General features: G+C 63.3%; 34 protein-coding genes (1 of these 34 running past the window's edge). 17 read left to right on the top strand and 17 right to left on the bottom strand.

Annotation, left to right across the window (positions count from 1 at the left end):
• Window positions 1–1605 carry the 3' portion of a biosynthetic arginine decarboxylase gene (gene speA / locus KQ307_RS03860; protein ID WP_259727008.1) on the top strand. It extends 348 nt beyond the left edge of the window, so only the last 1605 of its 1953 coding nucleotides appear in the window; its start codon lies off the left edge, out of view; its stop codon occupies window positions 1603–1605.
• Between the two features lie 145 nt (window positions 1606–1750).
• Here the strand turns inward: speA and KQ307_RS03855 are convergent, their stop codons facing one another.
• Window positions 1751–3034 carry a CHAT domain-containing protein gene (locus KQ307_RS03855; protein ID WP_259701813.1) on the bottom strand — a complete coding sequence of 428 codons (1284 nt, stop codon included), beginning with the start codon at window positions 3032–3034 and terminating at the stop codon, window positions 1751–1753.
• Window positions 3031–10992 carry a YDG domain-containing protein gene (locus KQ307_RS03850; protein ID WP_259727007.1) on the bottom strand — a complete coding sequence of 2654 codons (7962 nt, stop codon included), beginning with the start codon at window positions 10990–10992 and terminating at the stop codon, window positions 3031–3033. Before KQ307_RS03850 ends, KQ307_RS03855 begins: the two co-directional genes overlap by 4 nt.
• Window positions 10993–11299: 307 nt before the next feature.
• Here KQ307_RS03850 and KQ307_RS03845 point away from each other — a divergent pair, with 307 nt between their 5' ends.
• Both KQ307_RS03845 and KQ307_RS03840 read left to right on the top strand, forming a co-directional pair.
• Window positions 11300–13018 (top strand): ShlB/FhaC/HecB family hemolysin secretion/activation protein, encoded by a 1719-nt coding sequence (locus KQ307_RS03845; RefSeq protein WP_259727006.1) that lies wholly within the window; start codon window positions 11300–11302, stop codon window positions 13016–13018.
• An 8-nt stretch (window positions 13019–13026) separates the two neighbouring features.
• On the top strand, window positions 13027–14928 hold the full coding sequence (locus tag KQ307_RS03840; protein ID WP_259701816.1) for an adenylate/guanylate cyclase domain-containing protein: 1902 nt from the start codon (window positions 13027–13029) through the stop codon (window positions 14926–14928).
• On the opposite strand, the gene KQ307_RS03835 is transcribed toward KQ307_RS03840, so the two are convergent.
• The 3 genes from KQ307_RS03835 to KQ307_RS03825 all read right to left on the bottom strand — a co-directional run bounded on the left by KQ307_RS03835 (window position 14882) and on the right by KQ307_RS03825 (window position 16805).
• Window positions 14882–15481 carry a hypothetical protein gene (locus tag KQ307_RS03835; protein ID WP_259727005.1) on the bottom strand — a complete coding sequence of 200 codons (600 nt, stop codon included), beginning with the start codon at window positions 15479–15481 and terminating at the stop codon, window positions 14882–14884. The genes KQ307_RS03840 and KQ307_RS03835 overlap by 47 nt on opposite strands.
• 83 nt (window positions 15482–15564) lie before the next feature.
• A complete protein-coding gene (locus KQ307_RS03830; RefSeq protein ID WP_259701900.1) occupies window positions 15565–15864 on the bottom strand; it encodes a DUF3307 domain-containing protein in 300 nt (99 codons plus the stop codon).
• Between the two features lie 230 nt (window positions 15865–16094).
• Window positions 16095–16805, bottom strand: a complete 711-nt coding sequence (locus KQ307_RS03825; protein WP_259727004.1) for an SIMPL domain-containing protein — start codon at window positions 16803–16805, stop codon at window positions 16095–16097.
• Window positions 16806–16926: 121 nt separating this feature from the next.
• Here KQ307_RS03825 and KQ307_RS03820 point away from each other — a divergent pair, with 121 nt between their 5' ends.
• Window positions 16927–18408, top strand: a complete 1482-nt coding sequence (locus KQ307_RS03820; protein WP_259727003.1) for a mechanosensitive ion channel family protein — start codon at window positions 16927–16929, stop codon at window positions 18406–18408.
• Window positions 18409–18418: 10 nt separating this feature from the next.
• Here the strand turns inward: KQ307_RS03820 and glsA are convergent, their stop codons facing one another.
• Window positions 18419–20272: a glutaminase A gene (glsA, locus tag KQ307_RS03815; RefSeq protein WP_259727002.1), complete on the bottom strand. Its 1854-nt coding sequence runs from the start codon at window positions 20270–20272 to the stop codon at window positions 18419–18421.
• 65 nt (window positions 20273–20337) lie between these two features.
• The gene (gene alaS / locus KQ307_RS03810) at window positions 20338–23127 is read right to left on the bottom strand and encodes an alanine--tRNA ligase (RefSeq protein WP_259727001.1); all 2790 of its coding nucleotides are present in this window, start codon (window positions 23125–23127) and stop codon (window positions 20338–20340) included.
• A gap of 74 nt (window positions 23128–23201) precedes the next feature.
• On the opposite strand from alaS, the gene KQ307_RS03805 reads away from it, so the two are divergent.
• Together KQ307_RS03805 and KQ307_RS03800 are read left to right on the top strand one after the other, a co-directional pair.
• Entirely contained in the window at window positions 23202–23627 is a 426-nt protein-coding gene (locus KQ307_RS03805) for a hypothetical protein (protein WP_259701822.1), read from the top strand.
• 71 nt (window positions 23628–23698) lie between these two features.
• Window positions 23699–26806 (top strand): DEAD/DEAH box helicase, encoded by a 3108-nt coding sequence (locus KQ307_RS03800; protein ID WP_259727000.1) that lies wholly within the window; start codon window positions 23699–23701, stop codon window positions 26804–26806.
• Window positions 26807–26860: 54 nt separating this feature from the next.
• Here the strand turns inward: KQ307_RS03800 and KQ307_RS03795 are convergent, their stop codons facing one another.
• From KQ307_RS03795 to KQ307_RS03780, 4 genes are all read right to left on the bottom strand, one after another.
• Window positions 26861–31198, bottom strand: coding sequence for a choice-of-anchor I family protein (locus KQ307_RS03795; protein ID WP_259726999.1), 4338 nt, complete (start codon window positions 31196–31198; stop codon window positions 26861–26863).
• Window positions 31199–31368: 170 nt separating this feature from the next.
• Window positions 31369–31572: a hypothetical protein gene (locus KQ307_RS03790; RefSeq protein ID WP_259726998.1), complete on the bottom strand. Its 204-nt coding sequence runs from the start codon at window positions 31570–31572 to the stop codon at window positions 31369–31371.
• A gap of 270 nt (window positions 31573–31842) precedes the next feature.
• Window positions 31843–32769, bottom strand: coding sequence for a transglycosylase SLT domain-containing protein (locus KQ307_RS03785; protein ID WP_399242089.1), 927 nt, complete (start codon window positions 32767–32769; stop codon window positions 31843–31845).
• Between the two features lie 107 nt (window positions 32770–32876).
• A complete protein-coding gene (locus tag KQ307_RS03780; RefSeq protein ID WP_259726996.1) occupies window positions 32877–33572 on the bottom strand; it encodes a Crp/Fnr family transcriptional regulator in 696 nt (231 codons plus the stop codon).
• A gap of 828 nt (window positions 33573–34400) precedes the next feature.
• Between KQ307_RS03780 and KQ307_RS03775 the strand changes: the two genes are divergently transcribed.
• From KQ307_RS03775 to KQ307_RS03745, 7 genes are all read left to right on the top strand, one after another.
• Complete coding sequence (locus KQ307_RS03775) at window positions 34401–38030, top strand: CHAT domain-containing protein (protein ID WP_259726995.1); 3630 nt, start codon at window positions 34401–34403, stop codon at window positions 38028–38030.
• 70 nt (window positions 38031–38100) lie between these two features.
• Entirely contained in the window at window positions 38101–38820 is a 720-nt protein-coding gene (locus KQ307_RS03770; RefSeq protein WP_259726994.1) for a hypothetical protein, read from the top strand.
• A 16-nt stretch (window positions 38821–38836) separates the two neighbouring features.
• Window positions 38837–39448: a hypothetical protein gene (locus KQ307_RS03765; protein ID WP_259726993.1), complete on the top strand. Its 612-nt coding sequence runs from the start codon at window positions 38837–38839 to the stop codon at window positions 39446–39448.
• Window positions 39445–41160: a ShlB/FhaC/HecB family hemolysin secretion/activation protein gene (locus KQ307_RS03760; protein WP_259726992.1), complete on the top strand. Its 1716-nt coding sequence runs from the start codon at window positions 39445–39447 to the stop codon at window positions 41158–41160. The genes KQ307_RS03765 and KQ307_RS03760 overlap by 4 nt, the downstream gene beginning before the upstream one ends.
• Before the next feature lie 29 nt (window positions 41161–41189).
• Entirely contained in the window at window positions 41190–43109 is a 1920-nt protein-coding gene (locus KQ307_RS03755; RefSeq protein WP_259726991.1) for an adenylate/guanylate cyclase domain-containing protein, read from the top strand.
• Between the two features lie 1000 nt (window positions 43110–44109).
• Window positions 44110–47712 (top strand): hypothetical protein, encoded by a 3603-nt coding sequence (locus KQ307_RS03750; RefSeq protein ID WP_259726990.1) that lies wholly within the window; start codon window positions 44110–44112, stop codon window positions 47710–47712.
• A gap of 201 nt (window positions 47713–47913) precedes the next feature.
• The gene (locus KQ307_RS03745) at window positions 47914–48540 is read left to right on the top strand and encodes a TVP38/TMEM64 family protein (RefSeq protein WP_259726989.1); all 627 of its coding nucleotides are present in this window, start codon (window positions 47914–47916) and stop codon (window positions 48538–48540) included.
• Here the strand turns inward: KQ307_RS03745 and KQ307_RS03740 are convergent.
• Genes KQ307_RS03740 through KQ307_RS03730 form a run of 3 tightly spaced genes read right to left on the bottom strand, consistent with a single transcriptional unit; the run spans window position 48531 to window position 51363 of the window.
• A complete protein-coding gene (locus KQ307_RS03740; RefSeq protein ID WP_259701827.1) occupies window positions 48531–48704 on the bottom strand; it encodes a hypothetical protein in 174 nt (57 codons plus the stop codon). The genes KQ307_RS03745 and KQ307_RS03740 overlap by 10 nt on opposite strands.
• Complete coding sequence (ligA, locus tag KQ307_RS03735; RefSeq protein ID WP_259726988.1) at window positions 48701–50914, bottom strand: NAD-dependent DNA ligase LigA; 2214 nt, start codon at window positions 50912–50914, stop codon at window positions 48701–48703. The genes KQ307_RS03740 and ligA overlap by 4 nt, the downstream gene beginning before the upstream one ends.
• A 26-nt stretch (window positions 50915–50940) precedes the next feature.
• A complete protein-coding gene (locus KQ307_RS03730) occupies window positions 50941–51363 on the bottom strand; it encodes a hypothetical protein (protein WP_259701829.1) in 423 nt (140 codons plus the stop codon).
• 85 nt (window positions 51364–51448) lie between these two features.
• Between KQ307_RS03730 and KQ307_RS03725 the strand changes: the two genes are divergently transcribed.
• The 3 genes from KQ307_RS03725 (at window position 51449) to KQ307_RS03715 (ending at window position 53362) form a co-directional block, all read left to right on the top strand.
• Window positions 51449–52006, top strand: coding sequence for a SprT family zinc-dependent metalloprotease (locus KQ307_RS03725; RefSeq protein WP_259726987.1), 558 nt, complete (start codon window positions 51449–51451; stop codon window positions 52004–52006).
• 178 nt (window positions 52007–52184) lie between these two features.
• Window positions 52185–52778, top strand: a complete 594-nt coding sequence (locus KQ307_RS03720; protein WP_259726986.1) for a hypothetical protein — start codon at window positions 52185–52187, stop codon at window positions 52776–52778.
• Window positions 52779–52840: 62 nt separating this feature from the next.
• Entirely contained in the window at window positions 52841–53362 is a 522-nt protein-coding gene (locus tag KQ307_RS03715) for a DUF1269 domain-containing protein (RefSeq protein WP_259701901.1), read from the top strand.
• A gap of 12 nt (window positions 53363–53374) precedes the next feature.
• Here KQ307_RS03715 and KQ307_RS03710 read toward each other — a convergent pair whose 3' ends face one another.
• The 3 genes from KQ307_RS03710 to mnmG are packed head-to-tail and all read right to left on the bottom strand — an operon-like array spanning window position 53375 to window position 56875.
• Window positions 53375–54001: a chorismate lyase gene (locus tag KQ307_RS03710; RefSeq protein WP_259701832.1), complete on the bottom strand. Its 627-nt coding sequence runs from the start codon at window positions 53999–54001 to the stop codon at window positions 53375–53377.
• 1 nt (window position 54002) lies between these two features.
• Window positions 54003–54890 (bottom strand): hypothetical protein, encoded by an 888-nt coding sequence (locus KQ307_RS03705; RefSeq protein WP_259726985.1) that lies wholly within the window; start codon window positions 54888–54890, stop codon window positions 54003–54005.
• 14 nt (window positions 54891–54904) lie between these two features.
• Entirely contained in the window at window positions 54905–56875 is a 1971-nt protein-coding gene (mnmG, locus tag KQ307_RS03700) for a tRNA uridine-5-carboxymethylaminomethyl(34) synthesis enzyme MnmG (RefSeq protein ID WP_259726984.1), read from the bottom strand.
• A gap of 158 nt (window positions 56876–57033) precedes the next feature.
• Here mnmG and KQ307_RS03695 point away from each other — a divergent pair.
• On the top strand, window positions 57034–57671 hold a 638-nt coding region (locus KQ307_RS03695), incomplete at its 3' end, for an IS5 family transposase (protein WP_259726983.1).

Here is a 57671-nt window from a genome sequence, read left to right as displayed (position 1 = left end):
TGCAACCAGCAGCGCCACGTGGTGGAGCAGCTGGTGGAGAGCGGCCGCCGCTGGCATTTCGGCCTGGAGGCCGGCAGCAAGGCGGAGCTGCTGATCGCCCTCTCCCTGGTGGACGATCCAGAAGCGCTGCTGATCTGCAACGGCTACAAAGACCAGCGCTACATCGAAACGGCGATCCTGGCCCGCCGGCTCGGCCGCCAGCCGGTGGTGGTGATCGAGCAGGCCGACGAGGTGGAGCGGATCATTGCCGCCAGCGCCAGTCTGGGGGCGGCGCCGTTGATCGGCGTTCGCGCCAAACTTTCGGCCCGCAGCAGTGGCCGCTGGGGCAGCTCGGTGGGAGAGCGGGCCAAATTCGGCCTGTCGATCCCCGACCTGCTGACCACCGTGGAGCAGCTGAGAGCTGAGGGGCTGCTGGGGGAGCTGCGGCTGCTGCACTTCCACGTGGGCAGCCAGATCAACGACATCGCCGTGATCAAGGACGCCCTGCAGGAGGCCGGCCAGATCTATGTGCAGCTGGCCCAGCTGGGGGCGCCGATGGGCTATCTGGACGTGGGTGGTGGCCTGGGCATCGATTACGACGGCAGCCGTACCGCCACTGCCGCCTCCACCAACTACTCCCTGCAGAACTACGCCAACGACGTGGTGGCGACCGTGCGGGAGTGCTGTGAACCCCTGGGCGTTGCCCTGCCCACCCTGGTGAGTGAGAGCGGCCGGGCGCTCGCCAGCCACTTCAGCGTGCTGGTGTTCGATGTGCTCGGCGCTTCCGGCGTGCCGGATGCGGTGCCCGAAGTGCTGGAGGGTGAACCGCTGATCGTGCGCAACCTGCGTGACACCCTGGCCGTCATCAGTGCCACGGAGCACGGCGACACCCGGCCCCTGCAGGAGGCCTGGAATGATGCGCTCAAGTTCAAGGAAGACGCCCTCTCTACCTTCCGTCTCGGCTACCTCAGCCTCACGGAACGCGCCATGGCTGAGCAGCTCACCTGGGCCTGCTGCCAGTCAATCGCCCAGCGGCTGCCGACCGTCGGGGTTCCGGATCAGCTCAAGGGTCTGCAGGCCGCCCTGGCCACCACCTACTACGCCAATCTCTCGGTGTTCCGCTCAGCGCCCGACACCTGGGCGATCGATCAGCTGTTCCCAGTGATGCCGATCCATCGCCTTGATGAACGCCCGAGCCGCCTGGGCAGCTTCGCCGACCTCACCTGCGACTCCGACGGCAAGCTGGCCCGCTTCATCGATGGCGGCCAGGTGAAGCCGCTGCTGGAATTGCACGCGCACCAGCCCGGCGAGCCCTACTGGATCGGCCTGTTCCTGGGCGGGGCCTATCAGGAGGTGATGGGCAACCTGCACAACCTGTTCGGCAGCACCAATGCCGTGCACATCCGCCTGGCCGCAGGCGGCGGCTACCGGCTTGATCACGTGGTGCGTGGCGACACCAATGCCGATGTGCTCAAGGCCATGGAACACGAGCCCAGCTTACTGCTGGAGCGCCTGCGGGTGGCCAGCGAAGCGGCGATCGACCGCGGTGATCTGCGCATCAGCGATGCCCAGCGGCTGATGGCTCACTTGAAGAGCAGTCTGGGGCAGATCACCTACCTGCAGTGATCGGATCGATGCATGCCCAGATCCACCCTATTCATCAAGACGCTGCGCCTCCCATCTCTGGCGGTGAGAGGGAATGTCGTATCGCTCCAGTGAGCTCCTGGAGTCAACACGTTCCAACCCAAGGGGAAATAGCCCAGGACACCACTCACCAAGGGGTGCCTAGCAACACAATGCCCGCCCAGAAAAACGGATGCTCCAGCCCACCGCCGATGCGTCGCTGCTGGGCAGTGGTCAGGCCGGAGAGGAGCACATCGCCTCCGGCCCCGATCACCTGATCGCCGATGAGCCGCATCGTGCCGCTCGCCATGGCCCGGCGGGTGAATTGAAGGGCCTCTGCCTTGGGAAGGCCCCGATCCAGGAAGCGGTAAAACTGCACGAATAGAGCCGATGTGGCCACATCGTCGACGTACCAGAGACTGCCGATTGCACTGCGGGAACCGGCCTGCAGTGCCAACCCCGCGAAGCCCAGTTCACTGTCCGCATCTCCGAGGGCAGTACGGCAGGCACTGAGGCTGAACAAATCCAGTTGATCCTCACCACGTCGCTGGCGCAGCTGGGCTAGCTGGTCGAGGGACATGGGTCCGATCCCTGAGTAAAGTCGAGCCGCCGCCGGCCCCCCCGGCAGGAAATCGGCGTGGGTGGCCACATGCACCCGATTGATGCGAGGGTCACTGGCTTTCTCGAGAAGCACCTGGGGCGTGAAGCTCTTGTTGAGGAAGATCAGGGTTGTCTTGTCCTTGCCCACCCGGTTCAGTTCCTGGGGGACGAGTGGCAGTGGGTTGAGGCCCACGAACTCGGAGGCGCCGACCGCCAGCAATTGTGGATTGGCCTTCTCGGGCAGCAGCGTCAGTTTGGTGAGCCCCAGGGCCGGCGTAATGGAGATGGCGTAGCGCTCACCCAGGTAGGCCTGGCCGTCATGGAGGGCGGCGAAGGGCACCGCTTGCAGGCCCGCATCGGCGGAGATCAGCAGAGTGGTGATCTTGTTCTTCTGCAGGTGCTCGGCAATTGGCTGGATCAGAATCGAGTCGAGCTGCCTGGCCGATGAGCTGGGATCGCTCACATCCAGTGGTGATTGGCTGGCCAGCTGGCCGTAGAGCTTGCGCAGCAGCTCGTTGAAGCGCTTCAGCGACACCTCAATGCGGGAGCCCTGCACGTCCCCATCGGGCGGCACCAGGGTGAGATCGAGGAAGGCATCCGCCTGGGGATTGGCAGTTTTCCCCTTGGCTTCACTGAAGCCGATGCGCAGAATCGCTGGGTTGTAGAGGGCCGGATCGAAGGGCGATGCACCGTCGGATGCCCGGTTCAGGAGTGGTTGGGAGGGGTTTGGCTGCAACGCAAGGGCACCTGGGGGGGCCAGGGCGAGCCCGAGGAGCAGCGGCAGCGAGGTCGCCAGACAACGGTTCCGCCAGTGGCGCGAAAGCCTGCTCATGGTTGGCTCCCGCGGATCCGCTTGCGCACGGCGTTGATCACCTCTCGCAGGCTCGCCTGCAGCTGGGAGGGGGAGGGTGCCGCTCGGCGGTCGGTTGGGTCGAGCCCCAGTTTCGCTGCGGTCTCTTCCATCGCCCGTTGCTCGGCGGTGGTGAACTGTTCCTGCACCTGAAGGAGGGTGAGTTGCTGCACCGTCCGATCAAATACCCCGGATTCACCTGTGGATGGAAGATCCCCCAAGCTCAGATCGGCAGAGAGGAAGGCGGATTGCGTGAGGGTGAAGGCGAGCGGATCGATTCCCAGTTCTGCCCATTGGGAGAACAGCGCTGATCCCGGTGCGGTGTAGTCAATTGTGGCCAGCGGAGAAACCTGACCCAGATTGACGCTGAGCTGGAACCTCCCCTCAGTGGGTAGAGCCACAATCGGTGCCACGTCAACGATCTTGGGAGGCTCGGGCGGCGTAGTTCTCAGAGCTACATCCACCCCGTTCACGAACAACCGGCCACCGACGATGCTGGCGTTGTTCAGGATCGAGCTGCCGAACAGGTTGAACCTGGCCTCGCCGCCTCCCACCAAGGAGGTGAACGCATCGAGGCTGAGGCTGTCGGTGTTGGCTGAGCCCAGCACGATGGAACCGCCACTGAGCCCGAATACGTTGAGGGCGGAGCCATTGATGGCAATACTGGCAGCGTCGATGGTGATTGATCCACCGAGGGCTGGTGGATCGGCGATCAAGCTGGAGTTGCTGATCGTGACGCTGCTGGGTTGGGCCTTGAGGCCGATCTGAATCGAACCGCCATCGCCGGCGCCTGACGTGTTCAGCATGGTGTTGCTGAGGTTGATGCTGCTGCCATCAAGCTGCACGGTTCCGCCGGCACTGCCGCCACTGGCATCGACGCGGGCGCCAGTGAGGTTCAGGGGGCCAGAGCTGTTGATGAAGATCAGAGCGCCGGGGCTGGTGAGCGATGAACCTGATGTGAGCTGGGTTGCCCCGCTGGAGCTGAGGCTGATCAGGCCACCGGCGGAGCTCACCGCGCCGCTGAGGTTGAGGCCGCCTGCCGGGCTGCTGAGGGTGATTGTGCCAAGGGCCCCAACGCCCCCGAGGTTGAGGTTGCCACTGCTCTGGGTGATGGCGACGCTGGAGAAATCGCTGCCGATGCTGCCGCCATTCTCTGTATAGATCCCGTTAAGAACGAGCGGTCCGCTGCCATTCAGAAGCCCCTGGTTGAGCAGGGCGACGGTGGTGAAGTTGCCGCCATTGAGGCTCAAGGTGGCACCCGCTCCCACGGTGGTGGAGCCACTGACTGTCAGGGAGCCACCGGTGAGGTTGAGGCTCTGATTGTTGTACAGGTTCTGGAGGCTGGTGCTGCCTGCGGCGGCGTCGTAGATGAGGGCGCCGCTGCCGGCAGGGATCGCCACGACCGCCACATTGAAGCCGCTGGGCAGGGCATCCCAGTTGGACGCATCGCTCCAATTGCCCGCCGTGCTGGCTTTCCAGGTGGCCAGTGGGCGGATGCTGATGTCGGCGGTGGCCAGTGGAGCGGAGCTTGGTTCGTTGGGGACGCTGGGGAAGCCAATGAGGCTGTAGTTAGCGGCGTCGGGCCCGCTGAGCGTTAGTCTGTTGACGACCACGCGCTTGGCCAGTCCAACGTTGGGGTCGGCGAAGAAGCCGCTGCCGTCAAGACTCACACTGTCGCCGGCAACTAGGCCGTTGAATGTGGCGGTAGTGGTGTTGAGCGTGGCCGAAGTGGTTCCGTCGTACACCTTGTTGTTGGCGCTGACCCCCGTGACGAACAGATTGAGGGGATTGATCGTGTAGCTCGCACGTCCTGTGGTGAAGCCTGAGAAGGAATAGTTCGCGGCGTCGCTGCCTGTGAGTGAGGAGCTGGCGGTTTGGGAGTAGGAGCCAGCGATCGGGTTGCCGCTGCTGCTGACGCCGCCGGTGTTGACGGAGGCGGCGGAGCTGACGAGATCGCCAGCGAAGAGATTGTCAAAGCTGACGGCACCGGGGCTGAGCGCTGAGCCGTAGATCGAGCTGGAGGGTGCGATCGCGGCGCCGGTGAGCGCCAGGGGGGTGATCGCTCCCACGGTGGTGCCACTCGCGTTGGGGCTGGCCAACTGGTAGCCATACACCGTGGCGGCAGCTTCGCTGGCGCCAATGATCGCCATCCCAGCAACCGAAACACCCTTGCCGCTGCCGACATCTTTCAAACCACTCCCCGTGCCGGCCGTTGTGTAGGTCCCGAGCGTGGGATTGTTCAGCTGGATAGTGTCGCCGTCAATCGTGCCACTGACGAAATAGTTGCCAGATGCGATCGGTGCAGCCACGGTGCTGTCATAGGTTTTGCTGATGCTGCCGGTGAGACTTGCTGTGATCGTTGGCGAGAGTCTGTAGAGGAAGCCATTGCCGGCTCCCAGCACGGGGCTTGCACTGCCGTAATCGATGCCGTATTGCTTGAAGGCGTAGCTCAGGCCGCCGCGGTTGTCGTTCAGGGGGCTGGCGGAAAAGACCAGCCAGTGCGCCCCTGGTGCCACCGCAAGCGCTCCGGCGCCGGCCAGGTTGGTGAAAGCGCCCGTGCCGGCATCGAGCACCAAAGCGCTTGCCGTACTCGCGCTGGCATTGAGCGACGCACCCATCTGCAAGGTCAGTCCTGAAGCCCCGCGGCCCAGAAGGGTGGTGGCCGAAACGGGTCCGTCGAGTAGGAGGTTTCCTGCTGTCGCTGTGAATGACACCGGTCCATTGACAGCCCAGGCGCCTGGGCTGAGATCGCCGCTGGCCTGGTTGAGCGTGACCCCGCTGAGGGCGGTGCCCGTGGTTCCGCCCAGGCGTGTGAAAGCGTTGGTGACCGTGAGGCTGCCGTTGCCGTTCAAAATGCCGCCGTTGAATGCCAACGACGATGCGGTGAGGGGAGACTGGATGGTGAGGGTGCCAGCGACCGTGAGATCGCCGGTGAGGGTGGACGTGGTACCGGGATCACTGAGGGTCAACGAACCACCGGGATTGATCGTGAGGCTGTTGCCGGTGATGCTGTTCAGCCCTTTGATGCTCTGGCGGCTGGAGAGGATGACATCAACACCGCTCACCAGGTTCAGATAGGCCACATCGATGGCGGTGGGCAGCTGATCACTACTCCAGTTGGCCAGGGTTTCCCAGAAGGTGTCTCCGCCGCCGCCATCCCAGCAGACTCCGGAGCAGCTCAGGCCAGAGTTGGTGAGGCGGTAGACGCTGCCCACGATCGCCCCATTAAATCCCGATGGCAGATTCGAGCTGGCAAAGCTGCCGCTGGCCGCGCCACCGGAGGCAATCACATCAAAGTTCTGGCTTGGGCTTGGGCTGAAGCCATTGATCAGCTGAGTGTTGATCGTGCCACCGAGGTTCACGTTGCCTGAAACCGCCAGTCGGTCGTATTGGCTGCCGGAGGTGAGGCCGCCCAGCTCAAGGTTGAGTACGGAACTGCTGCCCAAGATCAGGCCACCCGTGAGGCTTAATGTGCCCGCCACGCCAACGCCGCCGGGGCTGATCGTGCCAAGGTTGGTGAGCGTGTTACCGGCGCCAATATCGATGGTGCCGAAGCCCGAGAGGGTGCCAGTGGATGTGTTTGTGAGGCCGCCGGAGGCGACCTGGAAGGTTGTAGCTGAAGCCGTCAGAATCCGGCCATTGTTCTGCATCGCCGTCGTAGGACTGATCGCCAACGTGCCCGAGCTCACGTTCACCAAGCCGTCATTGGTGAGGTTCACCCGGTTGCTGCCCACTCCCAGAGACGCCGTCCCCAGACCGGCGCTCTTGCGCAGCTCTCCACCCGTCAGGTTATTGAACGCCATCGTGAAATTCCCGTTGTTCCCCCAGAAACCATCCGTCTGCACATCAAACAGGCCGCTGTTATTGATCACTCCACTGGCACTGAAATCCACATTGCCGCCCGTCCATTGCAGGGTTCCCTGATTGGTCAATTGGCTCAAGCCATAGGAGCCACCGCCGCTCACCACCAGCGTTCCCCCACTTCCCACCGTCAGCACTCCAGGTCCATTCAGGCTGCCGCCGGCCCATTGCGAAGATCCATTCAGTGTCAACGCTCCATTGGTGGTCAACACGCCGCCGTTGATACTCAGGCCACCATTCAATGTGGAGCTCGTTCCTGGATCATTCAGCGTCAATGAGCCACCGGAATTGATCGTGAGGTTGTTACCGGCGAGGCTGTTCAGCCCTTTGATGATCTGGCTGCTGGAGAGGGTGGCATCGACACCGTTGACCAGGTTTAGGTAGGCCACATCGATGGCGGTGGGCAGCTGATCACTGCTCCAGTTAGCCAGGGTTTCCCAATTGGTGGTGCCGCCCCCGCCATCCCAGCACGCACCCAGGCAGCTGAGGCCGGAGTTGGTGAGGCGGTAGACGCTGCCGATGATCGCGCCATTGAATCCCGAAGGGAGATTCGAGCTGGCAAAGCTGCCGGTGGCCGTACCACCGGATGTGATCACATCGAAGTTCTGACTCGGGCTGGGGTTGTAGGCATTGATCAGCTGGGTGTTGATCGCGCCAGCCAGGCTCATGTTGCCCGAAGCAGATAGCTGGTCGTATTGGCTGCCGGGTGTGGAGCCACCGATGTTGAGATTCAGCACAGAGGTGCTGCCTAGGGCCAGTTCACCGGTGAGGCTGAGAATGCCCGGGACGCCAATGCCGCCAGGGCTGATGGTGCCGAGGTTGGTGAGCGTGTTTCCGGCGCCCACATCGATGGTGCCAGAGCCAGAGAGGGTGCCTCTGGAGGTATTGGTGAAGCCTCCTCTGCGCACCAGTGTGGCCCCGGATGCCATATGGATCAGACCGTCATTGGAGAAAAAGGTGGATGGCAGGACGAGCGTTCCAGCGTCCACATTGAGTGTTCCTGTGTTATTGAGCGTGCTGGTGTTGTTGAAGCTGCCTTCTAAGTTGAACGTGGTGATGGCAGCCGAACCCTCGGCCTTGGTCAACGTGCCGCTGTTGTTAAAGACAATGCTGAAGTTCACGCCAACAATGGGCGTGGCATCGCTGCTCTCTATACGCCAGACGCCGGCATTGTTGACAGTATTAGTGCCAGTGAGGAACACTTTAGAGTTCCTACTTTGTGTCACTGTGCGGCCGGCCAGGTTGTTCAAGGTCTTGCCGCTGAACTTCACTAAGCCGTTCACAAGGGTGTCGGAATCAGTGATCAGCAGGCCCGAGCCGCTGATCACACCACCACTCAAGGTGCTACCACCAGCCAGCGTGAGGTTCCCGCTGCCGTCCAGCGCGCCAGCGACCGTGAGACTTCCGGCAAGGGTGGAGCTCGTTCCTGAATCGTTCAGCGTCAGCGATCCTCCGGAATTGATCGTGAGGTTGTTGCCGGCGATGCTATTCAGCCCCTTGATGCTCTGGCTGCTGGAGAGGGTCACATCGACACCTTCCACCAGATTCAGGTAGGCCACATCGATGGCGGTGGGCAGCTGATCACTGTTCCAGTTGGCTAGGGTTTCCCAATTGGTGGTGCCACCGCCGCCATCCCAGCACGTACCCAGGCAGCTCAGGCCGGAGTTGGTAAGGCGGTAGATGCTGCCGACGATTGCGCCATTGAATCCGGAACGCAGATTCGAGCTGGTGAAGCTGCCGGTGGCCATCCCACCGGATGTGATCCCATCAAAGTTCTGGCCAAGGCTGGGGCTGAAACCATTGATCAACGGGGCATTGATCGTGCCACCAATGTTCACGTTGCCTGAAACCGCCAGCTGGTCGTATTGGCTGCCCGGCGTGGCGCCGCCGAGGTCCAGGTTGAGGACCGAGGTGCTGCCTAGGGCCAGGTTCCCCGTGAGCCTTAAGGCGCCTGCCATGCCAACGCCGCCAGGGTTGATGGTGCCGAGATTGGTGAGTGTGCCCGTACCAAGATCGAGGTTGCCCCCCCCTAGCCCTGGACCACCCCGAATCGTGCCACCCGCCCCATTGGTGAAGCTGCGGTTGCCAGTGCTGATACTGCCTTGGCCGATCTCAAGAACGCCAGCATTGATGAATGGGTTGGTGGTACTGATGCTGAGATTTCCGGTGGTGGCGCCAAGCGTGCCGCTGTTGTTCAGCGTCGTCGGGCTGATCGTGAATGCCTGGCCTGCTGTGCTGGCACGAATCGTGCCCTGGTTGTTCAACGTTGCAGGGCCACTCCACGGGAAGATGCTTCCAAAGCCCTGGAGGGTGAGGCCAGGCGCCAGCGTCAGCGCTCCAGGCCCCCCCCGAGCGATGTACAGCCCACTGCCGTTCGTCTTGGTGATCGTCGCGCTGCCGCTGATCGCTGGTTGCAGGGTGTGGTTGGGGCTAAAACTCCAGTCCCCGGAACTCCAGTTGATCAGGGTTCCATCCGCCAGGGTGGTCGACGATCCGGTGAACAAGATCGATCCACTGGTGGTGAGATTGCTGCCGAAGGTTATGTTTTGCAGCGTTGCATTAATTGAGGTGAGCGCCGACCCCGTGATCGTGCTGCCGATGATCGTTCCTGCCAAGGTGGTGCTGCCGTTGAAAGCCGCCGTGCCGCCGTTGAGCGCGAGGGTGGCGCCACTGGCCAGGATGGAGGCACCGCTACCACTGGCATCACTGTCGGGATTGAGCGAGAGATTCAGCTGTTCGCTGCTGCTACTGATGCTCGCATTGAGGTTGATGTTGTTGTGGGCTGTGAGGGTGAGCGTGGCATCGCCCCCGGCCGTTTTGTTGATCGGTGAAGCCACGGTGATGTTGCCCTCCTGAGTGCCGGCGGCGCTGGTGGCCACACTGACGTTGGTGCCTGCATTCAGGGCGCCCTGAACTGTGGCGGTGGTGAGCACCGCGTTGTCGCCGGTGGTGGTCACGGCCGGTGGACCCGTGACGTTGCTGTCGGGCCCAGCGGCCTGGATCATGACGTTTTTGGGATCGATCAGCCAAGTGCCCCCTTTACCGTTCGAAGCTGAAGCGTCTGGCGCCTGGCTCACTAGCAGCTCGCGGCGACCGGAGGTTTCCACCAGGCCGCCATCGCCACCCTGGGGGCCACCGCGGGCCGAGAGGGCGCCCTCCACCCGGGCACTGTCCGTGCCGTAGATCACCACGGTGCCGCCCGATCCCAAGCCCGTGGCATCGGCGCGGACCGCGCTGGCCGCATCCACGCCCGTGCGTTGGGCGTTGGTGATCGTGGGGTCGGCGCCACGCAGGCCGCCACCCAGGAGCACCTTGCCACCTCCCGTGGGGCCGCTCACATCCACCGTGCTGGATTCCAGTGAGACCGAGGCCCCGGTGATCGCCACCATGGCGGCGGGCGCCTGGATCCCTGCCGCTTGCAGCAGCACGTTGCCGCCCTGGGCATCGAGCAGCAGGCTCTGATCCACCGTGAGCAGGCCGCCTGAGAGGCTCAAATCACCGTTTTTCTGCAGGCCAATTGCCGCCAGGCTGGCTGGATTGGTGAGTGGGCCGGCCGATCCTTGAAGTGGTGTGCCACTGAGCAACGCCGCCTGGCCAGCGGTGGTGCCCGCCGCATCGAAGATTCCGTTGCCCACGCGCCAGCCCGTGGCCGTGCTCAGGTTCAGCTGCTGGATGTTGGCGAATCCACCGGCGCCGCTGATGGCGATGCCGCCCGGGGAGAGCCAGAACAGGTTGCCGGGGCTCGAAAACGAGATCAGCTTGTCGATGAAGCTGCCCAGGGGATTGGTCACCCCCACGAACACGTTTTGGTGCCCACCGGTGGCGAAGTTCACTCCGCTGATGCCGCCGCGGGTGTCGAAGGCCGAAAAACGGTGAAACAGGTTGCGGCCCGCTGCTTTGCCCCCGCCCACTTGGCACAAACCCCCTCCGCAGCTTCCGCCCACCCGGCCGTTCACTGCTGTGCCAAGCCCCAATGCGCCGGCGGTGGCCCTCACCTCGCCTGCCAGGCCCGGAGCCCCAGCCAGCAGGGCCGTTAAGCCCATCGCCACGGCCACGCCCTGCCCAAGCGCTGGGGTCAATGGGGAGCTCAAAGCCATGCAAAGGCCACCATAATGTTGATGAGAAGGGTTGATGACATCAAACTCTCCAGAGCTAGCAGAGGTTAATGGAGGCGATTGTTGCCGCCGACACGAGGTAGCGGATATTCGAGATGTTGGGTAAACACTTTGGCTCTGAGCAATCATGCGACGGTGTTGCGGCCCTTCCAGGGGAAGCACCAACGACAACGATTGGAGGAGTGCGGGGATTGATTGTTTAAGGGGCCTGGAAATCTGCCATATTCAATCACTTCCGATAACTTGCCTTCGGCAACTTCGCTGAATGTTCATGCTCCCCCTGCCGCTGCTGGCCCAGCTGGTGGCTCCGCCACTGCAGCAAGGTCCGGTGCGCCTCCCAGGACCTGGCGCCGGGGAGCAACGGCCGGATCGCGATCGACCCGCCCCATGGATCGATCTGCAGCCGGTGGAGCCAGCGGCCCCGCTCACCCCTGGTCCATCTCCCATCGGCCCCGGTGCACCCACCACCAACCCGCCGGCGACACCCCCCACCACCACCCAGCCACCTGAGGTGCGGGGCCTCAAGCGCTACTCCAGCGCTGAATTGACCAAAATCTTTCAGCCCTGCCTGGCGATCAGCGATCCGGCCGAGCGGCTCAAGGCTTGCGCCGCCAGCCTCACGGCCCGGCTTGTGGCCGATGGTTATGTCAACAGCCGCGTCTTTGTCGAAACCAGCCCCGCCCCTGGTCGCTTGGAGGTGGTGGAAGGGCAGATCGTGGAGGTGAGGGTCAATGCCAAGAATGCCTGGCTGAGCCGCCGGGTGAGCCGTCTGCTGCGGCCCTTGCAAGGCGCAGTGCTGAACTTGGGTGAATTAGAGCGCCAACTGCGGCTTCTGCAGCGGCAGGCGGGCATCCAGAGCATCCGTAGCAACCTCTCGCGCTTGGGAAGCGACCCTAGCCAGGCTGTACTCACTGTAAACGCGGAGCTGGGCAGTCAGCCGCTCCAGGGCGATCTCTCCCTGCGCAACGACGGCTCCAGTGGTTCCGGCGAAGGCCGGGCGGTCGCCACCCTCCTGAAGGGGGGGTTGGCAGCACCCGGCGACATCCTGCTGCTCTACGGCGAGCTCAACTTCAACAATGACCCTTCCCTGGGGACCCTGATCAGCTCCACCAGCTACACCTATCCCCTCAGCGACCAGTTCAACCTCACGGGCTCCTTCGGCTACAGCCGCCGCAACCTGATCGAGCTGCCTGCTCCTGCGAATGAATTCAGCACCCGCCAGTTCCAGGGGCTGGGGCAGCTGGAGTGGGTGTTCAAGGAATCCCTCACCCAGCGCTGGGCCGCCTTCGCGGGGCTGAGCATCAACCGCAGCGACACCTACCTGGCAGGCAAGGCCCTGCCCAGCTTCCTGCCCGAAAGTGTGCGCTCCCCCCGCACGGGTTTCCTGCGAGTGGGGCTGAGCGGCAGCGGCCTGAGCCAATCCGTGGGCTGGAGTGGCAACGCCTACCTGCTCCAGGGGATCGGGGCTTTCACCCCAGCCACTCAGATCAGCGAGCTGTCCCAGGGGGGCATCTCCCCCGGTCAGGCCACTGCCCTTGGGGCTTTGATCTCGGCCGCCTGGGGATTCGCACCGAATTGGCAGCTCAATCTGAGGGGCGGTGGGCAGGTGGCTTACAACCCGCTCACCTCCTCGATGCAGTTCACCCTCGGCTCTGATGTGGGCCTGCGCGGCCTGCCGGGCCAGCTGATCAGCGGGGACAGCGGCTGGCTGGGCACTGCTGAACTGGTCTGGACCTTCTGGGAAAATCAGCAGCAGGCGCTGCAGCTGGTTCCCTTCTTCGGCTACGGAGGCGTTTACACCCAGTTGAAACATGGCAGTTTGATCGACTATGTGGGCTCGACCGGCATCCTCGCCCGCTGGCTCGTCGGCGACGACTGGACCCTGGAAGCCGGCTGGGTGGACCAGCTTGATACCGGCACTAACCTTGGCCCTTGGGCCGACTGGACACTGAGCAAGGGCTTTTACGGCAAGGTGCAATACCGGTTCTGAGCGCCTCCATGGGCCAATCATCTCGCCCCAATCGTTTGAGCCAGGTGCTGCTGCTGACGGCCCCTTACGGAGTGGCAGCGCTTTTGGTGGTGGCGCTTCGGGTCACGGGTATCGGCGAATCATTGAACCTGCTGCTCTACGACCTGATCACCTACCTGCGGCCGGCGCCATCAGGAGCCACGACGCCAATCGTCATCATCGGCATCAGCGAAGCGGACATCACTCGCCACGGCTGGCCGATCGATGACCGGCTGCTGTGCCGGGCCATCGACACCCTGAGCGCCGATGGCGCCCGGGCGATCGGCTTGGATCTCTACCGCAACAGGGGCGTCGGTCTCAAGCAGAGGTGCCTGCGTTCTCAAGCCCGTGCCAATCCACGGTTGGTATCGATCTTCAACGTGGCCGAATCGATCGGCCCGATCCTGGGCACCCCTGCGAACCGCATGGCCTTCAACGACCTGGTGGTCGACGCCGATGGCGTCGTACGCCGGGACCTGGTTCATGTGTCTGGCCAGGATGCCGCCACCGTGGCCTTGCCCCTGCGGCTGGTGGAAGTGTTTCGCGGCAACGGCGAACTGCGTAGACGCCTTGAGGCTCGACCCAACGCCGAGGGCTGGATCGAGCGCGATTCGGGTGGTTACTTCGACCTCGATGCCGCAGGCTTCCAGCAGATGCTGGCGTTCCATCAGCCGGGCAGCTTTCCCGTCTGGTCACTGGATCAGCTGCTCAGCCAGCAGGTGCCCAAAGCACAGATCAACAGCCGGATCGTGCTGATCGGCAGCACCGCCCCCACCCTGCGGGATCTGTTCAACGTTCCGTACACACGCTTTGTGCTGGCGGCCCGCCAGATCCAGATGCCCGGCGTGGAGCTTCATGCCAACCGCACCGCCGCCCTGCTGGCCCTCGCCGATGGACAACCCCATGGGATTCGGGCTCTGCCGGGCTGGAGCGGCACGCTGCTGCTCCTGCTGGCCCTTGGGCTGGGGGTGGCCCTGGGGGAGAGCTTCGCCACCTTGCGACGGAGCATCCTCGCCGTGACCGCTGTGGTGATGTTGGGCCTGGGCGGCGCCGTGGCGCTGTTGTTCAACGGGGTGTGGGTGCAAACCACCCTGCCCATGGCCGCTCTCACTCTGATGGCGGGGGCCGCCTGGCTGCGGCGCGGGGCGGCCAGCCAGCAGCAGCGCCAACAGATCCAACGCCTGCTGGGTCAAACCACCTCACCGGCGGTGGCCCAGCAGCTCTGGGAGCAACGGGATGAACTGCTCAGCGACGGGCGCTTCGAAGGCCGCCTGCTTGCCGTCACCGTGCTCTTTTCGGACACCTGTGATTTCACCTCCCTTTCCGAGCGAATCAAGCCAGCCCAACTGCTGGCCTGGCTGAACCGCGGCATGGCCATCTGCGTACCGGCGATCACCGAGCGGGGCGGCATGGTCAACAAGTTCACCGGCGACGGCTTCCTGGCGGTGTTCGGGGCACCGCTGGGCAAGGGGGAGGTGGCCGACGCCGCCGATGCCATCGACGCCGCCCTGGCAATCCAGCACGGCTTGGAGCAACTCAACGGCGAGCTGGCCGCCGATGGGGAACCCGCGATGCGGATGCGCATCGGCATTCATTCCGGCGCTGTGCTGGCGGGATCGATGGGCAGCAGCGAGCGGCTGGAGTACGCCGTCATTGGCGACACGGTCAACTGCGCCTCGCGGCTGGAGAGCTCGGAGAGAGAGCGTCAGAGCGGCCTCTGCCGGGTGCTGGTCTCCTCCGTGACGCGCGATCTGGTGCTTCTGAGCGCTCCCAAAGCCGTGGAGTGGGAGGCCTGGGGCAGTTTGCAGGTGAAGGGTCGAACGGAACCGCTTGATGTCTGGGAACTCAGGGGCAGCGCACCGGTAGCGATGCCGGCCAGTCCGCACCAATGACGTCTTCGAGGCCGAAAGTCCTGGCCAGCTCCGCCTTGGCCACCTGGGAGCCGCAGAGATTCTTGAGTTTCTTCAGATTCGCCTGAAGGCTCCGGTCGTCGGCCGAGCCTTCGCTCACCAGCAGGCTCAGGGCCGGGGGTGCCACTGTTTCGACGAAGTTGATTGGATCGTCAGCCACGGGCTGAGCACCGGCATCGCAGCGGAAGGAGGATTCCCAGACCTGGGTGTTTGTGAAGCTGGTCAGCTGGAGCAGAGTGACTCCCGCCACAGAAGGGGGCAGCTCCCGTTTCACGGCGGGGCCGGCGGCCGTGCCTCCGGGGCCCTGGGGCCGGAACTGAACCTGCAGGGGTCGGGGGGTGGGCGTGGGTCCCTCCAGTAGGGCTACTGAGAGCGCCGGGCCTGGGGCGAAGACGCTGTCCCTGGGCACCAGGTGGGCCAGCACCCGTGCGGTGCACTCACCGCGGGTGCCGCCACCGATGCGGCGGCCGGGGAAGGTTGAACGCAGGTTGGTCTGGGCCAGGGAGGCCGTGGCCTCAAAGCTGAGGACAGCCACAGCGAGGACTCCCAGCAACCTGCGGGTAACGTAGGTATGAATGTGGATCATCGTTTGGGTGCGAAGTTCGCTCATTCCTGACTTCACCATCGCACCAGCACGAAAGTCCAAAACAGTTTGGTAGCCAGGTGGATTGTCTGATCCCCAGGCAGGCGGTAAAAGTGCCGGCACTTGCCGATGTCGGTGAGGGAGTGGGCCACCCATTCCGCCAGCCCCAGCAGAGGCACGCCGGTGATCACACCCACCAGGAAGCCGTGGATGGCGGCATGAGCTCCGAGCCACCAGTACCAGGGCAGGGTGACGTCATGACCCGGGCATTTCTCCGTCGCCATGCGGTCGCTCTGCAGGCCGAAATCCCCTAGGAAATGCCCCATGACGAGCATCAGGAACAGGTCCAGCGCATGCAGGTGATGAGAGGAGTCAGCGAGCACGGCAACTGGTGCCGACCGGCCCGACTAGAAAAAATAGCCATGGCCTGAGCCGCACTGGAAGTGCGGAAACGGTTGATGTTGGCCCTGGGTCCTGGTGCCTATCTCGTCCTGAAGCACCTATCGAAGCTGTGGCGCAAGTTCTTCCGTTCAAAATTCTGCTGCTACCCCTTTCACAGGAAGCTTCAGTGGGCGCAGAACCGCACGAGCATGCTTGTGCGGTCGGTGGGCGGGGGCAACTCTGCCGGATCAAAGGGCGAGGAGGCATCAGTGGTCGCGGCCCTATTCATCATAGGACGGACGCCTCTATCAAGCTGCACTTCCAAAGGGCTCAGCTGGGCCAAGCCGATGGCCCCAGCCAGCTCCCGTGCCTGGGTCAGGGCATCCTGGTACGCCTCCCGCAGCAATTGCCGCTGAACAACTGCGTCGTCCCCCCTGCCGGCCTCGCTGCTCACCGGTGCCAGGCGAACCCCCGGCAGGGCCCCCACCGTGCGGATCAGGTTCTGCAACTGGGCGGGGGGCAGTTGCCCGCTGACCTGCAGGTTGGCCTGCACGGCTGCGGGCTGGTTGCGGCTGGCCGGCCGCTGCCAGGTGGACGGTGAGCTCACTTCCAGCTCCCTGACGGCCAGCTGCCGCAGGGCCAGCCGCACCGCTGCCAGGCGCTCCTGCAGGGCAGCGAGGGCCCCATCAGCCGTGGCGGCATCGGCCTCCAGGGCCAGCGAGAGGCGCAGGCTCTCGATGCTGCGCTTCCGCTCGGCCTGGCCCGAGGCCTCCAGCAGGGTGCCGTCGCAGCGGAGCTGCACCTGCTGGGCCACCGCCGCCGGGGTCAGCGTCAAGCTGAAAGGCAGGATTCCAAGCACCGCTGCCAGGCAGCGGATTCGTCGGGAGAACTCCATCAATGATCGGCAGGGGAGCTTCCAGCTTGCTCGCCGGTTCTGACTGAACCATGACCATCGCAGCCTTTATCGTGCCGAATTCCTTCTCGGCTGGGATCGTCCCAGCCACGCACTCCTGCCCATGATGCGAGTCCTGGCGGTGTTGCTTCCCGCGATCGGTGTGGTGGCCCTGCTGCTGCTGGTGAGGTTGCTCAGCCGCCGCATCCGTCTGACGCCTTTCCCGCTGCGGTTGCCGCTGCTGGCCACCGGGGCGTGGGTGTTGGTGCGGATCCTGCCTGTCGCCCTGCTTCCGGCGAGCTATCGCCCCTGGGTGGAGCTGATCGATGAGCTGATGCTGAGCTACGCCGGCCTCCGCGTTCTGCTCTGGGCCGGGATCGAGGTGCCGGCATCACTCGGTGCCTGGGCGCAGCCACCGCCGGTCCTGCTGCAGCTGTTGATGCTCACCAGCGGCTCGGTGGTCACGGTGGTGGTGTTCAAGGAGCTGGCCCGTTTCGATCTGCTCGGCCTGGTCACCACCTCGGCCGTGCTCACCGCCGTGCTCGGCCTGGCGGCCCAGGAGCCGCTCAAGGATCTGTTCGCCGGCTTTGAACTGCAACTGGATGATCAACTCAAGGTCGGCGACTTCATCCGCGTCAACGAGACCACCGAGGGGGTGATTGTTTCGATCGACTGGCGTGACACCTGCCTTCGTGATGTCACCGGAGCGATGGTGATGGTGCCCAACGCCGTGATCACCTCGGTGGTGCTGCGCAGTTACGGGGCCTTCGGATCGATGGGGAATCGCTTCGCTATCGCCCTGGATTACGGCATGCCTCCAGCCCAGGCACGCCGCATCCTGCTGGGAATCGTCGGCAGCCATCCCCGCATCCTCAGTGAGCCCGCCGCCGCCGTGCGGATCAAGGGCTTCGGAGAGTATGCGATCGACTACGAGATCATCGTTTTTCAGAAGCCCGGCAACCTGGCGGACGTTCTGGATCTGCGCAGCGAGCTGCTCGAGCAGATCTGGTATGCACTGGATCGGGAAGGGGCCTCAGTTCCCTATCCGGTCCGGGAGCTGCGCCGGCAGCGGCCTTCAGCGGATGGGACTCTGTCGATCCTCCGCAGTGAATCGACCCGGGCCGGGATTCTCCGCGTCAACCCGATCTTCGCCGGGCTCACCGATCAGGAGATCGCCAGCCTCGCCGCCAACACCCGCTGCCTGCGCTTTGCGCCAGGGGAAACGGTGATGCAGGAAGGGGAAGCCGGTGGAGCTATGTACCAGGTGGTCACCGGTCAGGTCGAGGTGCTGAAGCGGAAGCCGAATGCAGAGGATCTCCAGCTGGCCTGCCTTGATTCAGGCGAGATCTTCGGTGAGATGTCGATGCTCAGCGGCAGCGAGCGCAGTGCCACCATTCGCGCCCTCCAGGAGTCGATCCTGCTGGAGGTTTCCAGGGAGCAGCTGGTTCCCCTGCTGAAGCGGAATCCTGCCCTGATGGACGGCCTGGCCCATCTGGTCAGCAAGCGGCGCGGCCAGCTGGAAGGCCTGGAGCGGGAAACGGTTCAGATTCAGGAGAACCAGCTGCTGAAAAGAATGCAGCAACTGTTTGCGTCTCTGATCCAATGAATCTGGAGTGTTACAGATACTCCATCAACATCAATTGAAAGCTGGTGACCCCAAGTTTCTTGCCAAGGTCGCCGGTGAGAGCCAGGAGCATTTCCGTCACCGTGTTGGGGTCTTTGAGCCGCAACGCATCGAAAGCGGGCCGAGACAGGACCCAACAACTGCCAGGCAGATCAGCGATCACATCAGCGCTGCGTGTCTGCCTGGAGAGGAAAGCGATCTCACCGAAACACATTCCCGGTTCGAAGGTGGCGAGGCGGGATTGATGCAGGATGCCGTCCTTGCCCTGAAGATCGATTGTGACGGTGAAGCGACCACTTTTGACGATGAAGAGCTCATCGCCGGCATCTCCTTTTCTGATCACATGATCACCAACGTCAAAGGTTTTCAGCTCGGCGATTGAGAAGAGAATCTGGTGATAGCTTGGATCCAGCAACTCCAGGAAGCCCCCATAATCATGCTCTTCTTGCATGCTTTGATCAAGCTTCTCTGGTTGCACTGATTCCAGCAGCAGATCTTCAGCCCGCTCAATCGCCTGATCCAGATGCAGAAAGGTCATCGGTTGATGATCCAGCCCAGCCAGGGGTTCGGCTTCCAGGCCGAGGTGATGGCATCGCACCAGCAGCACGATCACCCCTTCACAGCGCAGTGAGGCCAGCTCCTGGACCAACAGGTGCCTGGATTCTTCCGGCAGCTCGGAGACATTGGCGAAATCGATCACCAGGATCCAGGAATTGATCAGCAACTGAGCCAGTTCGGCAATCAGCCGCTCAACAGCGGCGAAATCCAGCACTCCCTGAGCGTGAACGATGCGCAGCGAGTCGCGATTCTGCTGGAGGCAGCTCAGCTGGGCCGGTGGCCTGAACCGTCGCGAGTGACGCTGGGAGCCCTTGTAGGAGCGGCGGATCGTGGTGCTGTTCTCCGGATACTGGTTGAACAGGCTGAGGCCGAGCTGCTTGGAGAGCTCCTGGCAGACCGCGATGCCACGCACGCTGTTGCCGAGCGAATCAAGTGCCGGTGAATAGGTGGCAATGCCAAGACGGCCAGGCACCACGGCCAGTACGCCACCCGCCACCCCACTCTTGGCAGGCATGCCCACGTCGTAGAGCCATTGCCCGGCGAAATCGTAGGTGCCGCAGGTGGCCATCAGGGCCAGAATCTTTGTGGTGGTCTGAGAGGTGAGTGGTTGTGAACCGGTGAACGGATTGCCACCCTGGCAAGCCAGGGTGGCGGCCATCACAGCCAGGTCATGACCATTGACCAGAATCGAACATTGCCGGAAGTAGAGATCGAGGGCCTGCTCAGGATCGGACTCGATGATGTTGAAATTTCGCAGCAGATGGCTGATTGCCCTGTTGCGATGGCCGGTCGCGCGCTCCGACTGATAAACCTGTTCATCAATCATCAGCCGTCGACCGGCCAGGGCGGCGAAGTAATCGAGCAGGATCTCCTCGGCATTGTCCGGGTCATGACTGCTGATCTGCGCGGTTGTGGCGATTGCCCCCGCATTGATCATCGGGTTGCGGGGCTTGCCGGTGGCGGGGTCGAGGCTGATTGCATTGAAGGCTTCCCCAGAGGGCTCCACACCCACCTTCGCCTTCATGCGTTCGGTGCCGAGCAGATCGAGCGCCAGGCCATAAACGAATGGCTTGGAAATCGATTGGATCGTGAACAACTTGTTCGTATCTCCCACGCTGTAAAGGCGTCCATCCACCGTGGCGATGGCAATGCCGAAGTCATGGGGATCGGCCTTGGCCAGTTCAGGGATGTAGTCGGCCGGTGCACCCTCATCCAAGGAGAGAAAACGATCATGAAGTCCCTCAAGCAGCCCCTGGATCACGGTCGCCTTGGGACTGGAAGACGCCATCAAGAGGTCGGAGCAAAGCAGAGCCCGATCTGAGGCCATCAAGATGGCGTTAGCTGTAACGGTTGTTACCGTGCTTCCTGGCCTTCGGGCTGGCCACCGCTCTCGCCCAACAGGGCTTTCAGGGTGCTGCGGGCCTCGGCGAGTGCGCCATCGAGGGCGGCCGCATCGCGCCCACCAGCCTGGGCCAGGTTGGGCCTGCCGCCACCGCCACCACCGCAGAGCCTGGCGATCGTGCCGATGAAGACACCGGCCTTGGGGCCCCTGGCGATCACCTGCTGGCCGAAGGCGGCCACCAGAGAAAGCTTGTCGGCTTCGCCTGGATCCGGCACGCCGCCCAGCAGCACGGCCGCCCCACCGCCGAGGCGCTCCTGCAGTTGCTGGCTCACCGTCTGCAGCGGTCCGGCATCCACCCCGTCCAGCCGCGCCACCAGCAGCTGGAACTCCCCGACGGGTTCGGCCTGGCCCAGCAGCGCCGCCGCCTTGGCCAGGGCCAGCTCGCCACGGGCCTCGGCCAGGGCCTTGCCGTTGGCCTTGAGCTCCTCCTGCAGAGCGGCCACCCTGGCCACGATTTCGCCGGGCTGGGCCTTGAAGCGTTCGCCCAGCTGCTTCACCACCGCATCGCGGGCGTTGAGGTAGGCGAGCACGGCCGGGCCTGCCACCGCTTCGATACGACGGACTCCAGCCGCCACCCCGACTTCAGAGGTGATCTTGAACAGGCCGATCTCGGCGGTGTTGGCCACGTGGGTGCCGCCGCAGAGCTCCATCGAGACGCCGGGTACGTCCACCACCCGCACCCGGGCGTCGTACTTCTCGCCGAACATCGCCACAGCGCCGGCGGAGCGGGCCCGCTCCAGCTCCATCTCCTGCACCTCCAGCTCATGGGCGTCCGCGATCCAGCCATTGATCAGCGCTTCGATTCGCTCCAGCTCGGCGGGGGTCACGGCGCGGGGGCAGTGAAAGTCGAAACGCAGTCGATCGAAGTCGACCAGCGAACCGGCCTGGGCGATCGCCGGATCCACCACCTGTTTGAGGGCCGCCTGCAGCAGGTGGGTGGCGGTGTGGTGGGCCTGGGCACGGCGGCGGCAGGCCCGATCAACCCGGGCCAGCACCCTGTCACCGAGGCAAAGGCGGCCCCGTTCGATCCGGCCATGGTGCACGAACAGTTTGCGGTTCTTCGCCACCGATTCGATCCTGACGATCAAGCCGTGATCGGCACCTTGATCTGGACCGGGATCGAGACTGTGATCTGGACTGGGATCTGGACCGGGATCGGCTGAACCGGAACCCTCTTCGGTGAGCAGTCCACGGTCGCCGATCTGGCCGCCCGACTCCCCATAGAACGGTGTGACGTCGAGGACCACCTGCACGCTGTCTCCGGCAACCGCCTGGCTGGCTGGTTCACCGTTCGTGACCAGGGCGATCACCTGGCTGGGGTGATCGAGCCCGTCGTAGCCGTTGAAATGGGTGTCGGGCAGTTCCGAGCCGATCGCCTCGATCGCCCCCTGCAGGGTGAGATCCAGGCTCACCGCCGCCGCCTTGGCCCGCTGGCGCTGGGCCACCATCGCCGCTTCGAAGCCCTCCAGGTCCACGGTGAGGCCATGCTCGGCGGCGATCTCCTCGGTGAGCTCCAGGGGGAAGCCGAAGGTGTCGTAGAGCTCGAAGGCCTGCGCTCCACTGATCCGGCTGGGGCTGGCGGCCAGCAGCTCGCTCAGGAGCTTTTCGCCCCGCTCGAGGGTTTCGAGGAAACGGGCCTCTTCCCGCACCAGTTCTGCGGTGATCAGGTCACGGCGCTCCAGCAGCTGGGGGTAGGCAGGGGCCATCAGGCTGATCGCCGCCGCACCCATCGCGGCCAGGAACGGCTGCTCGATCCCCAGCAGGCGACCGTGGCGCACCACCCGGCGCAACAGGCGGCGCAGGATGTAGCCACGACCGAGATTCGAGGCGGTGACGCCATCGCCGATCAACTGGGTGATGGCGCGGCTGTGGTCGCCGATCAGCTTGAGCGAGGTCTGCCTTTTTGCGTCGAGCTGGTGATAATCCACACCAGCCAGGGCCGCGGCTGTTTCGATCAGCGGGAAGATCAGATCGGTTTCGTAGTTGTTCGGCACGCCCTGCAGGATCTGGGCCATGCGCTCCAGCCCCATGCCGGTGTCGATGTTGCGGTTCGCCAGCGGCGTCAGCGTGCCTGCGGCGTCGCGGTTGGACTGCATGAACACAAGGTTGTAGAACTCGATGAAACGGCTGTCGTCGTCGAGATCAATGGCCGCGTCACCACGTTCGGGGTGGAAGTCGTAGTAGATCTCCGAGCAGGGGCCGCAGGGGCCGGTCGGACCCGACACCCAGAAGTTGTCGGCTTCATCCATGCGAATGATCCGGTTCGGGTCTACGCCGATGGCATCGCGCCAGATCGTCTCCGCTTCGTCGTCGTCACGGAAGACACTCACCACAAGCCGCCCGGGATCCAGGCCGAACTCCTTGGTGCAGAGTTCCCAGGCCCAGCTGATCGCCTCCGCCTTGAAGTAATCCCCGAACGAGAAATTGCCGAGCATCTCGAAGAAGGTGTGGTGCCGTGCCGTGCGGCCCACGTTCTCGATGTCGTTGGTGCGGATGCATTTCTGAGCGGTGGTGGCCCGAGCTGCCGGCCGCTCCGCCTGACCCAGGAAGACCGGCTTGAACGGCAGCATGCCGGCGATCGTCAGCAGCACGGTGGGATCGTCCGGCACCAGGGAGCTGCTGGGCAGGCGCCGGTGGCCCCGCTGCTCGTAGAAGGCCAGGAAGGCTTCGCGGATCTCGGCGCCGCTGCGGGGCCTGGGGTGGCTGGCGGCCGCGCCACTTGAAGAAGAAGCAACTGCCATGACCCGATGCGGCGTGACACCTCTGAAGAAGGCATGATCGCCCAGGACAGGTCCCGACCCGCTTGCGCCCCGCCGTGCCCACTCCTTTGACGCCTGCAGAGGACCGCCGGCTGCTGCGGCTGCGCTCGATCGGCTGGGCCCTGCTGGCCGCCGCCGGCGCCATGGGCATCGGCCTGGCCTTCGGTCTGGAGCCAGCCCTCAGGGCCGGTGGCAGTGGGTTCTTCTATGGGCTGCTGGCCTTTCACCTCCAGCGGGTCGACCCCGACGACGGCCATCTCCAGGCCGGTCTGATCGGGGCTGTCTGCGGACTGCTGAGCCTGGGGGTGTCCGCCGAGCCGGCCCTCACGGCGGCGGGGAATCTGCCCGGGGGCTTCTCCAGCCTGGTGCTTCAGCTGCTGCGCGACTGGTGGCCGCGCTGGCTGCCCCTGGTGGGCGGTGCCCTGCTGCTGCAGGCCGGAGTGCGTCTTTTCCCGGCGATGCGGCCATGCCGGCCGTCCTGAGCGGCTCATCTGGCCCCGGGGCCGGCGATCGGAGATGATGGCGCCGATCCGTACCTGGCCGCGCCTCGGCGATGAGCCTTCTGCACGCCACCTGGCTACCGGCCGACGCCAGCGGAATGGCGGTCGCCGGTCTGCTGCTCTGGGCCGATACCTGGCGCGTGGCCGGCCCGGCCACCCCCACCAACGCGCCCCTGGCCCATCCGCTCAGCCTCGATCAGGACGATCTGGGGGCCTGGCTGGAGGAGTGGGATCTCTGGACCGAATCCTTCCGGCCCGCCACCGCCTGCCTCAGCCTGCCCAGTCGCCGTCAGAGCTCCCGGGGCCGGAAGCAGGATGAGATGGCCGGCTGGAGCGGGCTGCCCCTGCAGGCCGGCGAACCGATCCCGAAACAGGTGGAGTGGTGGCCCTGGCAGGTGGAGGGCCTCTGGCTGGATCCAGCCGCCGCCTCGCTCTGGCTGGAGCGTCTGCCCCTCTCCGGCAACCATCCCGACCTGGCCGATGAACTGCGCTGGTGGAGCCATCTGCAGCGCTGGAGCCTCAGCCTGATCGCCAGGGGGCGCTGGTTGCCCCAGGTGGAGGAGGGCCGGGCCCAGTGGCTTCCCCTGCTCAACCGTCAGGACGACCGGCGCCGGCTGGAGGATCTGGCCACCCGGCTGCCCCAGGTGGCGGTGGCCGCCCTCTGGCGCGGTCCCCTCACCAACGGCACCCCTCCCCTGGCCTGCTGGCGTCCGGGCTCAGGGCGGTTGCGGCTGGTGGAGATCCTCTCCCGTCTGGTGGACGCCCAGCTGCGCTGTGGCTTCAGCCCCAGCGTTGATGGCCTGGATCCGTTGCTGGCGGCCTGGCAGCAGGCCCTGGGCCCCGGCAAGGGGGAGCTGCGGCTTTCAGCCGAGGAGGTGGAGAGGCTGAGCACCACCACGCACCACTGGCGGGAGGCGGTGGCCGGCCGGTTGGCCCCGGCCCGGGCCTGCCTGGAGCTGGACACGCCTGCGGAGGGCGATGAGCTCTGGGAGCTGCGCTTCTGTCTTCAGGCCGAGTCGGATCCCAGCCTGACCTTGCCGGCGGCAGCGGTCTGGGCCGCCGGTGAAACCAATCTTCAGCTCGGTGAGGTCACCATTCCCCAGCCCGGTGAGCTGCTGCTGGAGGGTCTCGGCCGGGCCCTGCAGGTGTTCGAGCCGCTTGAGCGGGGCCTCGATGCCGCCACACCCCAGCGGATGCAGCTGGCCCCGGCCGAGGCCTTCGTGCTGGTGCGCACCGCCGCAGCCCGGTTGCGGGACGTGGGCGTTGGGGTGCTGCTGCCGGCCAGCCTCAGCGGTGGCCTGGCCAGCCGCCTGGGGCTCTCGATCGAAGCCGAGCTGCCGGCGACGTCGCGGGGTTTCAGCCTCGGCGAAACGCTGCAGTGGCGCTGGGAGCTGATGATCGGCGGTGTCACCCTCACCCTCAGGGATCTGGAGCGGCTGGCCGGCAAACGCAGCCCGCTGGTGCAGCACAAGGGGGTCTGGATCGAGTTGCGACCGGGTGATCTCCGCAATGCCGAGAAGTTCTGCGCCCTCGATCCCGCCCTCAGCCTCGATGACGCCCTGCGGCTGACCGGTAACGAAGGCGAAACCCTGCAGCGTCTGCCGGTGCACCGCTTCACGGCCGGCCCCAGGCTGCAGGCGGTGCTGGAGCAATACCACCAGCAGAAGGCTCCTGATCCCCTGCCCGCCCCGGCCGGCTTCGCCGGCCAGTTGCGCCCCTACCAGGAACGGGGCCTCGGCTGGCTGGCTTTCCTGCATCGCTTCGATCAGGGGGCCTGCCTCGCCGATGACATGGGGCTGGGCAAGACGATCCAGTTGCTCGCCTTTCTGCAGCACCTCAAGGCTGAGCAGGAACTGAAACGCCCGGTGCTGCTGGTGGCTCCCACCTCGGTGCTCACCAACTGGAAGCGGGAGGCGGCGGGCTTCACCCCGGAACTCACGGTGCTGGAGCACTACGGTCCGAAGCGGCCCTCCACGCCGGCGGCCCTGGCCAAGACCCTGGAGGGTGTGGATCTGGTGCTCACCAGCTATGGGCTACTGCAGCGTGACAGCACGCTGCTGGCCTCGATGGACTGGCAGGGAACGGTGATCGACGAGGCCCAGGCGATCAAGAATCCCGCCGCCAAGCAGTCCCTGGCGGCGAGGGAACTGGCCCGCTGCGGCAAGCAGGGTGGTGGCGGCCGCTTCCGGATCGCCCTCACCGGTACCCCTGTGGAGAACAGGGTCAGCGAACTCTGGGCGTTGATGGACTTTCTCAACCCGAAGGTGCTCGGCGAGGAGGAGTTCTTCCGCCAGCGCTACCGGTTGCCGATCGAGCGCTACGGCGACACCGCATCGCTGCGGGATCTCAAGGCAAGGGTGGGGCCTTTCATCCTGCGCCGGCTCAAAACCGACCGCTCGATCATCTCCGACCTGCCCGAAAAAGTTGAGTTGCGGGAATGGGTGGGCCTGACCCCGGAGCAGACCAGGCTCTATCGCACCACCGTCGATGAAACCCTTGAGGCGATCGCCCGCGCGCCCCTCGGCCAGAAGCACGGCCAGGTTCTTGGCCTGCTCACCAGGCTCAAGCAGATCTGCAACCACCCGGCCCTGGCTCTCAAGGAATCGGAAGTGGGTGAGGGTTTCGGAGCCCGCTCCGCCAAGTTGCAACGGCTCGATGAAATCGTCGAAGAGGTGATTGAAGCCGGTGATCGGGCCCTGCTGTTCACCCAGTTCGCCGAATGGGGACATCTGCTCCAGGCCCACCTGCAACAGCGCTTCCGTCAGGAGGTGCCCTTTCTCTACGGCAGCACCAGCAAGAACGAACGCCAGGCGATGGTGGATCGCTTCCAGGACGACCCGCGCGGCCCGCAGCTGTTCCTGCTCTCGCTGAAGGCCGGCGGTGTGGGCCTCAACCTCACCCGGGCCAGCCATGTGTTCCACATCGACCGCTGGTGGAATCCGGCCGTGGAGAACCAGGCCACCGATCGGGCCTACCGGATCGGCCAGACCAACCGGGTGCTGGTGCACAAGTTCATCACCAGCGGCTCGGTGGAGGAGAAGATCGACCGCATGATCCGCGAGAAGGCCCGTCTCGCCGAAGACATCGTGGGTTCAGGAGAGGAGTGGCTGGGCGGGCTCGACCCCGGTCAGCTCCGCGATCTGGTGGCGCTCGACGAGTGACCGGATAGCGACAGAGCCGCCCAGTGCTCTGTCGCTATCCAGCGCCGGCGCTGATCAGAGAAAAGCGGTGTGAGCCTGGACGTTGGTAACGACAGAATTGGCAACGTAGCTGTAATAGGAACTTCCGCCGCCGAGTTGAGCCAGAATCACTGATCCTGATCCAACCTGATGAAACTGTGTGAAAGACTGGATAGCTATTGGCACTATGATCAGTTCAGGTGTTCCGCCCACAGACCAGTCAGCGATATAATCAAACTCGTTGGCAACGATGTCGTTTCGCAAGTCGAAGAAATCAAGCCCATCTCCTCCGTAAAGAACATCATTTCCCTGGTTACCAATCAGAACGTCTGATCCCATGTCACCAAGCAGGATATCATTTCCCTGGTTACCGATCAATACATCTGATCCCTCTTGGCCGAGTAAGATATCATTTCCTTGGTTGCCAATCAGGTTGTCATCGCCGCTCCCCCCGAAAAAGCTAACTGCATTTTCGGTCGTGGAATAGAGAAGGTCGTTCCCATCTCCGCCAAATCCAAAGTCTTTGCCATTGGCAATGATCGTGTCATCACCGCCTTCACCGAAGGCACTCGATGAGGCGACTTCTGTCGATGGTGCTGTGCCTGCAAAGAAACTTGTGTATAGAAAGTCTTTCCCCTCTCCACCGAGGAGCCAGTCATTTCCTGTTCCCCCGAAGATCGAGTCGTCGCCAGAATTGCCAAGGATCAGGTCACTGCCGTTCCCACCAATGAGCTGGTCATTCCCGAGCCCTCCCAGTAACTGGTCGTCATCGTTGCCGCCATCCATCTGATCATTGCCAGCCCCACCCAGGAATTGATCACTACCGGCGCCACCGAAGAAGCTGTCATCGGCTGCAGTGCCGCTGAAGACATCAGATCCAGCCGTGGCTTCGTAGGTGGAACCTGTGAAGATTGTATCAGCAGTGAAGATTTGATTCTGAATTCTCTGGTCAAGATTCGCTGGCGTGTCAGCCTGGTCGAAGGCCGTGGCTGGACTGCCATATTCGGCGAGAAGATGGGTCTGAAAAGCCTTTTGCTCTCCCAGGATCGTTAGAGCGCTTTGACCAACCGTTGTGAATGTCGAGCTGGCTGTGAAATCGAGTGTCTCATCGATGGCAGAACTGATGGTGCCATCTGCCAGGAGATATCGGAAGTTATGACCGTTTGCCTTGATCGGGTAGCCATCGCCTCCATTGGCAAGGAAATTCAGTGTGACGACACTGATGCTGCTCGGCGCATCAATGCTGACTTCACCATTCTCAACGAGGCGGGCGATTACCGTGTCATCTGCAGCGATTGCAGCGATGCTGGTAATGCGCGATCCAGCGGCAAGGTCGGGGTCAAAGGAAAAGCTGATTCCACCGATCTGCGGGAAGCGGCCCTGGTTGCCGAGCACCGCAACACTGTGTTCGAGAATGGCCTTGAGGCCCGCCGCGTCGGTGTCGAACACGATCAGCAGGTTGTTGAATCGGAGCGAGTTCTCGATGTCAAGCTGCGAGATGCCGCCCTCCGTCTTGCCTGCACCGGGGTTCGCCAGAGGCGGGTTCTTGTCGCCCGAACCGACTTCCACAGAGCCGATTGCGGTTCGGATGCCGCCACCGTTCTTCAGCGAGGCCACGATCGTGCCCCCGACGAGGGCCGCTTCTGCTGCCGCTTTGTTGGCGTCGGCGCTGAGGTTGCCGAGGTTGGTCTCCTGGTTGCGCACGAGGTTGCGCTCACCTTCGAGATAGACGTCAGTGAAGCCGAAGAGGTTGCCGTCCTTCGCTTCAATCACTGCATGCACGGCCTCGGTGATTTCAGCCACCTGCTCACCTTTGGTTCCTTCGGCAAAGGCTGTCGTGGCGAGATCGGCGGCATCGACGCCCCAGGCCGCTGCCACGTTTTCAGTGGTCGAGGCATAGGCGCCGTTGATGTCCTTGTCGAGGCTTTCAACGATGATCTTGCCCGCCTCGTCGAAGTCCACGACGAGGCGGCCGAGATAGGTGTATTCGTTGTCCGTGTTGACGATCAACGTCGTACCTCCATCTGCGCCCGTGGCGACAATGGGATAGGTGTTCGCAAAATCCGCAGCATGGCCTGGGAAGAGCACGGCTTGATCAGTTTCGTCACCAAGCCGGGTGTTGGAGCCGGCTGCCAGGATGATGTCCACGCCGCGCAGAAGGGTGGCCAACTCCTGTTCGAGGGCGATCTGCTGGAGATGCGCCATCACGATGATCTTGTTGACACCCTGTGCGATCAGATCGTCGATCACAGGCTGAAGTTGCGCCGCGAGCAACACCATGTTGTTGGCCTCGGTTCCTTCCGCGAAGCCCTTCACCTCGACATTGCCTGTGGAGGAGATGGTCTCGATGATCTGTGTCGTGGCACCGACCAGGCCGATCTGCTCGCCGCCGGACGTCACCACAGTTGAGGGCACAATCTTGCTCGCGAGGCTTGCGGCTTCCTCGAGTCCACCCACGGCTACCGTCTCCTGGAAGCGGGCCACGATGTCTCTGTCACCCGTGAAGTCGAGGTTGGAGGAGAGATAGGGGAAGGCAGCGTCAGCGACGATATCGCTGAAGACGCGCGTGCCGAAATCAAACTCGTGGTTGCCGATGGTCGAGGCCTGCACACCGATGCGATTGTGGATTTCGATGTCGGCGGCGCCGGGGTTGTCGCCCCTGTTGTGTGTAGCTGAGACGGTCGGATCGGTACCGGCGGCGAAGAATGGGCCTGGAATGTAGTTGTCGCCGCCTGCCAGTATCAGCGTATTGACGTAATCGTCGTCGAATGCATCGACCAGTGCAGCCAGATTTGGTGCCGTCTCGGCAGCCAACAGCCCCGCCTCCCCATCGGCAAAGTGCAGGAGTTGCAGGCGGAAGTTTGGCGCCACGCTGAAGATGGAGAGTGTGTTGCTGACCTCGTTGCTGGTAACCAGCAAGGCAGAGCCGGTTGGGCTGTCCTCGGCGGCGATGACCAGCAGACCCTCTGGGCTGACATCACCGGGCCTCAATGCTGAGGCGGTATAGCTCACTTCATTGGGATTTGTTATATCAAAGGCAAGTGTGATGTTGGAGCGTTCGAGCCCGACGAAGGCGTAAGTTCTGTCGGCAATGGTTGCAATTTCGATGCCCTCTGGCTCGGGTCCCTTGTTATCGCTCCGAGCGTCGTCGAAGCTGCCGGGAAATTCGGTAGCGATGATTCGCTCAATCATGTCACCGCTATCGAATACTATTGCCCCATTTTCATCAAGGATCGAAAAGGATCGTGCGCCATAGGTAAGGATCTGATCGATGTCGCCGTCGTTGTCAAGATCGCCGCGAAGCCCAGGCGCATTCGACACTGTAAGGCGGCCCAGATCAGTGTTGGCTTTCAGTAAGGCCTCATCTGGAAAGATAGTGTCATCGAGATCGTAGCTGGAGTTGCCCAGGCGAATGGTTTCGTCCGGATTCAGAAAGTCGTCACGGTCATCGCCCTCGTTCGCGATCACGAAATAGCTTAAACTCCCAACCTGGTAACTATCGATTGCATCGGGCATGTAAAGGCCAGAGACTGGATTGCTGGATGTCAGATTGATCAGATTGCTATTTTCAGGCCCGTCACGATCGGAGAAATCAGTAAAGAGACCTGCGTAACTCTTGCTTCCCAGTGGCACGATTTCGGTGAAAGTGGCCGTCGTAATATCGAGGATCGCCACTGCATTAGCTTCCTGCAGGGTCACCATGGCCGTGCTTCCATCGGCCGAAATGGCGATGTACTCGGGCTCCACGTCGAGTGAAACTGATTGCCCGGCAAAGATGCGCACGCCCGCCGCTCGCAGAGCTGTTTCCTGACCGTTGAAGGCGGTGAAGTCGACGGTCACCTCAGTGGAGTTGGTGCCGTTCAGCGTGATGATCGAGACTGAGCCCGCACCGCCGGCCGTACCGTTGCTGAGGAATTCACCCTCATTGGCGACCAGCAGCTTGGTGCCATCCGGTGTGAAAGTCAGCATGTCTGGCAACGGGCCGACATCTACGCTGGTGATCAGGCTGCCATCTGTGGCATTCAGCAGCACGACCTGACCGTTTTCGCCCTTGTCCAACGCAGGCAGAGCCACGGCTACGATTCCCTCCTTCACTGCAACGGAAGTGATATCTGTACTGGCGAAGCCGAGTGTCGTGAAGTTGATCAGGGCAATCAAGTTGGGTGCGGTTGGATCGCTCAAGTCGACGACCTGAAGACCGCTGCTCGAGGTGACGAAGAGGCGATCGCTGCCAGGGTCGAAGGCAGAGATCTCGGCGCCTGCCAAGGCTGTCGTGCCAATCGGAAGTATGCGCAACGCATTCGTAGGGAGCACAACTGGGATGGCGGCAGTTGGCATGGTCAGAGTCGTTACAAGCTGGTTGGACCATGACATGCCTTTCAGCCATAGAGAACAAGAACCCGTTAAGTGGGCATTAAGTTCTTGTCAATCCTGCCTATCTATCTATGCTGTTGATCGAAGGATCTGTGCCTCGGCTTGCCTGTTCGTTTTCTGAGGTCCATGACGAACTCGTGGCTTATCAGAGGCCCCGGTGTCGGGCGCAATCATGAAGAGGATTCTTGGCCATCAAGATCAAGTGGGTTTTCGCCAGTTGGGTTTGCTGTCGACCTGGCTGTTACTTTTTGAGCGATGATCAACACTTCTTTCAGCGAGTCAATGGTCTTTCCCTGGACTGAAATATTAGTCGCTGCATCTGATATCAATGCCGGGCCATTGCTCTCTTCTGTTGCTGCCTGGATTGGTAACATTGATCATTGCCACTCGGTGGAGCCATCCATTGGTGGCGCCCCGACTGACCCATGCCAGCGGGCCGGTTGTGCTGAGCTTGAACCCCATCTGCTGATCAGTCTTCAGGGAGAAGATGATTGCCTGTGCGGGGCTTGGTACGCATTGCCTTTTTGAACCATTACCCAGCTGAGATGCGATTGGCTGTCAGCGAGTTGTCTCGGTTGAATCTGCCGGCAGAACCACCACTTTTCGGCTGCGGCCGACCGGTAAAGAGTCGGGAGCCGGCAGGGTCAGTAGCCCGAGGAGCCGGGTGGCGGAGCACTGGCCGGAAACCGCTTCAGGAAAGTGGCCACCTCGATCGGGCGGGGCTGGTCGTAGCCAACCGGCAACCAGATGTCGCCGGCAGCGGAGCCGAAGTGGATGTCCCAGTTGTAGAGCCCCACATAGGCCCTGGGGTCCTCCTGGATCAGGGAGGCGTAGGTGAGCACGGCGATGCCGTAGTTGTCGCTGTTGTTGTAGCCCCAGAGTCCCTTGCGGATGTCCTTGAGGCCTCCCCGGCGAACGAGGTAGCGCGCCGCGGCCTGGATGGCGTCGTGGGGATCGCGGATGCTCCCCTTGCCGATGCCCGCCTGGCTCCAGGTGGTGGGCAGAAACTGCATCGGCCCCTGGGCGTTGGCCACCGACACCCCATCGATGCGGCCCATCCCCGATTCCACCAGGTTCACCGCCGCCAGCACCTCCCAGGCGATGCCGGTGGCCGTCTCGGCTTTCTTGTAGTAGCCGATCAGGGCTTCGGCTGGCTCTGGTTGGATGATCCGCCAGGCCGGCAGGGTCGTGGGCTTGCGGCCCCGGCGATGCATGGCCAGAAAGGCCCGCCGCGCCACCAGATGCCGGTCGTAGGTGCTCAGCCAGGCGGCGGGAAGGAAGCGGCGCACCTGTTGCGAGCGGGTTTCCTGGTGTGAGAGAACCCGATAGATCACCTGCTGCTGATGGCCGAGGCCCGGCAGCTCGGCGGCGGGGGTCTGCGGCGAGCGCAGGGCCTCCTCCACGCCAGCCAGCAGGGTCGCCAGCTCGGCCGGATCGGTGGGAACAAGGGGGTACTGGCGGCCGCTGGCATCCCTGGGCCGGGCCGGATCAGCGGGCAGCAAAAATGCGGTGGCATCTTTAACCACAGCGGTCTTGGGGATGAACGGCGCTGGGCAGACGGCCAAGCCCATTGTCAGCATCAATGCCCCTCCTCCAAGGACAGCGCCTAACAACCTGGCGGAAGGCCTTCTCATCGTGATGAGGCGAACGAAAGTTATGGGATTAAATGGTACCCGTGCTAGAGCAAGTTCCGCTTATGCAGGGTCTCACTGTTGATGATCTTGAGGCCGCCACCATGCACTTCCTCAATGATGCCGCGTTGACGCAACTTGCTAAGGATGCGTGATGTGGTCTCTCGGGCCAAACCGGATAGGGACGCTAGCTCACGATGCGGAAGGGGAGGAATGACCGCTGTGGGGTCGGCGCCCTGGTGTGTCCGCACTGCGATGTCGCAGAGCGTGGCAAGCAGGCGGGTCGTGGCATCAGCTCCGCGCAAGGTGAAACGACGGTTGAGATCCTGCAACCGCCTGGCTTCAAGCCTGGCCAAGGCGAGGGAAAGCCTGGGTTCACTGTTCAGGAGTTCGCGAAAGGGACTGACCCGCAGGAAAACGGCTTCACATTGCGTGAGGCTGACGACATCGGCTGAGCGGCGGCCGTTGTTGAGAACAGCCATTTCCCCACACACATCACCCGGGCCGAGGAGGGAGAGCACGGCCTCCTCGCCATCGTTGTTGAGACGGCGGACCTTGGCGATGCCATTGCGCAGAAGGATCAGGCCCTGGGATTCATCCTGATCCAGCATCAGCATCTGGTCAGCGGCAAAGGTGACCCCCCGGTGTTGCTCCAACAGCCTTTGCCGTTGCTGTTCGCTGAGCAAGGCGAACAGGGGGATTTCGGCAAGATCAGAAGCTTTGGTGGGGCTTTGCGTAACCATCCGGCCCTCGCCTGGTGATTCAGGAACCAATCACTGTCCAGACATCAAAGCGGGTTGATCAATTCCTTCGGTGACATCGCCAGATGCGGGATGGAAGTTCAGGATTGGACCCTAAGATGGCATGTCCGCTCGATCTGTGATCTGGATCACAACGACCCCGACCGGGAGTTGCTCCAATGACCCAGGACATCGTTTCTTGGTCCAGTGATGCGTCTGAAGCAGACTGCTAAGGGCATCCGGGGAGTCGGACGATTCCAGATCGGGGTGGTCACCCTTTTGCTCTTCCCCCATGCAGCCATCGCCGACGTGGTCGGGGGGGGGCTGGGCACCCGGGTGAACGGTGCCACTGAAGGCCGTTGCAGCAGCGGTTTCTGCAGCGTTGGCGGCGGCACGGCGGCAGGCCCCAATCTGTTTCATCGCTTCCGCCAGTTCGACACCCGCGGCGGGATCAACGGGGTGGGGATCGATACCCAGGGACGCGCCAATGTAATCGTGGGGGTCAGCGACCGGCTCGGCACCTTTCTCGACAAGACGCTGAGTCTCTCGGCCCCGGCCAATCTGTTCTGGCTCTCACCCGGCGGCATCTGGCTGGGGCCTGGGGCCAAGGTGCAGAACACCACGAATCTGCTGCTCTCCACCTCCACAGGACTGAAGCTAGGTGCCAGTGGCTTTTTCGATGCCGTTGGTACCGATGCCACCGCGGCTGGTGCCCTGAGCGCACCGCCGGAGCTGAGCTGGCAGGCGCTCAAAACGAGTTTGGGAACCCTGGACAGCCTTGGGTTGGGGACAACCAATGGGTCGATCGTGTTGGCCGGTGGTCGGTTGACGGTGGACCGGTCCCTGATTCTGGAGGCCGGCAACGGTGCCATTCGCAGCGAGGCCGGCGGCAACAGCCTGCTCGCGGCGGGTTCCCTGCCTCGCACCGATGCCGGTCTCGATCGATTGCAGCTCGGCGCCCAGCAGATCGAGCTGAACGACATCCAGTTGACGTCCGGCCAGCCCGGCCAACGAGGGGCCATCGACCTCCAGGCGATCGATGCCCTTCAGTTGCAGCGTTCAATCCTGGAGGGCAAGCAATTGTTCCTGCGGGCCGGCACGGTTTCGGTGACTGAAAACAGCAGGCTGCTGGCGCCGAAGGGATTGATCCGCCTGGAAAGCCTCGACCCAGCCCAACCGTTATCCGTGGTAAACAGCAGCTTGGATGTGGGTGTTTACACACTCGAAGACCTAGTCTCTCCCATCACCTCCGTCGTATTCGATAGCGGGGCGACGCTTATCAAACCTGACCCTGACCCGCTGATCGGCCTGTTCTCCAAGGGCGACATCCTTGTTGATGGATCGTCTCTAAACGCTTCCCAAATTCTGACACCGCTCATGGAGCAGAATCCAGCTCTGCCGCGCAGCGCGATTCAACTCACAGACACCAGCGGCACTGTAGTGCTGGCTGCTGATGGTGGCATTGAGTTCGGCAGCAGTGTGGCCCGTGCCGACGCCTCGCACAATCTGGCGGGAAACGTTGCCTTCCAGTCCAAAGGCCTCGGAGGCCTCAACGTGTCCAACTCCCTGTTGAGCGCCAGTGGAGGGGCGGGATCAGGAGATCTGCGGTTGAGCAGCACTGCAGGCATTGATCTGATCAACAGCCAACTGATTGCCGAAAGCAACCATTTCCCAGCAGGCTCCGAAGGGAGAAACGGCTGGGAGACAATCAGTAACTTTGCAGGAGGGGAAATCACCCTCCTCAATAGCTCGACGGATCGAGGAATCGCCATTCGAGGCTCCACGTTGAATGCCCCGTATCACACGTCCGCCGGACCACTGGAGAACCGCACATTCGTGAATTCCCAGGAAAATGGTCCCATAGTGCGTTTCACTGACCGAACCGACGGCACAGACAATGCCGTTGATGGAGACACCGGATTTACTGTTTTGGGGGGAAAGATTCGCTTGATTTCACAAGCAGGTATTCATGTCACAGACCGCTCCACTCTGTATGTTGACAGCTCACCAAGCCTCGGTGGTCAGCTTGAAAGCTTCGGCGGCAGTATCCAGATCCTCACTCTCTCGAATGACAGCCAGAAAGGAGTAACCATCGACCAGGAATCAACGCTGACAGCACGCACCGGTGGAACCCTGTTCAACACCGCCAAGGATCTGAGAAATGATTTCTTCTTCGGCCGAGGGGGCCGGATCGACCTTTACAGCAATTCGAGTATCGCTTTGACCAACGCCACACTTGATGTGAGCAGTAGCAATACAATCACCCCAGATCTTGGATACCCGTTTCAGCCCGATCCGTTCGGCTTCCAAGGGGCGATTCGGGCCGACAGCCGTGGTCCGCAAACCATCAGCAACACCAGGTTCAACATCAGCGGTGATCAAGCCACCCTTGCTCCAGCCGGCCACGTGTCTCTCACAGGCCTTGGTGCGATTAACACCATCAACAGCTCCATCACGACTGGACGCACGGCATCAGCACTGGATCCTGCAGCAACCGGCTCCATCACGCTGCGATCGGCTGCGGCCCTGTCCGATGTCTCTGGCCTCCTGCAAACTCCTGGAGGATCCCTGCAGATCAGCATCGGCTCCCCTCAAGAGGTTGGCGGGGAAATCCAGGCAGGCTTTGACGAACGTCGGTACGCTCTTCAGGAAGTCCAAGGAGGCATTCAAGTCGATGGTGGTAGGGCGATCGATACCGTTCTGGACGGTACCGAAGGGCTTGTGAACAAGAGCCGTGAGACAGGCCTGGTCAATGGGTACACCATCGTTATTGAGCCTGGGGGGGGCACCAACAACCCAATCATTGTTGATCGGCCTGAACAAAAGATCACATTGATCACCACCACGCCGGATGAGAAACGCACCTCCACCTCGATCACGTCGGCATCCTCGAACACTCCGGCCTCACTGAATCCGGTGGACTTCCCATGGGAACCACCACCCCGTGACTGGTGGTTCCCCCCCGCGCCCTTCACGGCCGTTCCCCCTGTTGTGCAGCCTCCACTTGGCGGTGGAGCGATCACGATGAACATGCCAACACCTGAGGGTGCTGGGGGCTCGCTCAGCGAAGGGGCAAAGCTGGTTGCAGTGAGGATGCCAATCCCGTCTCAGGGGCCCTCGCCCCCACCGTTGAACACGGTGCGGCTGCTGAGTTTTCCCGAAGGGGCGGATAGCTTTGAGCGCGGAGAAAGCCTTGCTCTGAAGACAACCATTCAGGCTCTCGGCCTCGAAGCTGGTGAAAACACCGTGGTGCCAAGCGTGGCCAGGCTGCAGGAAAACCTGCGGGCGAGTGAGGCCGATCGGCGCCATCAGGCTCTTCCCCCTTTGGGGATGGAGGGTGGCCCCGGAACGCCCTATTCCCCAGCCATCCTGAGGTTCAACGCCTGGCCCCTGCCGACGGGTGAGGTGTTGATCGATGTGGTGTTGATCCCTCCCCACGGTCCGTTGCTGGGTTGGCAGCACCGCGTCAACCAGCAGGCCCTCCATCAACTGATTGGCAACGTGCAGCGACAGTTCAGCCGCATGGAATCGCTCGATCAGGCCGGGCAAACGCCAGATGGCCGTCAGCTCGCCTCACTCCTGCTGGCGGATGTTCTCCCCGTGTTGGAGAAGGAACGGATTACATCGGTTCTTCTTTCAGCGGATCGGAAGCTTCAGGCGATCCCCTTTGCCGCCCTTCCCCTCACGGAAACCAGCTTTTTCGGTCAGCGCTTTGCCCTCACCATCACTCCCTCCCTTGGCCTCACCGATCTCAGTACGCCATCCCCAGATCCAGGAGATGCTCCCCGGCGCATCCTGCTGGCCGGGGCGAGCTTTTTCCGTTCGGGCCTGGTTCCACTTCCCCTCGTCAAACAGGAACTTGGGGAGATCTCGACCGGTGAGCTCTCCGATCTACTTCTGGATGATGCGTTCAATGGGGCCGAGCTTCGTGCCCGGATCAACAACACCAACTACTCCCAGATCCACATCGCCACCCATGCGGAACTGAGCTCTGGCCCAGCAGGCCTCGGCATCCTCCACACCACCAATGGAACACTCAAGCTCGCTAGCTTTCAAGGGGGAAAACGTACACCGAATCGGCTGGATCTGGTCAGCCTCAGCGCCTGCCGAACAGCCTTGGGCGACGAGCGCAGTGAGCTTGGCCTGCTTGGAGCGGCCCTGACCTTCGGTGGCCATTCAGGGCTCGGCACTCTCTGGTCGGTGGACGACGTCGGCAACGCGGCCTTTTTCGTCCAGTTCTACCGCTACCTGCAAAGAGGTATGACCAAGGACGTGGCCCTGCAAGCCACGCGCCGGGCCTTTCAGCAAGGGGACATCAGGGTCTCCGGATCCGATTTGATCGGGCCTGGCGGTCACGTTCTGATCCGTGACCTCTCACGCAGTGATCAGGCGCGATTTTCCCAAGGCCTCACCCATCCGTATTACTGGGCAGGTGCCTTGCTTACCGGCAGGCCCTGGTAAAAATGCATGAGATGTATCCACTAGCACCTTTTTTAACTGCTCAGAGAATATAGTTTCACAATTTTATAGCATGAACCATCCCAACGCTCTCCCTCTGCCCTCCTTGATTCCAAGCTTGATCCGTTGCGGTATCACTCTGCTTGCTGCGATCGTGATCGCTTGGGTCATCCTGCCGGAACGGGCGTTGGCAGCCCAACCGAACAATGTCGTGATCTGCAAAACTTCGAATTTAGGCGATCCAAGCTGTAGGCAAAACCCACTAGGTCAACCGCCAAAAAATACTGTATTCTGGCATCCCCAGGATGCTCCTCCAACAAATCCTACTATCGGAATTTCTGGCAAGATTTCGAGACTTACCTTGGCTGGGAACCTCCCCTTGAATGGAACTGGTAACGGCAGTTCTACTGTCGGTCCGAATATAATGGTGGGCAACATTAGCTCAAACACCTTTGTTGGTGGTCGTCGATCCACTACCTATGTGCTGGGTAACTCTGCCCAAACAAACATCACCAGGCTGCCCTCTTGCGCCGCAACAGGCAGCATAGATTGCCTTGCCGTAAGTACAACCGGAATTGCAAGCGAACAAGATCGTGTTACGTTTGGATCCAGCACGAACGATGCCGTCTATATCAATCGAGCCATGGAGACTGGTACATGCCTAAGCGGCCTCTATTACTGGAATTCGAATGTGAGTAAATTCGTCATGGGAGCCACTACCTATGGCGGCGGCAATCTCAATTCAACAGGCGGTTGGATCGGTGGTGATTGTCCAATCACCCCTGTTCCCTGACCATCCCCTTCAAGCCATGAACAACACCATCGAACCATCTGTCGAGCCGCTCAACAGTTTCAGGCCCAAATTGCTGGCCCTATCCCTTGGGCTGCTTGCGGCTCTTCTGATTCTTGCCCTCCTGTTTTGGTCGCGCTGGCCAGGTCGCGTGGCCCCACTTGAACCCGTGCCCGGCGTCGCCAGGCTGGTGGGATTCTCACCTGCGGATTCTCTACTGGTCTTCGACCCGGATGATCAGCGGATGATGTTCAACGGCAAGCAATTGGAAGCAGGCAGCCAGACGATCTTCATTGCCCGGTTGCCTCAAAATAGCGAGGAGGGCCTTCAGCTCCCTAGCCAAGGTTCCCACATCCCTTTGGTTTACTTCCCCACCCGCGGGCTTCTGGCGAGCTTCAGCAACGACACCCAGGCCTACGGAAGTGAGGGCAATCCTGGAACCGTCATCGCCGAATTCACCGATCGCCGCGGCAGGCCGCTGGCCATTGAACCCGCTGATCCGTCCTTGAACGTCCTGGACACCTCATTCGTGCTGGTAGCAGAAACTGGGCCCTCTGAGAATTCCAAGGCCGAGCAGCCATCGCCTGAACCGGTTCCTGCACAGGAACCAACCGCCACCATCAAGCGTTGATCGCCCTGCAGCTGCTTGCCCAACTCGTCGCCCCGCCCCTTCAACCGGGGCCGGTGCGCTTGCCAGGTTCCGGCATCGTTCAGCCGCCTTTGGCACCGGGCCAGCAACTGCAGCCAATCCCGCAGCTTCAGCTGCCAAGCGAGGAGGTGGTGCCCAGCCTGCCAAGGGAGCCGCAGCCGGAGCCCCCCCATGGGAGCCAACCCGCTGAACCAGGTCCGCAGGTTCTGCCGCGGGTCGAAGGGCTGGACCGCTACAGCACCGATGAACTCAGGAGGATCCTGGCTCCCTGTGCCGCCATCGCCGATCCCGCCCAGAGGCTGAGCGCCTGTGCCGCCGCCCTCACCACCCGGCTGGTGCTGGATGGCTACGTCAACAGCAGGGTGTATCCACTGGCCACGCCCTTCCCAGGGGTGTTGGAAGTGGTCGAGGGGCGGATCGTCGAAATCACTATCACCAGCACCAGCCCACGCCTGACCCGAAGGCTGCAGAGGGTGTTGCTGCCGCTGCAGGGCACGGTTCTGCACCTGCCCAGCCTCGAGCTCACGATCCAACGGCTTCAACAACTCTCCGGTGTTGGCCAACTGGACGCCAAGCTCAACCGGCTCGGTGGCGACTCCACCCGGGCCGTGCTGGAGGTCAACGCCGAAGCCGCTGCAGAGCAACTGCAGGGAGAAGTCGCCCTCCGCAACGACGGCAATGGCGGCAGCGGCCAATTCCGGGGCCTGGCCACCCTGCTGAAGAACAATCTCGCCCTGGGCGGTGACACCCTGCTGGTGTTCGGTGAGCTCGACACCGATTCCAATCCCAGCCTGGGCTACACCATCGGCTCGATCAGCTACAGCCTGCCTCTGGGCGATCGCCTCGCCTTCACCACCGCCTTCGGCTTCAGTCGCCGCAATCTTGTCGAAGCCAGCCCGCCGTTCGATCAGCTCTCCTTTCGCCAGTTGCAACTGCTGGGGCAACTGGAGGTCACCCTTTGGGAAACCCTTTCCAGTCGCTGGTCCGCCTTCGCCGGCCTCAGCGTCAGCCGCAGCGACGCCTACCTGGCCGGAGCCAGCTTCCCCGCCATCGCCGGCGGGGGGAGCGAAGGCTGGCTTCGCACCGGCTTTCTGAGAGCGGGCATCAACGCCGAGGGCAGCGGTCCCGGTTTCGCCTGGAGCGGCGGTGTCTACGGGCTCCAGGGGATTTCCGGCCTCAGCACCACGGCCCAGCTGAACTCCCTGGCCTCGTTCGGGATCCAACCTGGAGAAGCCCGCAGCATCGGCGGCCAGCTCAACGCGGCCTGGGCCCTTGCCCCCCGCTGGCAGCTCCAACTCGGCGCCGCGGGCCAGCTTGCTTTCCAACCGCTCACCGGCCCGATGGGCTTTGCCCTTGGCAGCGATAACGGGCTGCGGGGCCTTCCTGGCCAGGTGATCAGCGGTGACAGTGGCCTGCTCGGAAGGGCCGAACTCAGTTGGAGCATCTGGAGCCAGGGCCAGAGCCTGCTTCAGCTGGTGCCGTTCATCGGCGCGGGCGCAATCCGCACCGAAACACCCGATGGAACCCTCACGGACAGCGCCGGGGCCGGGGGGCTCCTGCTGCGCTGGCTGAATCGATCGGGCTGGCTCGTCGAGTTGGGCTGGACCAACCAGTTCGGCACCGAACAGCGACCCTTCTTGGGAGATTGGCTGCTCGGAAGTGGGATCTACACCAAGCTGAGCTATCGCTTCTAGTTCCGCCCGACGTCATGGCCCCCAAGTGGATGGATCGGTCAATTCCGGGGCGCCCTGCCTGGAAGCGCCTGCGGCACCTGATTCCCTATGCCGCGGCCCTGGTGCTGCTGGTGTCGCTCCGTCAGAGTCACCTCAGCGAGAGCCTGAATCTCCTTCTCTACGACCTGGTCACCCAGTGGCGAGCCGCCCCCTCTGGTCGGGAAACGCCGATCGCCATCATCGGGATCGGGGAAGCGGATCTGAGGAAACTGGGCTGGCCCCTGGATGATGGTTTGTTGGCAGAGGCGATCGAGCGTCTGGATCGGGCCGGCGTCGGCGCCATCGGTCTTGATCTCTATCGGGATCTTGGTGTCGGCATTCATCAAGAACGCCTGCGCGCCTTGGCAGCCCGCCACGGCCGCCTGGTGTCGGTGTATAGCGCGGTGGACCGGATCGGTGCGATTCCGGGAACCCCGCCAGACCGACGTGCATACATCGATCTGACGATTGACCCGGATGGTGTCGTGCGCCGTGATCTGCTCCATGTGCGCGGACTGGGCCCAGAAGGGGTGAGCTTGCCGATGCGTCTGCTTGAGGTTGCCACTGGCAAAACCCTGTTGCGGCAGCGGATTGAGCGCGGCGATTCGAACCTTTCAGGCCTGGAGCAATCCGGCGGTGGCTACACCGACCTCGACAATGCCGGAGTGCAAAGAATGTTGGCCTTTCACCGGGCTGGAAGTTTCCCGACCTGGAGCCTGAGCCGGTTGCTCAGTGGAGGGGTGCCCACCGCCGAGCTGAGGGGGAAGATCGTGCTGATCGGCAATCTGGCGCCCTCGCTCCGAGACAGTTTCCGTGTCCCCTTCAGCCGATTCGGCGCTGCGCGGGGCCTTAGCAAGATGCCGGGGGTGGAAATACACGCCCATCGCACCGCGGCCCTGCTGGCCCAGGAGAACAGCCAATCCTTCGGCCTGATGGCGGCACCGGGCTGGGCGAATGGCCTTCTGGTGTTGGCAGGCCTGGGGCTTGGGATCGGCCTCGGAGAAGGGATCGGAAGCCTGCGCCGCAGCCTGGCGGCCGTCGGCGCCGTGGCTCTCCTGGCTGCCCTTGCCGGCGCGGTGGCGCTGGGCCAAGGGGCCTGGTTTGACGGCGCGCTGCCCCTGGCTGCCCTGGCGGCTTGCTCCGCCGCCGCCTGGACCCGCCGTGGCATGGAAGAGCAAAGGCAGGGCCTCGAACTGGAGCGCCTGCTGGGCCAAACCACCTCGGCTGCCATGGCCCACGAACTTCTCGACAAGCGGCAGGGGCTGCTGGAGGGCGGGCGATTCCCCGGTCGCCAAGTGTGCGTCACAGTGCTGTTCGCGGACATCGCTCAATTCAGCAGCCTGGCCGAACGCCTCGATCCAGATGCTTTGCTCATTTGGCTGAACCGGAGCATGGGCGTGATGGTGTCATCGGTTCACAAGCATGGTGGGCTCGTCAACAAGTTCACCGGCGATGGGCTGATGGCCGTGTTTGGGGCCCCCCTCAGCCAGGGAGTCGCCGAAGACGCGACCGCCGCCGTCAACTCGGCCTCCGCCATGCGTGAACAGCTCCGGCAATTGAATGGATTCCTGAAGCTGGAAGGCCAACCTTTGCTGCAACTGCGGGTCGGCTTGCACAGCGGTTGGGTCATTGCCGGGTCGGTCGGGAGCCCGGAACGATGGGAGTTCGGCCTGATCGGTGATGTGGTCAACTGCGCCTCCCGAATCGAATCCTTCGCCAAAACAACCATCACCCACCATTGCCAGGTGATGGTGTCATCCACCACCCATCGGTTGGTCGTTGATCGGGTTCAGGGTGCCTGGAAACCCCGGGGGATGGTGCCGCTTGGTGGGCGCTCGGAAGGGCTGGAAGCCTGGGAACTGATCGATGGGGCAAGCCCCGAGGCTCCTGACAACCCCTCGCAGGACACCGGGAGACGTGCTGGAAGTTGACCCATCAGGTGCTCATAGGAGAACACGGCCAGCAATCCGGCGGTGGCAATGGTCCCCCCGCAGGTTCGGCTGAGCAGTTGGATCTCCAGCACGGCCTCCTGATCATCAGCGCCTGGGAGCGGCTTCAGCAACGAACGGGCTGGCGGAGCGCCGGACAGCCCTTCAGGTTGGTCCGCATCCTGGCAACGGGGAAAGCTTTCCCAGAGCACCTCGCGATCGATGGACGGAATCGTCAGCAGCCGCACCCCGGCGGGCCTCGGCGGCAGCGTCCACAGTCCAAGCGATTCCAGGCGCACCATCAGGGGCCGAGGATCGGGACTTTGTCCTTCCAGGAGAGCGATTCTGCGGGCCTTGCCCGGAGCGAACCGGCTGTCTAAAGGCACCAGGTGGGCTACCTTCCGGGAAAGGCACAGATCCCGGCTGCCACCTGCCTCCCGATAGACGGGAAACTTGCGGCTGTTGTCTCCTGCTGTGGCCTTCGGCGCGACAAGAGACAAGACCGGCAGGATGGCGGCCAAAGCTGCCCGGATCGTGAGCCTTCCGACCCTGGGGGAAGAAGTTAGTGGAGATGCCATGGACCGGTCCCTCATCGGGTGCAACCCAGTCTGGTGATCGATCCTGCACTGAGACAGTGACCAAGCACAAGGACTGTTGTGATCCGACTCACAGGATGGGGCGCTTCACTCCTTCAAAGACCCCTGAGCGAACAGTCCTTCCGACTCAATCTGCGGATGGGAAGGAAGCCAGCGGGGAGTTGTCGACCCGCGGTTGGCTGGAAAATGGAGGTGATCGGGATCACCAGGTTTCAGGGCTGAGATCACTCTGAATCCCCAAGGACGCTTTCACGATGGAAACGTCGAGAAGGAAGATCCGGGCAATGACCACACTCCTATTCACTTCCAGATCCCGTCGTTACGTTGTAGGGACACATTGTTGGCCAGAAGTTGTCTCCGTGCTCCTCGGGTTGGGGAGATTGGATGTTGGTTCCGACCGTGAGGTCATGGCATCCATCGGAGTGATCTTGATCCTGTCCGTCGTGATTCGTACGGGTTGGAACGCTGCGGTTCTGCTGCACGGCTTGGGACATACGTTGCTGATTGCCGCGGTGGACAGAAACGGCAAGGCTCTGAACATTGACAACATTGCCGAACATCAGAATCTCCTAATGCTGGCCCGCTCATTGATGCCGTTTCAATGGATCGGTGGCCCATGGACTTGGGGACATGCCTTGCCGTGGGTCCACGTTGGAGACCCAGCGGCCTGGAAACTTCGCATCAAGGCGACTGGTGGCTTGGTGTTGAACGGCGTGGCTGTTGCCGCGGCACTTGCCGCGATCCAATCGCCAGAGTTCAACCTGGCGCAACACACCGGCCTCCTTCCATTCTGGCTTAGCAGCAGCATGGTGTGGAGCGTGCTGGCGAGCAACGGGATGCTGCTGGCTTGCTCAAGAACTGATTGGGCTGCCTTGCTCACAGGGCACGCTGATTGGTTCTACTGCGGCAATTTTGGCTTCATTGCCGAGCGAGACAATATCTCAGCCAACGAGTTGCTGTCACAACAGGGGATTGAGCGGTTCCGAACCATGGGCCACGAAACGGAAGTTCGTGGAGAGCAGGCTGGAGGGGGCCTCGTTCTTGCCTGTGACAGAGCGGGATACATCCGGTTTGTCGGGGAGAAGTTGGTCAACACCAAACGGCAAAATCTGACCCTCCACCTTGAATCGGCCTTTGCGCGAAAGCGGCGTCAGGCAGTTCGAGCGGGCTACAGGCCCTTGAACTCCTGCATTACGGCAGCTTGGCACTATCGCTTCGGGACCAGTGGACCGCCATCTGTTCTTGAAACCCATTGGCACGAATGGTGCCCGGCCCGAGTCGATCGAATTTGGGAGCAACACGATGGCCTCTGGTCGGTGACCGAAAAAAACATCAACCATCGGATCACTCACAACGGAGACTTCGAGGGTTTCAAGCTCTTCAACAGGGTTGTTGACTACGAAACCCTTGGATTGTGGCTGGAGAGAGTCCTCCACGTTGCCAACAAAACATTGGGAGATTCCCCTAAGATCGCAGGCATACTGGACCTCCTGATCTGCAAGGGAAACTGGTGTTCAGCTGTTAGGCTGGGCTATCAAATGGCGATTGCGCAAGACGTTTCAACTGCATTTGGCGGAAGAACTCCAGCAAGGACCGCGCCTCAAACGGCACCCTCCCGCTCGACTCTTGAGCACTGGGCATCCATCTTCGAAACATGCTTTGTAGACTTTGCCCAAACCTATTCAGAGCGGGGATGGAGCGATGACAAGCTCAGGCGGCAGCAGCTGCAACGCCGCATCCATGACAACCTAAGCCGCGATTCTCACTTGAGCATGAACGGGGCGGATCGCCTGTGGAACTTGATAGACGAGACGGTACATGCATTTCTTCACAATGATCCGGAGCAAGCCAGCCGTTTGTTTCTAACTCAGGCCAGAGGGAGCTTCGGCCTCATTACCCTTTCCACCCTTACACCTGATCAAGTCGTTCTGGGTTGTCTTGGACAACCACTATCAACTGGCTTTGATTCTGAAGACCGGGTGTCTTTCTATGCTTCAGAACCCGCTTCGATTGATGCAGCGTTGGCGTTGAGGCCGCAAGCGTTCAGGATTGATTTGAATCAGAATTCAGGCGAAGTCGCAGTCCTGACATCCACATGTCTAAGGGTTTACTCCCTATCAGACATGCGTAATCTTTCAGCCGATGAACTTCTGGACAGAAAGATTCTTTATAAAAAGCATCCCCACTTGCAGCCCAACCATCCATCCACAGAAGCAAGAAGGGATCCCGTAGCAGCTGACTTGCGCGACATTCCCTGGATGTTGCATGCCATCAAGGATGACTGGATCAATCCATCGTCTTTGAATCGCCAAAGTGCAGACTACTTCATCAACATTCTGATCGCCAAGGCCCATCATCTCCAGGATAAGCAGGCCCTGCTGAAAAAGGTTGGCCTGGATCCGTCGCTGGCCAAGTCCAGTCATGTGGACATTCTTGTGACTGGTGTGGAGAACAGTCTGTGGGTTGGCGCCCAGTTTGCCAAGGACCTGGCCTCTGTTTTCCCGTTGTTGACGATCAAGACACTTTCCTCCAACCAGGTCCTTCAGAGCCTTCAGTATGATTTTGATGGACTGGGTCTAGCCAGGCAAACGGTCGTGCTGGCAATCAGCCAGTCAGGTCAAACCTTCTGCACAAGGCAGGTCATGGAGGCCTGTGATCTGCTTGTCCGGGAAGATGTGATCCGTGAGGTGTTTGTGCTCACCGGCGAGCCAACGAGTTTTGTCGGCTCGTCAATGATGCAGTCAGCCTGTGCGGGTGAACCATTCTCGAGGCGATTGTTCAACAGTGGTGGTGGACGCCGTACGGCCGAACCAGCGACAGCCTCTGTTGCTGCGCTCCACCACACGCTGACTGAGCTGCTCTTCTGTCTCTGTCGACAGATCCAGTTGGCCTTTCCTGATCAGCACCCGCTTGGCATGACCCTGAGCTCCACGAGTCTGTTGGTGCTAGAAGGCATGGAAGATCATCTATTCCTGCAGTCTGTAGTCAACATCATTGGAGCTGACTGCAAACGAGAGAGAAAACCAACGCGACTTTACAGACAAATCGTCGCAGGGGGGAGACATTGGGGATTTCATGTCCTTGAACACCCAATAGCCTGGGCCATTCAGGCTCTCTATGTTGCGATCACAGTTGGTTGGGCCATTCCTTTTGGGCACACGATCCCGCTGATGCAGACCGTGTGGAATGCGCTGATCGACGCCTTCGGTCTGAATTCTGATTGGCTCCTGATTCAGGTGCTCTCAGGAGCATTGGCGATGGCTGATCTAGGGATTTACATCTTTGGACCCTGGATCTGGACAATTGGGCTTCGCTTGGCGCAGGGACGGCAATTGCTCGCCAGAGCCGGGAAACGAACCTTGGTCATTGGAGAAACCCCCTGGGTCCATCAGATTCTCAGCAACTTTGTCAGCAAACTGTTCTCGTTAAGTTATGGAGTGACGTCATTGGAGGTCCAGGCAGCCAACCCTCAGGACGATCTGGTTCACTCCTATGCCCATCGGATCGTGAGAGGCACGCTCCTCTTCCTGGGCATCCCTGATGGTCGCTGCAGTGAGCAGCAGCGCAGCGAAGAAACGGCAGCCCTGATGGCCGGCCGGCAGGCCCATGGGATTCAACATCTGAAGACAGGGCCGGAAATCTTGTTGGTTGGTTCAAATCCTTCGATTGGCACAAAAGGATTTGCCGAGGGCATTGTTCTGCCCAGTCCGGTTCACAAGGCTTGTGAGGAGTTCGGAACTGACCGCCAGGGGGACAAGATCATGGAGTCTTTACGTGAATCACGATTCGGCTCGTTCCGAAGGTTGCTGGCGAGTTACATCTTCTTCTGGTCAATGGCCCAGACCGTTGCCAGCCTTCCACTGCTGAAATACGAGTTCTGGAAATCCCAGAGCCGCACGAAAGTCATGACAACAGCCGCGCCTGTCTCTGCTGCCAAGTTGGATCGTCCTGAGCGGGATGAAGTGTCTGTCCTTCACTTGCCTGTCTATGCGAATCGCGATCAGAGTTAGGAAGAAGACGGATTACCTCTTGGCGGCAGGTGGTTCATGGGCTGGCTTGAGCCATGTGCAAGGCTTTCTGAACAATCATCTGCCCTCCTGTTCTCTCGGAAGTGGGGACAAGGCAGGCAGGGCTCCCTCAACATCCCAGCAGCAGTATCAAGGCGAAGGCGCTTCCGGGTGTCAACCTGAGTGGCCTGCCGACCCCCGTGCGTGGAGCCCGCCGCCCTGCTCGACCAGCTCCTGCCGGCCCTGCGCTCCCCGGCCGGGGCCGTCGCTTTCATTCCGCTGTATGCGCTCTGGGTAACCCTGCTGCTGCCGGGCGTCTGGGCCTCCATGCTGGCTGGCGCCCTCTACGGCACCTGGCTCGGCAGCGCCGTGGTGTTCGCGGGGGCGAGCAGCGGGGCGATCGTGGTGTTCCTGCTGGGCCGCAGCTGGCTGCGCGACTGGGCGCGGCGGCGGCTGGCGGCCACGCCCAAGCTGCTGGCGATCGAGCAGGCCGTCAGCCGCGAGGGGTTGATGCTGGTGCTGCTCACCCGCCTCTCGCCGGCCTTCCCGTTCAGCCTGCTCAACCTGGCCTATGGCCTCAGCGAGGTGAGCTTCCGTGATTACGTGGTCGGCCTGGTGGCGATCCTGCCGGGCACGATCCTGTTCTGCGGCCTCGGCGCCCTGGCCGGGGATGTGGCCCGTTTCGGCGCCGTGCTCTCCGGTGAGGCCGATGCCACCACCTGGTCCCTTCGGCTGCTGGGAATCGGCGCCACCTTGGGCTCGATCTGGCTGGCGGGGCGGGCGGCTCGCCGGGCCCTGGAGACGGGCACGGGGGGGCGTGATCAGGGCTGAGCCGGCAGCCGCCAATCCCGGATCGCCGCCACCAGCACGAACCAGGCCAGGCGCAGCCGGGCCAGCGGGCCCCGGCGAGCCGCCAGCTCGGCGTGCTTGGCCCGACCGCAGTCGGTTTTGATCCATCGGTGCGCAGCCGGCACGCCGGCGGGATCGCGGTTCATGGCGGCGGCTGGCTGGGAAGGACGATGCCGGGCGTTGGAACCTGCCCGGATTCAACGCTAGCCAGCGCTTCAAGCAAGTCCCGCAGTCCCGCCTCATCAAGCACGGCCACACCGAGCGCCTCGGCTTTGCCGAGCTTGCTGCCGGCCTCCTCGCCCGCCACCACATAGCTGGTTTTGCGGCTGACCGAACCGCTCACCTTGCCCCCGGCCGCCTCGATCAGGGCCTGGGCGGCACTGCGGCTCAGGCTCGGCAGGGTTCCGGTGAGCACGAAACTCAGGCCGGCCAGGGGGCCGCCACCTGGAGCCTGCCCGCCGCCGGCCGGATGGTCGCTCTGGCTGGCCGCGAGCGGGAGGCCCAGGCCCGCCAGTTCGGCCACAAGCGCCCGGTTGGCCGGAGTTCCGAACCATTGGCGCAGGGACTCGGCGATCTCGGCGCCGATGCCGAACACTGCCGTGATCGCCTCGGGGTGCTCGGCGGCGGCGGTGCCGAGCGCCGCCACTGAGGGGAAGACCCGCGCCAGTGCCTTGGCGTTCACAGCCCCGACATGGTGGATGCCGAGGCCATAGAGCTGCCGGTGCCAGGGCTGGGCCTTCGAGGCGGCCAGGGCCGCCACCAGGTTCTCGGCAGACTTCTCCCCCATCCGCTCCAGGCTGGCGAGCAGGGCTCGATCGAGGCGATAGAGATCGGCGATCGAGGCCACCAGGCCCCGGTCCACCAGTTGTTCAACAAGTTTGCCACCCAGGCCATCCACGTCGAGGGCTGCCTTGCTCACCCAGTGGCGCAGGGCGCCGCGCAGGATGGCCGGGCAGCTGCTGTTGACGCAGCGGGTCGCCGCCTCCCCCTCCTCCCGCACCAGCTCCGAGCTGCATTCGGGGCAATGGCTGGGCAGCTCCAGGGGCCTGGCGCCGGCTGGCCGCAGCTCGCTGAGCACCCGAACCACCTCCGGGATGATCTCACCGGCTTTGCGCACCACGATGGTGTCACCGGCGTGCAGGTTGAGCTCGGCCAGCCGGTCGGCGTTGTGGAGAGTGGCACGGCTGACGCTGGTGCCGGCCAGCTGGACCGGTTCGAATTCGGCGACCGGGGTCACGGTGCCGGTGCGACCCACCTGAGCCGCCAGGCGCAGCAGCCGGCTGGGGGCTTCCTCGGCGGGGTACTTGAGGGCGATCGCCCAGCGCGGGTGAGTTTCTGTGAAGCCGGCACTGTCCTGGAGCCGCAGGTCGTCGAGCTTCACCACCACCCCGTCGGTGGCGTAGGCCAGCTCGCTCCGCCTGGTTTCCCAGGCTGAGAAGAAGGTTTCCACCGCTGCCAGATCGGCGCAGCGCTCAGCGTTGGGGTTCACCCGGAAGCCCGCCGCCGCCAGCCACTGAAGCGAGTCCCATTGGCTGCTGGGCCGCGCCGGCCGCCAGTCGTCTGGCAGGTGCAGGGTGTAAGCGAAGAAATCCAGCCGACGGGAGGCCACCACCTGGGAATCGAGCTGGCGCAGGGTGCCGGCGCAGGCATTCCGTGGGTTGGCGAAGGGGGCCTCATTACGCCCCAGCCGCTCGGCGTTGATCTCGGCGAAGGTGTCGTCGCGGATCAGGGCCTCACCGCGCACCTCCACCCAGGGCGGTGGATCCTCCAGCTGCAGCCGCAGCGGCACCGCCTGGATCGTGCGCACGTTGGCGGTGATCTCCTCGCCGCGCTCCCCGTCGCCGCGGGTGGCGGCCCGCACCAGCAGGCCGTGCTCGTAGCTGAGGGCGAGGGCGTTGCCGTCGATCTTGAGCTCGCTGACCATCGTCAGGTCAGGCCTGGGCTCACCTGCAGTGGGAAGACGATCGAGTTCCCTGAGCAGGCGGGTGTACCAGGCCTCGAGTTCCACCCAATCCCAAACCTTCCCCTCCGAAGAATCTTTTGATTTGGCCTGAACGAAGCCGTTCTTCAGGCTGAACAGTGGAATTCGGTGCTCCACGCTGGAGAATCCTTGCGCCGGCGCCCCACCGACCCGCTGGGTGGGGCTGTCGGCGGTCACCAGTTCGGGATGCCGGCGTTCCAGCTCCTCCAGCTCCCGGTACAGCCGGTCGTAGACGGCGTCCTCCAGCTCAGGAGCGTCGAGCACGTAGTAGGCGTGGGCGGCGCGGGCCAGCAGCCGACGCAACTCGATGGCCCGGGTGTGCTGGACGGGGGTCGCCGCGGGCCGCTCGTCGTCGCTGAGTGAGAAGGCGGTCACGGGCGTCGGGGAGGACGTGGCGGCCTTCAGGCCGCAGCCAGCTTGCTGATCCGGTCCACCCGCCAGGCCTCATCCACCTTCACGAAGGTGAAATCAAGCGGCAGTTCGTCCTTGGCTTCCGATTTCAGCTTCACCGTCAGGATGACCTGACCGTCCTGAAGGCGGGGCCGCCCGGATTTGAGGTTGCGAAACTTGTTCAGCTGCAGCCCTGCCAGGAAGCGGATGAACTGCTGCCGGTTCACATGGGAGCGATAGTTCTTGGTGGTGAGCAGGTAGGCGCCGTCGATCTGCCCTGAAGCCACCTGGGTGAAGAACTGCTTGAGCAGGGGGTTAATGCCGCGGGCGCTGAGCACCAGCTTCACGGCCGTGTAGGTCCAGTAGAGCAGGAGGGCGCCGGCGGCACCCAGCAGCAGTTTGGTGCCGATCGTCTGGGCCAGACCCCAATCCATTGTGTGCGAAGGCGCTTTCAGGGTTCAGAGTCTGACCGACGATCCCACCAGACTGGTGAACGTCCAGGCACGAAGCCGAAGCGGCATGCCCCTTGAGCCCCTGCTTCCCCTGTTTCATCGCCTCGACCGGGAGCATTTCGAGGGTTCCCTGGCCCCCACCGGTCGCAGCCTGGTGGAGCTGCGCTGGAGTGATGGCCGCATGAGTCGCACCGCTGGCCTCTACCGCAGTGGCCGCCGCCCGGATGGCACGGACCTCTGCGAGATCGTGCTCTCCCGGCCGTTGCTGGAGCCCCTGCCACGCGAGGCGATGCTCGGCACCCTCTGCCACGAGATGATCCACGCCTGGATCGACCGGGTGCTGGGGGTGCGGGAAGTGCACGGTCCCCACTTCCGCGCCCGGATGGCGCGGATCAACGCGGAGCAGAGCCAGTTCCAGGTGAGCCTCCGCCACCGTTTCCCGCTGCCGCTCACCACAGCGCGCTGGCTGGCCCGCTGCCCCTGCTGCGGCGTCACCGCCCCCTATCGCCGGCGGGTGCGGGGGGTGGCCTGCCGCCTCTGCTGCGACCGCTTCCACGGTGGCCGCTGGAATGCCGCCTGCCTGCTTCGCTTCGAAGCCTCGGCCCCAGGAACCACTGCCACCTAAGGTTCCCGCTGCTGCAGGCCGCAGGCATGGATCTTTTCCTCTGGGTGCTCCAGGCTGGCGGCGTCTCGATCACGCTGGTCGGACTGGCCCGGGAGCGCTGGCTGCGGCAACGCGTCCGGCCGGGGCCCAGCCGTTAACGTTGGTTCAACACCAGTTTGCGCGCAGGTCAGGCAAGGCCATGAACGGTTCCGGTGATCCTCCACGCCGAGGCAGACGCCGCTCAGCCGGAGGCACCCTCGATCAGTGGATGACGGCGGGCCGGCAGCTCGTTGATGGGGTTTCCGGGGCTCGCCCCGGCTCCCGCTCCCAGGGGCGCTCCAGCAGCGGCCCCCCTTTGGGCAGCTCTGCGTCCAGCGGCGGCTTCCAGGGGCTCGGCCGCTGGGTGGAAGATCGCCTCGACTGGTTCATGGAAGAGGAGGACGACTGGCCCGAACCCTGGCAGGAGCGGATCCCCGAGCGGGAGGCTGCCCCTCGGTCCCTGTCTTCCACCCCACCGGCTTCCCCCTCGTTCCGAGCTCCTGGCCGCCCTGCCCAGGTTCCCCAGAATCGCCCCGAGCCCCCTGGCGGCGCGGCCCAGCCGCCACGGCGAGCCCTTGAGGCCATCTCCCGCCGCGCCGCCCCCCTGCTGCCGCCGGCCGCGGAGCAGGGGGAGTGGCCATCCCGCGAGAGCTACGACCTGCCGCGCTGGCAGCGGCCTGAACCCGCAAACCCGGTGCAGCCCGCTCCCCCCCCCCAGAGGCCCCTGCCCCGCTCAAGCCGGAGCCGTCCTTAACCCTCCAGCGGCCCCGGGGCCTCTAGGTTGAACAGGACATCCGACCCATGGACCGAGCTGGCATGAGCAACCTGATCGTGGTGGGCTTTCCCAAGGCAGAGGAGGCCGATTCGGTGCGGCGGGAACTGGTGAACATCCAGCAGGAGCATCTGATCTCCCTGGAGGATGCGGTGGTGGTCGAGCACGACGACAACGGCCAGGTGCAGTTGCGACAGGCCGTCAACCTCACGGCCGCCGGAGCTCTCGGTGGAGGCTTCTGGGGGTCGTTGGTGGGCCTGCTGTTTCTCAATCCCCTGCTCGGCGCGGCAGTCGGTGCCGGCGTCGGTGCCGCCTCCGGAGCCCTCAGCGACCTGGGCATCAACGACAACTTCCTGCGCGAAGTGGGGGAAACCCTGCCGAAGGGCAGCGCGGCCCTCTGCCTGCTGGTGCGCGATGCCACCCCCGACCGGGTGATCGAGCGCCTGCGCAGCTACGCCCCCCAGGCGAAGCTGCTGCGCACCAGCCTCAGCCACACCGACGAAGACCGCCTGCGGGAGCTGCTCGAGCAGAGCCGTAAGCAGGCCGAAGCCCTGCGGCTCGGCTGAACTGGGCCGCGATCACCCGGAGCACTGGCTGGGGCCAAGCCAGTGCTCCAGGGCCGGCGAGAACACCTCCCGGATCACGGTGAGCGGCTTGCCGCCCCGGAAGAAGCGGTAGTGACGGCTCCAGAACGGACCCTGCCGCTCGAAGCCTTGCTCCAGCCAGGCCGCCGACACCTGGGCAAGCCCATCCACTTCCCGGAACAACTCAGCCCGATCGGCGCTGAGGCTGCGCCAGATCGGCAGTTGACGGTCGCGAAGACTCTGATCCGCTTCGATCTGGTTCCACCAGCTCTCCGCCCAGGCCAGGGCCACCCCATCGCAACGCAGCCACACCTGACGTCGCAGCAGGGGGATGTTCAGCTCAGCCACCTCGACCGGCACCCGGTTATCGGCGGCCTGATCGGCTGCCATCGTGATCAGCTCCACTTCCACAGGCGCCCCTGTGAGCAGCTCCAGGTGGCGGGTGGGGCTGCCATCACCCAGCAGCAGCAGTCGCCAGGGGCCGCTGAGAAGCTGGCTGGTGCTGGCCTCGGCCAGCGCCCCGAAGGGTTTCTCCCAGATCGGCTCGGGTGAGGCGAACGCAGGGCCCGCCAGCGGTCTGCGCAGCCCTTGATCGGGGCCGGAGCAGGCCGATTCCGTCATCTCAGGGGGAGCCGCCGATGCTGACCCGCTGCTGCTGGCCATTGCGTTCGATCACCACGGAATCACCGGAGGTGGAGTGCAGCCGCCAACCGGTCGAGCCGATCGGTTCGCCAACCGCGGTGCTGGTGGCATTGCCCTCGAGGCTGAAGATGGCGGATCCACCCCTGCCATTGGCCTGGACCACCCCGACCAGCTCTGGCGCCGAGCCGATCGCCACCGCGCCGGCACCGGCGCCGAAAGCGGGGCTGACGGATTCCCCGACGCCGATCGGCCGGGCGTTGCCCAGCACGGGGGCCGCGGGCACCGGACGTTGCAGCGTTCCGCGCAGGGGCACCCGCAGCGGTCGGGCCTGGATCGCCTGGCCGCCACCTTCGAGCGAACCCAGCTCCTGCAGCCAGGGTTCCTGCGGCGGTGGCGGCGGCAAGCTGGGATCAACGGGCAGGCCTTCCGCCCCACCCAGGGCCGCGATGGCGGCGGGTGGGGCGATCGCAGATCCGCTGTCGGGGGGAGCGGCCCCGAGTGAGCGCAGCCGCTCCAGGAGTTGAAGGTTGCGTTCCTGAACCAGGGCCTGGTTGCTGATGCTCCACTGCTGCCAGAGCAGCAGGGTGGTGCCGATGCCCAGCAGGGAGAGCAACGCCAGCAAGGCCAGCACCAGGGGAGGCTGGCCGCGCTTCGGCTCCGGGCTGGTGGCGGCGACCCCGGCGGGCTGGGGCCGCCAGGGCGGTTCGTCCCGCACCACCACATCGATCGGCGCGGAGTCCACCGACCCGAGCGGCGCGGCCGCGGCCCGGATCGCCGGCGTCGACGCAGCGAACACCCGGTCCATCACCTGATCGGTCTTGAGTTCCCAGTAGGCGCGGGAACTGGTGATGCCGCGGGAAGTTGCCATCGAGGCCGCTGGGCTCAAACGTCGGGCGCGCCCACCGTAACGACAGTCCCGGTGCTTGACGAGGGGCCGGTCGCGGCCAGGGAGCGGCGCCGGTTGAGCTCGAGCCAGAGCAGCAGGGCCGTGACATCCGCAGGGCTCACCCCCGGGATCCTGGAGGCCTGGCCCAGGTTGCAGGGCTGCACGGCACTGAGCTTTTCGCGGGCTTCCTTGGAGAGGGTGGTGATGGCGTGGAAGTCGGTGTCGGGGGGAATGGGGCGATTCTGTTGCTTGCCGGTCTGGTCGATCTGCTGCTGCTGACGGGCCAGATAGCCGCTGTACTTCAGATCGATCTCGGCGGCTTCGCGCACCTCACGGGGCAGGGCGGGATCGGCCAGGCCATGGTGCACCAGGTCGGCGCTGTGGAAGCCGGAGCGCCGCAGCAGGTCGGCCAGGGTGATCGAGCCCCTGATCGCCGCGCCGGTCTGAGCCTCCACCGCCGGCGCCACCGGGTCGCTCGCCTTCAGACGTACCGTGGCCAGCCGCTGTTGCTCGGCCGTGATCGCCGCCTGCTTGCGTTCGAAGATCTGCCAGCGGCGCGCGTCGATCAGCCCCAGCTCGCGGCCCAGCGGTGTCAGGCGCCGGTCGGCGTTGTCGCCCCGCAGCACGAGCCGGTATTCGCTGCGGCTGGTCAGCACCCGGTAGGGCTCCTTGAGGTCCTTGGTGACCAGATCGTCGACCAGGGTGCCGATGTAGCTGCCCTCGCGGGGGAAATGCACGGCTTCCTGGCCGCGGATCCGGCGGGCGGCATTGAGGCCGGCCACCAGCCCCTGGGCGGCGGCCTCCTCGTAGCCGGTGGTGCCGTTGAGCTGGCCGGCTGTGAACAGGCCAGCCAGTCGCCTGGTTTCCAGGGAGGGCTTGAGCTGGGTGGCCGGGAGGTAGTCGTAGTCAACGGCGTAGGCGGGCCGGAGCATCACGCAGCGCTCCAGCCCCGGCAGGGTGCGCAGCAGCTCCAGCTGCAGCCGCTCCGGCAGGCCCGTGGAGAACCCCTGGACGTAGAGCTCAGGGGTGTCGCGGCCCTCGGGCTCCAGGAAGATCTGGTGGCTGTCCTTGTCGGCGAAGCGCACGATCTTGTCTTCGATCGAGGGGCAGTAACGCGGGCCCTTGCTGTCGATGAAACCGCCATGGACCGGCGTGAGGTGGAGGTTGTCGCGGATCAGCTGGTGGGTGGCCGCCGTGGTGCGGGTGAGGTGGCAGCTCATCGGTTCGCCGCTCACCCAGGCGGCGGGATCGAAGGAGAAGAACTGATCGGCTGCGTCGCTGGGTTGTTCCTCCAGCTGGTCCAGTGCCACGCTGCGCCGGTCCACCCGGGCGGGGGTGCCGGTCTTGAGACGGCCTGTCGTGAAGCCCAGCATCTGCAGCGCCTCGGTGAGCCCCTCGGAGGGCTGCTCCCCGGCCCGGCCCGCCGGCATCGACTGGTTCCCCACCCAGATGCGCCCTCCCAGGAAGGTGCCGGTGGTGAGGATCACGGCAGCGGCGGCGTAGGTGCTGCCGAAATAGGTGCGAACGCCGATCACCCGGCCGTCCCCAGCTGCGGGATCGCCCTCCACTTCCAGGTCGACCACCATCGCTTCGCGCAGGGAGAGATCGGGGGTGTGCTGCAGCAGCTGCAGCATCTGGCGGGCGTACTGGCGTTTGTCCGTCTGGGCGCGCAGGGCCCACACCGCAGGTCCGCGGCTGGCGTTGAGCACCCGTTTCTGCAGGGCGGTGGCATCGGCGAGCCGGCCGATTACCCCGCCGAGGGCATCCACCTCGTGCACCAGCTGGCTCTTGGCCGGTCCGCCCACGGCCGGATTGCAGGGCTGCCAGGCGATCCGATCGATGTTGAGCGAAAACAGGGCGGTGTTGATTCCCAGCCTCGCGGCGGTGAGCGCCGCCTCACAACCCGCGTGGCCGCCGCCGACCACGATCAGCTCGAAGGATTCGGTGGGGTCTGCGCTGAAGGCCATCACTTGAATTTATGGTGGACCAGGCGGAGATGGGGCAAGGTCTGGAGCAAACGCCCGGTGAATGGGCCCGATGGCTGAAGGGCACCTCGAAAAATCTACGTCGCTCCCTGACAGACTTTGAAATAAGCAATAGAATTGGTTCAGTTCAATACAGCTGAATGGGACAGCGTGGATTCTGGGATGAGGAGAAGCGCATCCACAGGCTTCAGCAGAAGAAGCCTACGTTAGCGACCCTATCCGAGACGATTCCTTGGGAAGCCTTCAGGCCCCTGCTGGAGCAGGGTTACAGCCATGAACGGAAGAGCAATGCTGGCAGGAAACGGATTGATCCGCTCATCCTCTTCAAGATGCTGGTGCTTCAGCAGCTGTTCAACCTCAGCGATGAAGAGCTGGAATTCCAGGTCAATGACAGACGCTCATTCGAGGAATTTGTCGGACTGGGAGTGATGAACACCATTCCTGATGCCACCACGATTGCCTTCTTCCGCGAGCGTCTCCGCAAGGCGGGCGTTATCGATGAGCTCTTTGACCGGTTCGAGGAGCACCTGCGGTCCGAGGGACTGGAGGCCCGTGGAGGGCAGATCATCGATGCGACACTGGTACCTGTTCCCAAACAGCGAAACTCAAGGGAGGAGAACAAGACCATTAAGAATGGATCCATCCCAGAGAAGTGGCTGAACAAGCCAAACCGACTGCGCCAGAAGGACACTGACGCCCGCTGGGTCAAGAAGAATGGCATCAGCCATTACGGATACAAGAACAGCATTTGCATTGATGCCACTCACGGCTTCATTCG

The sequence above is a fragment of the Synechococcus sp. CS-1326 genome (genome assembly GCF_025128115.1).
Taxonomy (GTDB): domain Bacteria; phylum Cyanobacteriota; class Cyanobacteriia; order PCC-6307; family Cyanobiaceae; genus Regnicoccus.
The sequence above is the reverse complement of the archived record's forward strand: the minus strand, read 5'-3'. Positions and strand labels throughout refer to the sequence as shown.

What these genes read in the sequence shown, in the direction of transcription:
- KQ307_RS03705 (WP_259726985.1), bottom strand. Translation starts at nt 54,890, where the DNA reads ATGGCAACTTCCCGCGGCATCACCAGTTCCCGCGCCTACTGGGAACTC.
- KQ307_RS03710 (WP_259701832.1), bottom strand. Translation starts at nt 54,001, where the DNA reads ATGACGGAATCGGCCTGCTCCGGCCCCGATCAAGGGCTGCGCAGACCG.
- mnmG (WP_259726984.1), bottom strand. Translation starts at nt 56,875, where the DNA reads ATGGCCTTCAGCGCAGACCCCACCGAATCCTTCGAGCTGATCGTGGTC.
- KQ307_RS03855 (WP_259701813.1), bottom strand. Translation starts at nt 3,034, where the DNA reads ATGAGCAGGCTTTCGCGCCACTGGCGGAACCGTTGTCTGGCGACCTCG.
- KQ307_RS03825 (WP_259727004.1), bottom strand. Translation starts at nt 16,805, where the DNA reads ATGGAGTTCTCCCGACGAATCCGCTGCCTGGCAGCGGTGCTTGGAATC.
- KQ307_RS03795 (WP_259726999.1), bottom strand. Translation starts at nt 31,198, where the DNA reads ATGTCATGGTCCAACCAGCTTGTAACGACTCTGACCATGCCAACTGCC.
- KQ307_RS03715 (WP_259701901.1), top strand. Translation starts at nt 52,841, where the DNA reads ATGAGCAACCTGATCGTGGTGGGCTTTCCCAAGGCAGAGGAGGCCGAT.
- KQ307_RS03820 (WP_259727003.1), top strand. Translation starts at nt 16,927, where the DNA reads ATGATGCGAGTCCTGGCGGTGTTGCTTCCCGCGATCGGTGTGGTGGCC.
- KQ307_RS03740 (WP_259701827.1), bottom strand. Translation starts at nt 48,704, where the DNA reads ATGAACCGCGATCCCGCCGGCGTGCCGGCTGCGCACCGATGGATCAAA.
- glsA (WP_259727002.1), bottom strand. Translation starts at nt 20,272, where the DNA reads ATGGCGTCTTCCAGTCCCAAGGCGACCGTGATCCAGGGGCTGCTTGAG.
- KQ307_RS03785 (WP_399242089.1), bottom strand. Translation starts at nt 32,769, where the DNA reads ATGGGCTTGGCCGTCTGCCCAGCGCCGTTCATCCCCAAGACCGCTGTG.
- KQ307_RS03830 (WP_259701900.1), bottom strand. Translation starts at nt 15,864, where the DNA reads ATGCTCGTCATGGGGCATTTCCTAGGGGATTTCGGCCTGCAGAGCGAC.
- KQ307_RS03755 (WP_259726991.1), top strand. Translation starts at nt 41,190, where the DNA reads ATGGATCGGTCAATTCCGGGGCGCCCTGCCTGGAAGCGCCTGCGGCAC.
- KQ307_RS03730 (WP_259701829.1), bottom strand. Translation starts at nt 51,363, where the DNA reads ATGGATTGGGGTCTGGCCCAGACGATCGGCACCAAACTGCTGCTGGGT.
- KQ307_RS03790 (WP_259726998.1), bottom strand. Translation starts at nt 31,572, where the DNA reads ATGTTACCAATCCAGGCAGCAACAGAAGAGAGCAATGGCCCGGCATTG.
- KQ307_RS03725 (WP_259726987.1), top strand. Translation starts at nt 51,449, where the DNA reads ATGCCCCTTGAGCCCCTGCTTCCCCTGTTTCATCGCCTCGACCGGGAG.
- KQ307_RS03770 (WP_259726994.1), top strand. Translation starts at nt 38,101, where the DNA reads ATGAACCATCCCAACGCTCTCCCTCTGCCCTCCTTGATTCCAAGCTTG.
- KQ307_RS03765 (WP_259726993.1), top strand. Translation starts at nt 38,837, where the DNA reads ATGAACAACACCATCGAACCATCTGTCGAGCCGCTCAACAGTTTCAGG.
- KQ307_RS03780 (WP_259726996.1), bottom strand. Translation starts at nt 33,572, where the DNA reads ATGGTTACGCAAAGCCCCACCAAAGCTTCTGATCTTGCCGAAATCCCC.
- KQ307_RS03845 (WP_259727006.1), top strand. Translation starts at nt 11,300, where the DNA reads ATGCTCCCCCTGCCGCTGCTGGCCCAGCTGGTGGCTCCGCCACTGCAG.
- KQ307_RS03720 (WP_259726986.1), top strand. Translation starts at nt 52,185, where the DNA reads ATGAACGGTTCCGGTGATCCTCCACGCCGAGGCAGACGCCGCTCAGCC.
- alaS (WP_259727001.1), bottom strand. Translation starts at nt 23,127, where the DNA reads ATGGCAGTTGCTTCTTCTTCAAGTGGCGCGGCCGCCAGCCACCCCAGG.
- KQ307_RS03840 (WP_259701816.1), top strand. Translation starts at nt 13,027, where the DNA reads ATGGGCCAATCATCTCGCCCCAATCGTTTGAGCCAGGTGCTGCTGCTG.
- KQ307_RS03800 (WP_259727000.1), top strand. Translation starts at nt 23,699, where the DNA reads ATGAGCCTTCTGCACGCCACCTGGCTACCGGCCGACGCCAGCGGAATG.
- KQ307_RS03750 (WP_259726990.1), top strand. Translation starts at nt 44,110, where the DNA reads ATGGCATCCATCGGAGTGATCTTGATCCTGTCCGTCGTGATTCGTACG.